At 62.6% G+C, this 42,056-nt stretch carries 41 protein-coding genes and 2 pseudogenes; 32 read left to right on the top strand and 11 right to left on the bottom strand.

Translation table 11 applies throughout. The features are described from left to right. Window positions 1-204: 204 nt before the first annotated feature. On the bottom strand, window positions 205-1,206 hold the full coding sequence (locus C7C56_RS16865) for a tetratricopeptide repeat protein (protein WP_106758538.1): 1,002 nt from the start codon (window positions 1,204-1,206) through the stop codon (window positions 205-207). 132 nt (window positions 1,207-1,338) lie between these two features. Further along, the gene (locus tag C7C56_RS28260; protein WP_146204523.1) at window positions 1,339-1,593 is read right to left on the bottom strand and encodes a hypothetical protein; all 255 of its coding nucleotides are present in this window, start codon (window positions 1,591-1,593) and stop codon (window positions 1,339-1,341) included. A gap of 146 nt (window positions 1,594-1,739) precedes the next feature. On the opposite strand from C7C56_RS28260, the gene C7C56_RS16860 reads away from it, so the two are divergent. The 3 genes from C7C56_RS16860 to C7C56_RS16850 all read left to right on the top strand — a co-directional run bounded on the left by C7C56_RS16860 (window position 1,740) and on the right by C7C56_RS16850 (window position 4,805). Continuing rightward, complete coding sequence (locus C7C56_RS16860) at window positions 1,740-2,024, top strand: hypothetical protein (RefSeq protein ID WP_146204522.1); 285 nt, start codon at window positions 1,740-1,742, stop codon at window positions 2,022-2,024. A 259-nt stretch (window positions 2,025-2,283) separates the two neighbouring features. Beyond that, a complete protein-coding gene (locus tag C7C56_RS16855; protein WP_219933176.1) occupies window positions 2,284-3,915 on the top strand; it encodes a Na/Pi cotransporter family protein in 1,632 nt (543 codons plus the stop codon). Between the two features lie 116 nt (window positions 3,916-4,031). Beyond that, a complete protein-coding gene (locus C7C56_RS16850) occupies window positions 4,032-4,805 on the top strand; it encodes a ThuA domain-containing protein (RefSeq protein ID WP_219933175.1) in 774 nt (257 codons plus the stop codon). A 282-nt stretch (window positions 4,806-5,087) separates the two neighbouring features. Here the strand turns inward: C7C56_RS16850 and C7C56_RS16845 are convergent, their stop codons facing one another. From C7C56_RS16845 to C7C56_RS16835, 3 genes are read right to left on the bottom strand one after another with little or no spacing between them, the layout of a single operon-like run. Continuing rightward, a complete protein-coding gene (locus tag C7C56_RS16845; RefSeq protein ID WP_106758534.1) occupies window positions 5,088-6,344 on the bottom strand; it encodes a permease in 1,257 nt (418 codons plus the stop codon). A gap of 1 nt (window position 6,345) precedes the next feature. Then, window positions 6,346-6,588 carry a DUF2249 domain-containing protein gene (locus C7C56_RS16840; protein WP_106758533.1) on the bottom strand — a complete coding sequence of 81 codons (243 nt, stop codon included), beginning with the start codon at window positions 6,586-6,588 and terminating at the stop codon, window positions 6,346-6,348. Further along, the gene (locus tag C7C56_RS16835) at window positions 6,585-7,052 is read right to left on the bottom strand and encodes a hemerythrin domain-containing protein (protein WP_181373212.1); all 468 of its coding nucleotides are present in this window, start codon (window positions 7,050-7,052) and stop codon (window positions 6,585-6,587) included. The genes C7C56_RS16840 and C7C56_RS16835 overlap by 4 nt, the downstream gene beginning before the upstream one ends. A 128-nt stretch (window positions 7,053-7,180) precedes the next feature. Here C7C56_RS16835 and ubiU point away from each other — a divergent pair, with 128 nt between their 5' ends. The 4 genes from ubiU (at window position 7,181) to ipdC (ending at window position 11,373) form a co-directional block, all read left to right on the top strand. Then, window positions 7,181-8,209, top strand: a complete 1,029-nt coding sequence (gene ubiU, locus C7C56_RS16830) for a ubiquinone anaerobic biosynthesis protein UbiU (RefSeq protein WP_106758531.1) — start codon at window positions 7,181-7,183, stop codon at window positions 8,207-8,209. A gap of 14 nt (window positions 8,210-8,223) precedes the next feature. Beyond that, window positions 8,224-9,126: a ubiquinone anaerobic biosynthesis protein UbiV gene (gene ubiV, locus C7C56_RS16825; protein ID WP_106758530.1), complete on the top strand. Its 903-nt coding sequence runs from the start codon at window positions 8,224-8,226 to the stop codon at window positions 9,124-9,126. Continuing rightward, a complete protein-coding gene (gene ubiT / locus C7C56_RS16820; RefSeq protein ID WP_106758529.1) occupies window positions 9,123-9,614 on the top strand; it encodes a ubiquinone anaerobic biosynthesis accessory factor UbiT in 492 nt (163 codons plus the stop codon). The genes ubiV and ubiT overlap by 4 nt, the downstream gene beginning before the upstream one ends. A gap of 109 nt (window positions 9,615-9,723) precedes the next feature. Next, window positions 9,724-11,373: an indolepyruvate/phenylpyruvate decarboxylase gene (gene ipdC / locus C7C56_RS16815; RefSeq protein WP_106758528.1), complete on the top strand. Its 1,650-nt coding sequence runs from the start codon at window positions 9,724-9,726 to the stop codon at window positions 11,371-11,373. Here ipdC and C7C56_RS16810 read toward each other — a convergent pair. The 5 genes from C7C56_RS16810 to C7C56_RS16790 all read right to left on the bottom strand — a co-directional run bounded on the left by C7C56_RS16810 (window position 11,354) and on the right by C7C56_RS16790 (window position 17,041). Continuing rightward, window positions 11,354-12,055, bottom strand: coding sequence for an anaerobic ribonucleoside-triphosphate reductase activating protein (locus tag C7C56_RS16810; protein ID WP_106758527.1), 702 nt, complete (start codon window positions 12,053-12,055; stop codon window positions 11,354-11,356). The genes ipdC and C7C56_RS16810 overlap by 20 nt on opposite strands. After that, window positions 12,052-12,252 (bottom strand): anaerobic ribonucleoside-triphosphate reductase, encoded by a 201-nt coding sequence (gene nrdD / locus C7C56_RS30335; RefSeq protein WP_106758526.1) that lies wholly within the window; start codon window positions 12,250-12,252, stop codon window positions 12,052-12,054. Before nrdD ends, C7C56_RS16810 begins: the two co-directional genes overlap by 4 nt. 25 nt (window positions 12,253-12,277) lie before the next feature. After that, window positions 12,278-14,287 carry a ribonucleoside triphosphate reductase gene (locus C7C56_RS16800; RefSeq protein WP_106758525.1) on the bottom strand — a complete coding sequence of 670 codons (2,010 nt, stop codon included), beginning with the start codon at window positions 14,285-14,287 and terminating at the stop codon, window positions 12,278-12,280. Window positions 14,288-14,447: 160 nt separating this feature from the next. Then, window positions 14,448-14,705, bottom strand: a complete 258-nt coding sequence (locus C7C56_RS16795) for a DUF2249 domain-containing protein (RefSeq protein WP_106758524.1) — start codon at window positions 14,703-14,705, stop codon at window positions 14,448-14,450. A 59-nt stretch (window positions 14,706-14,764) separates the two neighbouring features. Next, on the bottom strand, window positions 14,765-17,041 hold the full coding sequence (locus C7C56_RS16790; protein ID WP_106758523.1) for a nitric-oxide reductase large subunit: 2,277 nt from the start codon (window positions 17,039-17,041) through the stop codon (window positions 14,765-14,767). Between the two features lie 189 nt (window positions 17,042-17,230). Here C7C56_RS16790 and C7C56_RS16785 point away from each other — a divergent pair, with 189 nt between their 5' ends. From C7C56_RS16785 to C7C56_RS16725, 15 genes and pseudogenes are all read left to right on the top strand, one after another. Then, window positions 17,231-17,674 carry an RrF2 family transcriptional regulator gene (locus C7C56_RS16785; RefSeq protein WP_106758522.1) on the top strand — a complete coding sequence of 148 codons (444 nt, stop codon included), beginning with the start codon at window positions 17,231-17,233 and terminating at the stop codon, window positions 17,672-17,674. A gap of 1,128 nt (window positions 17,675-18,802) precedes the next feature. Then, window positions 18,803-20,065 (top strand): MFS transporter, encoded by a 1,263-nt coding sequence (locus C7C56_RS29385; RefSeq protein WP_219933174.1) that lies wholly within the window; start codon window positions 18,803-18,805, stop codon window positions 20,063-20,065. A 30-nt stretch (window positions 20,066-20,095) separates the two neighbouring features. Continuing rightward, on the top strand, window positions 20,096-21,481 hold the full coding sequence (locus tag C7C56_RS29380) for a NarK family nitrate/nitrite MFS transporter (protein ID WP_219933173.1): 1,386 nt from the start codon (window positions 20,096-20,098) through the stop codon (window positions 21,479-21,481). Window positions 21,482-21,494: 13 nt separating this feature from the next. Continuing rightward, the gene (hemN, locus tag C7C56_RS16775) at window positions 21,495-22,928 is read left to right on the top strand and encodes an oxygen-independent coproporphyrinogen III oxidase (protein WP_106758540.1); all 1,434 of its coding nucleotides are present in this window, start codon (window positions 21,495-21,497) and stop codon (window positions 22,926-22,928) included. 8 nt (window positions 22,929-22,936) lie between these two features. Further along, complete coding sequence (locus C7C56_RS16770) at window positions 22,937-23,617, top strand: Crp/Fnr family transcriptional regulator (protein WP_106758521.1); 681 nt, start codon at window positions 22,937-22,939, stop codon at window positions 23,615-23,617. 12 nt (window positions 23,618-23,629) lie between these two features. Next, complete coding sequence (locus C7C56_RS16765; protein WP_106758520.1) at window positions 23,630-24,310, top strand: carbonic anhydrase; 681 nt, start codon at window positions 23,630-23,632, stop codon at window positions 24,308-24,310. 335 nt (window positions 24,311-24,645) lie between these two features. Then, complete coding sequence (locus C7C56_RS16760; RefSeq protein ID WP_106758519.1) at window positions 24,646-26,223, top strand: S8 family serine peptidase; 1,578 nt, start codon at window positions 24,646-24,648, stop codon at window positions 26,221-26,223. A 242-nt stretch (window positions 26,224-26,465) separates the two neighbouring features. Beyond that, window positions 26,466-26,816, top strand: a complete 351-nt coding sequence (locus C7C56_RS16755) for a DUF2200 domain-containing protein (protein WP_106758518.1) — start codon at window positions 26,466-26,468, stop codon at window positions 26,814-26,816. Between the two features lie 119 nt (window positions 26,817-26,935). Beyond that, entirely contained in the window at window positions 26,936-27,328 is a 393-nt protein-coding gene (locus C7C56_RS16750; protein WP_106758517.1) for a VOC family protein, read from the top strand. Continuing rightward, the gene (locus C7C56_RS30505; protein WP_307719056.1) at window positions 27,276-27,875 is read left to right on the top strand and encodes an alpha/beta fold hydrolase; all 600 of its coding nucleotides are present in this window, start codon (window positions 27,276-27,278) and stop codon (window positions 27,873-27,875) included. Before C7C56_RS16750 ends, C7C56_RS30505 begins: the two co-directional genes overlap by 53 nt. Beyond that, window positions 27,841-28,038, top strand: a complete 198-nt coding sequence (locus C7C56_RS30500; RefSeq protein ID WP_307719055.1) for an alpha/beta fold hydrolase — start codon at window positions 27,841-27,843, stop codon at window positions 28,036-28,038. Before C7C56_RS30505 ends, C7C56_RS30500 begins: the two co-directional genes overlap by 35 nt. Window positions 28,039-28,055: 17 nt before the next feature. Then, window positions 28,056-28,754, top strand: a complete 699-nt coding sequence (locus tag C7C56_RS16740) for a helix-turn-helix domain-containing protein (protein ID WP_106758516.1) — start codon at window positions 28,056-28,058, stop codon at window positions 28,752-28,754. A gap of 84 nt (window positions 28,755-28,838) precedes the next feature. Then, window positions 28,839-29,153, top strand: a pseudogene (locus C7C56_RS29965) (DUF3703 domain-containing protein); the annotation flags it as partial. Window positions 29,154-29,368: 215 nt separating this feature from the next. Continuing rightward, a complete protein-coding gene (locus tag C7C56_RS16730; protein ID WP_181373211.1) occupies window positions 29,369-30,172 on the top strand; it encodes an MBL fold metallo-hydrolase in 804 nt (267 codons plus the stop codon). Window positions 30,173-30,281: 109 nt separating this feature from the next. Beyond that, window positions 30,282-31,643, top strand: a complete 1,362-nt coding sequence (locus tag C7C56_RS16725) for a hypothetical protein (RefSeq protein WP_219933172.1) — start codon at window positions 30,282-30,284, stop codon at window positions 31,641-31,643. Between the two features lie 77 nt (window positions 31,644-31,720). Here C7C56_RS16725 and C7C56_RS16720 read toward each other — a convergent pair whose 3' ends face one another. Further along, window positions 31,721-32,329 carry a TetR/AcrR family transcriptional regulator gene (locus tag C7C56_RS16720; protein WP_106758514.1) on the bottom strand — a complete coding sequence of 203 codons (609 nt, stop codon included), beginning with the start codon at window positions 32,327-32,329 and terminating at the stop codon, window positions 31,721-31,723. A gap of 146 nt (window positions 32,330-32,475) precedes the next feature. Here C7C56_RS16720 and C7C56_RS16715 point away from each other — a divergent pair, with 146 nt between their 5' ends. From C7C56_RS16715 to C7C56_RS16675, 10 genes and pseudogenes are all read left to right on the top strand, one after another. Next, a complete protein-coding gene (locus tag C7C56_RS16715; protein ID WP_106758513.1) occupies window positions 32,476-33,879 on the top strand; it encodes an NAD(P)-binding protein in 1,404 nt (467 codons plus the stop codon). A 31-nt stretch (window positions 33,880-33,910) separates the two neighbouring features. Beyond that, the gene (locus C7C56_RS16710) at window positions 33,911-34,996 is read left to right on the top strand and encodes a DUF2855 family protein (RefSeq protein ID WP_106758512.1); all 1,086 of its coding nucleotides are present in this window, start codon (window positions 33,911-33,913) and stop codon (window positions 34,994-34,996) included. Window positions 34,997-35,125: 129 nt separating this feature from the next. Beyond that, window positions 35,126-35,752, top strand: coding sequence for an HAD hydrolase-like protein (locus C7C56_RS16705; protein WP_106758511.1), 627 nt, complete (start codon window positions 35,126-35,128; stop codon window positions 35,750-35,752). A gap of 120 nt (window positions 35,753-35,872) precedes the next feature. After that, window positions 35,873-36,635 (top strand): annotated as a pseudogene (locus C7C56_RS16700) (SDR family oxidoreductase). A 365-nt stretch (window positions 36,636-37,000) separates the two neighbouring features. Continuing rightward, entirely contained in the window at window positions 37,001-38,236 is a 1,236-nt protein-coding gene (locus C7C56_RS16695) for a serine hydrolase domain-containing protein (protein ID WP_181373209.1), read from the top strand. Window positions 38,237-38,524: 288 nt separating this feature from the next. Next, on the top strand, window positions 38,525-38,968 hold the full coding sequence (locus tag C7C56_RS16690; RefSeq protein WP_106758509.1) for a DUF6368 family protein: 444 nt from the start codon (window positions 38,525-38,527) through the stop codon (window positions 38,966-38,968). 162 nt (window positions 38,969-39,130) lie between these two features. Continuing rightward, window positions 39,131-39,481, top strand: coding sequence for a hypothetical protein (locus C7C56_RS16685; RefSeq protein ID WP_106758508.1), 351 nt, complete (start codon window positions 39,131-39,133; stop codon window positions 39,479-39,481). Window positions 39,482-39,623: 142 nt separating this feature from the next. Next, complete coding sequence (locus C7C56_RS16680; protein WP_106758507.1) at window positions 39,624-40,223, top strand: hypothetical protein; 600 nt, start codon at window positions 39,624-39,626, stop codon at window positions 40,221-40,223. A gap of 84 nt (window positions 40,224-40,307) precedes the next feature. Next, a complete protein-coding gene (locus C7C56_RS28255) occupies window positions 40,308-40,715 on the top strand; it encodes a hypothetical protein (protein WP_146204521.1) in 408 nt (135 codons plus the stop codon). A 632-nt stretch (window positions 40,716-41,347) separates the two neighbouring features. Continuing rightward, window positions 41,348-42,016, top strand: coding sequence for a TonB family protein (locus C7C56_RS16675; protein ID WP_106758506.1), 669 nt, complete (start codon window positions 41,348-41,350; stop codon window positions 42,014-42,016). Window positions 42,017-42,056 lie beyond the last annotated feature (40 nt).

Genomic DNA, 42,056 nt, shown 5'->3' with positions numbered 1-42,056 from the left:
TTGTCTTGACCAGTGGGGCCACTTTACATCGCCTAGCATCCAGGACGGTGCGGCGCTAATTTTTATATTATTTGATTCATGACGCCACCCGTTCCTTCCCCGATTTAAAACGATTCATTGTAACGATTCAGAATCGCGGCAGGGTCATCGGGGAGGGTGGTCATCAGCTAGTCAAACACTTCCCGTTTGCGGGCGGCGCAGATCTTAATCGTGCAACCACGGCCACATGGTTTTCCCGTGCCGGTCGGTGCGCTTCGTAACGATGGCGACGGATAAGGTGTCGTCGATGCTCTCGACCAGTAGCAGGTCACGATCGAAGAACTTCCTGCGTACGGCCGTGTCGCTCTCCCACAAGAGTACTTCCTTGCACTCCATAATATCGGCGCGCTCCGCCAATACCTTCGGGTGGTTGAATAGCCAGCGCGTGAAAGCGAAGCTGTCGGGTTGGTTGTGCCAATACATTCCGTACATTTTGATGTAATCACATGCAATCCGGGGTTCTGCCAGCGTGGTCCCGTGCCAAACGGCCAGCGGTGCTGGACTTGCGTTGCCACCAAGGAGCTCAGCGATGTACGGGTTGGTGGCAAAGCCACGGCGCAGGGCCGTGGCAGCCAAGACCCACTCGCTACGCAGCATGTGGGCCAGCGCCAGTTCGTAGAAGTACGGCGGGTATCCAGTCGCCTCGGCCTCGAACACTGCGCGAGCGGCATCGGAGTCGCCGGCCCTCAGGGCCTCGGAACCCAGAAGGAAACGCACGCCCTGGTTGTCGGCCGGATTGCGCGCCAACATGAGCTCGATGATCGTAACGGCGTCCTTATGGCGGCGCAGGCGCATGTATGACAGCAGCGCGATATGCATGGCTCTGAGGTAGGGCCGATTGTCGAGGTGACCCCATTCAATCCGGCCACTGAAGCCTTCGGGAATATGGCGATTCGAGACACTCAAACCCAGCAAGGCAGCGTCGAGCGCCTTCTTTGGCTTGCCATGGCGGTGCCAGTGGGAGGCGATGTGGGCGTGCACGTCGACGAAGTCCGGTGCTTCGGAAAGTAGCCGATTCAGCGCCGCAAGATAACGCGTGTCATTGAGTTCACCCGTCTCGTGGGCATCGAGCAGGCCGTCGAATTCGGCCAGCAGACCATCGTAACAATCGTCCGGGTATAAGAACGCGCCGGATTCGGCGTCGAAGGCATCAAACTGTAAGGGCATTTTTTGCTTAGGTTTTATTGTTGGGGGGAGCCTGACAACAAGCACGGGACATATGTCATTGGCAGGCTGCAAACCGCGATGGTACAGCCTTGCATCGGTCTTGGGCGTTGAAAATCGCGCGTTTGGGTCCCTTCACCCGCGCCCGCATCTTCGGCGCCACAGCGCCAGCATGGGCAGCGCGCAGTTGCCGCGTTTTCTGATGATGCTCGTCGAAATAGCAATGTCGGTCATGGCGAAGATTCGATCGATCAAATCGTCGACACGGTCAATGCGGCGCAGGCCGAGAAGCCCGCAACAGTGCCGGCCGCGTCCTGATGCCCGGCATCGCGGCCGGCAGCCATATTGATTAATTGCCAATTCATCGGCATACTCCGCGGGACGGGACATCAGTATCGATGTCCGACCAAAACTTGTTTTTTTCCGGAGCCTGCATGCGCCTTGTATTAGTCCCATTCTTCGTTATCGCAACACTGTCCTCATGCGGAGGTGGAAATGGCGACCCCGCGCCCCCGCCGCCCGACTCGAATGTCTTTGTGATCAAGAACCGTGGTGCGGTGCAATGCACGACCGCCCCCATGCCGCTCGCAACGCTGGAGCGCCAGCTCACTGACGCGGGTGTCCAGCTGGCCGGTTCCCTCGCGCCCCCCCAGATCGCTTCGAGTTGTGGCACCGATGGCAAGGCATACCCGACATCGTGCGGCAGCCCTGACGGCCAGATCGGCATTTTCTTAATCGCTGAATTGCAGTTGAAAACGGCGACTGCCGCCGGCTTCGTCCTGATGAGCAGCGAACCCAATGCAAAGAAAACTGATTGCTAGGTTTTGCCTGGGGCGAGCCGCCAAGCCACCGACATGGGCCGTAAAAGCGTGGTAAGCAACTTCAAAGGCTGCGGCCGAGGCCACAGGCCAGCGGCTTGGCCAGACCGGAAGCTGTCTGGTCCATTTTTTTCGCCCTAAGTGTATGCTGGCGCTGCAGACTCGTCTGCATCGATGATCCGTGTCCATGCAGAAGTATGTCGGCTGAGCGACCCCTCCGGCGACCAACCCACCATCCCCGCTATCTATGAACTTAAGCAACATGATCGGCCCCCTCACCGGCGGTATCGGCCTTTTCCTGCTGGGGATGTGGCTGATGACCGATGGCATGAAGATGGCGGCGGGCCCGGCGTTGGAGCGCATTCTGGCGAACGCCACCAGAACCCGCCTGCGCGGACTGGGATCGGGCATCCTTGTGACATCGGTGGTGCAATCGTCGAGCGCGGTGACGGTCGCCGCGATCGGCTTCGTCAATGCCGGCCTGCTCACGCTGGGCCAGTCGCTCTGGGTTTTGTTCGGCGCCAACGTCGGCACCTCCATGACGGGCTGGCTGGTCGCCGCGGCGGGAATGGGTTTCAAGATCGAGGCCGCCGCGCTGCCACTGGTCGGGGTCGGCATGTTGCTGCACCTGACCGGCGGCCGCCGCAGGCGCGGCGCGATAGGCATGGCGATCGCCGGTTTCGGCATCCTGTTCCTCGGCATCGACATCCTCAAAACCGGTTTCACCGACGTTGCCGGGCGATTCGCGCTGCCTGCCGTCGGTGGTGCCCTTGGCGTCGTCATGCATGTCTTCGCCGGCCTGGTGCTGACGGTAATGATGCAGTCGTCGAGCGCGGCGCTGGCAGTCGCGCTGACCGCGGCCCAGGGCGGCCTGCTGCCGCTGGAGGCGGCGGCGGCCGTCGTCATCGGCGCCAATCTTGGCACGACGGTGACCGCGGTCATCGCGGCGGTGGGGGCGACCGTCAACGCGCGCCGCGCCGCCGCGGCCCACGTGATGTTCAATGTGTTGACGGGGGCGCTGGCGCTGTTGATCCTGCCTTGGCTGCTCGACGGGATCATCGTGCTGCGCGATATGCTCGCCCTGGACCGGGCGCCCGGCATCACGCTGGCCTTGTTTCACACCACGTTCAATGTGCTGGGCGTTTTTCTGATGTGGCCGCTGGCCGGGCGTCTGACAACTTTCCTGCAGGCGCGCTTTCGCTCCCACGAGGAAGACATGGCGCGGCCGCATTTTCTGGACCAGAACCTGGTTGCCGTTCCGTCCTTGGCGGTGATTGCCCTGGAACGGGAGCTGGGCAGGCTGGGGGCGATGGCCGTGGGCATGCTGCGCAGCGCCATGGCGGGCGAGGCGGCCACGGACGATGCCGAGTCCCGTGCGCAGGTCGTTGGGACGCTTAAGCTGGCGATCGGCAAATTCGTGCAAGGCTTGAACCGTGCCTCCATGAGCGATGAGACCTCGCACAGGCTGTCGCGGCTGTTGCGCGTGTTGCGCTACTACGATAGCGTCGCCCAGCTGGCGCGGGCGATGGCCGCGACCGCCTGCGAGCCGCCCGCGTCTGCCGACAGATTGCTGCAACAGGTGCGCGGCTGGCTCGCGCAAGTCGATCTGCTGTGCGCGCAAGCCCTCGTCAGCCGCGGGCCCGCCTTGATGGCGATGGCTGCGGCCGCGGATGGCGTCGAAGCGGCATATCAGGCGCTGAAGGCGGAACTGTTGCAGGCCGGCGCCGAAGGCGAGATCGACATCGGTTCGATGGAGTCGCTCTTGCAACGCTGCAGTCTTGCGCGTCGTGGCATGCAACAAGCCATCAAGGCTGCAAACGTACTCTCGCACCTTGACGATCCCTGGGAGCCGGCACGCGCAGCCGACGGCACCGATGACGAAGCGGATGATTAAATGTGCGGCTTGAAGGAGGGCAGATATTCGGGTGCGCGCCCCGTTGCGTTGGCGCGGCGTCGCCTTGCTGATGTACCACGCACAACTCGATCCACGTTGCCGGCAGTTACTATTCCATGATGAAATCACTGCGTCACCTGATCCTGCCGTTCGCCGGTTTATTGTTCACGCAAGGCGCACACGCCGAACAATTCAATGTGCTGGTGTTTTCCAAGACCGCCGGCTGGCATCACGATTCCATCAATGCTGGCGTGACGGCGATTCAGGACCTGGGCAAGCAGCACAATTTCGACGTCTTCTGGACCGAGGATGCCGAGCGCGTCATCAACGACAAGCAGCTGGCGAAATACAAGGTCGTGATTTTCCTGCTGACGAGCGGCGACGTACTGAACGACGAGCAGCAGGGCGCGTTTGAACGCTTCATCAAGGCAGGGGGCGGCTTCGTCGGCGTGCACAGCGCCTCGGACACCGAATACGGCTGGCCGTGGTACACGAAAATGCTCGGTCATATGTTCCAGACCCATCCAGCGATTCAAACCGCGGTGCTCAAACTCGAGGACCGCAATTTCCCGGGCATGGACCGTTTCGCCAAACGCAGCCTGGTGACGGAGGAGTGGTATCGATTCGGCCCGGCCCTGTCGAACAAGCTGACGTACCTGTTGAGCGTCGACGAGGCGAGTTACAAGCGCACGCCGCAACCCGCCGGGAAACCGGCCAACGGATTGGGTTCGTTCCATCCGGTCAGTTGGTATCAAGACTACGACAACGGCCGTGCGTTCTACACGGCGCTCGGCCATCTGCCGGCCACCTACCGCGACCCGGTATTCCTGCATCACCTGTATGGCGGTATCTATTGGGCCGCCACGGGGCGAACGTTCAAGGCCGATTGATCGGGTATTGATCCGCTGCGCACCTTTAACTCTTCATCCGGCGCCATAGGCCGTTGGCGCGTCCCCAATCGTTTGCCAATGGCCGTCATCCCACCATTCCACAGCCAGAATGGTATTGACTTCATAGCCGTCAGTATCGTCGTCGCGGTAGATGTCCAACGCCAGGGCGCTGGCGAGTGATTAATCGAATTTTTTGAATGCCTGTCGTAACGTCGCGTCGATCTTGTAGGGATAAACGGCGAAGCACGGGCACTGCAATTGGGCCTGACCCGCACGAGTTTTTCAGACTCCAGCCGGCTGTGCCAAGTCCCGCCGGCATGCCCGTGACAAGTTCCAACCGAGCGACAACGCCGAAACCGATATCGCCACACCCGCAGCGCGCGCCAGCGCCTCCGGGTACCAACAAGCGGCGACCAGCAACGAAACGGCGATCACATGCAGATAAAACTGGCGCTGTGCCACCTCGTCCGGAATGATCCGCTTGACCTGCATGACGCGCTGTCCCGGCGCTGTCTCGGTCTGCTTGTGATGCCACAGCAGGAACGGAACGATTTTGTACAGCATCCCGTTGATGGTCGAATACAGGAATCCAGCGATGAACAGCACCGCCACGGCCAGCGTCTGGCCGGCGCCCGCCATCTCGCCGGGCAGGGCCCAAATGACGATGGCTGCCAGCAGGCAAACCATCGCCAGCGACCAAAATTTGGTCATGGCATCGGCGGCTCTGGTGCGGCGTTTAAGCAGCAGCAAGGTCGCGACGGCAAACAACGCAAACGCGGAAAGCAATACGATGGCCGGCGCCAAGCCGAGCGCCTTCACCGAACACAGCAACAGCGCCAGCACCACAAGCGAGCCCAACCATCGCTCCAACCGGCTGTCATACAAGGGTGTGACCTGGAACATGGGCAGCACCTGGACGGCGACGCCGGCCAGCAGCAATCCACCCCACCCGAACAGGCCCCACATCGCATGCAAGTCGGTGACCCGCGCCAGATCGAGCGGTATGACGCCCGGCAACGCGAACGCCATGCCAAGCAGTGTGCCAAGCACGACGGTGACGAGCAGCGAGGCCAGCGCCAGCCGCACCGTGGCGACCATCGGCGCGGCGCCGGCAGGCGCGCGCTGCCACAGCCCAATCGCCAGCGCGCCGGCGAGCCACAGCAGGGCCGGCACCAGCGCGGCCAACGCCAGGCCAAACAACCATGGCCGCGACGCGAGGAAGGCCGCGGCAAGCGCCAGCGTGCCGGCGCCGAGCAGCGCGTGCACCGCCGGCGCCATGGTGCGCGCATGCGGCAGCACGCTGCAAGCGACCACCGGAAGGATCTGGATCAGCGCCCCGGCCATCGACATGCCCAGCACGCCCAGCGTGAACAGGTGGGTCAGCGCCAGCGTCACCGGCGACCAGCGGCTCTGGAAGGCGGCCTCGCCCTGCCACACCAACAGCAAGCCGGCCAGCAGCGCAAACAGCGGCGTGCACGCGAAGTAGCGCAGCACCGCGCCCAGCGCGGGCGACCGGTCGAGCGACAGGGCGCGCTGCATCTCAGGCGGGGTCGCCGGGGCCGCGCCAGATCCGCACTTGGTACAGGAAGTCCGGCAGGGAGGTGGTGCTGTGGCGATAGCCGTTTTGCGCCAGCATGCGGTACAGCGGATGCGGTTCGCGCTCGATCAGCATGCACAGTTCGTCGGAGGCGCCAAGCCGGTCGAGCGCGTCGAGCGCCTGTTCGAGCGGCTCGGGCGGTTCCAGCCCGCGCACGTCGAGATGGTGTACCTGTGCGGCGCTCACGCCGCGCTCTCGCACGGGTCGAGCGCGGTGAAGCCGCGCATCGCCGCCAGCACTTGCGCGCGGCCGCGCGGCGCCAGCACCCTTTCGATCATCGGATAGACCAGGCCTTCCTCCTTTTCGCCGTGCTGGTGCAGCACCAGCAACAGCACCTCCGCATGCGTGTCGAAGGCGTCGCGGTCGAGGGCGTGGACCGAGTCGACCATGCGCTGGGCCACCGCGCGGATGCGCAGGTGCTCCGCGCGCATGACGCCGGTCGGGCTGGGCGCTCGTCCGATCGCCTGTTCGAAGGCGGGGAACAAGATGCGCTCCTCGATCAGCAAATGCCGTTCGAGCGCGTTCTGGAAGGCCGCCGCGGCGTCGCGCGCCTGCGACCATTGCCCGTGCAGCACGCAGCCGCTCGCGCGGCGCATCAGGGCGTCGCAGTGGTGATGGTCGTCGGCCATATAGCTGCTTAGAGTTTCCATTTTGTTCTCCCGCCGTTGCATCGATGACGCATTGTCTCCCCCCTGCGTGCTCAAAATCCTTGATGCACATTAAGGATTGGGGACGGCGCGGCGGGCTACAGTGCGGTCCCGACCATCCGAGCACAATTATGCATCCACACACCTCCGATTCGCCAGCGCGCCTAGAGCTGGTGTGCCCGGCCGGCAGCCTGCCGGCGCTCAAGGCGGCCGTCGACAACGGCGCCGATTGCGTCTACCTGGGTTTTCGCGACGCCACCAACGCGCGCAATTTCGCCGGTCTCAATTTCGACCAGGCCGCCATCGAGCAGGGCATCGCCTACGCCCATGCGCGCGGACGCAAGGTGCTGTTGGCGCTCAATACCTATCCGCAGCCGGACGCCGGCGCGCTGTGGCGAAACGCGATCGACCGCGCCGCCGGCGCCGGCATCGACGCCGTGATCCTGGCCGACCCCGGCCTGATGCGCTACGCCGCCGACAAGCACCCGCAACTGCGGCTGCACCTGTCGGTGCAGGGCTCGGCCACCAACGTCGAGGCGATCAATTTCTTCCACCACCACTTCGGCATCGCGCGCGCGGTGCTGCCGCGCGTGCTCTCGGTCGCGCAGGTCGAGCAGGTGGTGCGCAATACGCCGGTCGAGATCGAGGTGTTCGGTTTCGGCAGCCTGTGCGTCATGGTCGAGGGCCGCTGCGCGCTCTCGTCGTATGCCACCGGCGAGTCGCCCAACACGCACGGGGTCTGCTCGCCGGCCAAGGCGGTGCGCTGGCAAGAGACCGACGCGGGCCTCGAGGCGCACCTCAACGGCGTGCTGATCGACCGCTACGCGCCGGGGGAACAGGCCAACTATCCGACCCTGTGCAAGGGCCGCTTTGACGTCGCCGGCGAACAGTATTACGCGATCGAGGAGCCGGCCAGCCTCAACACGCTGGCGCTGCTGCCGCAACTGGCAGCGCTCGGCGTGCGCGCGATCAAGATCGAAGGGCGCCAGCGCAGCCCGGCCTACGTGGCCCAGGTCACGGCGGTGTGGCGCGAGGCGATCGACCAGTGCCTGGCCAACCCGCAGCGCTTCTCGCCGCGGCCGGGCTGGATGGCCGCGCTCGACAAGGTCGCCGAAGGCCAGCAGCACACGCTCGGCGCCTATCACCGCTCATGGAAATAATAAGGAATCAAACAATGTTGAAACTGGCCCTCGGCCCGGTACTGTATTACTGGCCGCGCGAGACGCTCTTGCGCTTTTACGACATGGTCGCGTCCAGCGCCGTCGACATCGTCTACCTTGGCGAGACGGTCTGCTCGCGCCGCCACGAACTGCGCCTGCCGGACTGGCTGGCCCTGGCCGACATGCTCGCCGCCGCCGGCAAGGAGGTGGTGCTCTCGACCCAGGCGCTGCTCGAATCGGGCAGCGACGTGGTCAACCTGCGCCGCATCACCGGCAACGGGCGTTATCTGGTCGAGGCCAACGACATGGGCGCGGTCCACTGCGTGCCGGCCGGGCAGGGCTTTGTCGCCGGGCCCCACCTCAACCTGTACAACGCCGACAGCCTGGCCCTGATGGCCGATCTGGGCGCGCGGCGCTGGGTGATGTCGCTCGAGATGGGGCGCGACGCGCTGGCGCTGATGCTGGCCAAGCTGCCGGCCGGCCTCCAGACCGAGGTGTTCGCCTACGGCCGCATGCCGCTGGCGTTCTCGGCGCGATGCTTCACCGCGCGCCAGCGCGACCTGGGCAAGGACGACTGCCGCTTCAGCTGCCTCGAGCACCCGGACGGCCTGACGCTGCGCACCCGCGACGGCGACGGCTTCCTCGTGCTAAACGGCACCCAGATCCAGTCGGAACTGACCTACAACCTGCTCGGCGAGCTGGCGCACATGGAGGCGATGGGCGTGGATGTGGCGCGCATCAGCCCGCAGGCGCAGGGCAGCGCCGAGGTGCTGGTGCTGTTCGACCTGGCGCGCCGCGGCCATCTCGATCCGGAGCTCGCCCAGGCCGGGCTGGCCACGCTGATGCCGTCCAAGGGTTGCGACGGCTATTGGTTCGGGCGCCCCGGCATGGCGCTTGGCACGCGGGAGGCGGCGTGACGACGGGCGCGCGCCGCAAGGCCGGCGCGGCCGGTGGCGGCTGGCCGCGATTGCCCGTGTATCCCGGCTCGGTGTTGTTCGCCACGGGTCTGAACCTGGTCGTCGCGCCCCAGTTGCCGTCCGACGTGCGCGCCGCCCTCGAGGGCAGGGCGGTGCGGATCTGGGTGCGCGACACGCCGCTGTGTTTCGATGTCGGCTGGCGCGGCACGCGCTTCGCCGCGCTGGACGGAACCCAAAAGCCGGACCTGGCGATCGGCGCGAGCGCGCGCGACTTCGTGCTTCTGGCGCAGCGGCGCGAGGATCCGGACACGCTGTTCTTCGCGCGCCGCCTCGTCATGGAGGGCGACACCGAACTCGGCCTGCTGGTGAAAAACACGATCGACGCGATCGACCTCGCGCTGCTCGACCCGGCCCGCCTGTTGCCGCCGCTGCCGCCGCCGCTCGCCGCGGCCCTGCGGCGCGTGTTCGCGGCCGCGCGCGGCGCCTAGTCACTTTGCAGGCGCCCGGCTAATCATTGCGCCGTGCCCGCCTGGTTCCTTTTCCGGCGCGCGCGCGGTTACTGTTTCAACTTCAACCATTCCAGATACCCCAGCCATCATGAACCTGTCCCGTACCCTGCTCGACGCCCTCCATCAACATGGGGCGCGCGAGATCTTCGGCATTCCCGGCGACTTTGTGCTCGCCTTTTTCCAGCAGGTGGTGGACGCCGGCGTCCTGCCGCTGTACACCCTCAGCCACGAGCCGGCGGTTGGCTTTGCCGCCGACGCGTCCGCGCGCTACCACACCCGCCTGGGCGTGGCCGCGGTCACCTACGGCGCCGGCGCCCTCAACATGGTCAACGCGGTGGCCTCGTCGTATGCCGAGAAGGTGCCGCTGGTGGTGATCTCGGGCGCGCCCGGCGCCGGCGAACGGCAAAGCGGCTTCCTGCTGCACCACCAGGCCAGGACGCTCGACTCGCAGCTCGCGATCTTCCGCGAGATCACCTGCGACCAGGTGGTCCTGGACGACGCCGCGCGCGCGCCGGCCGACATCGCGCGCGTGCTGCGCAGCTGCCTGACCCACTCGCGCCCGGTCTACATCGAGCTGCCGCGCGACATGGTCGACGCGCCGTGCGGGCCGGCCACCACATGCGCCGCGGCGCACACCGATCCGGACGCGCTCGAGGCCTGCGTAGGCGAAGTGCTGGCGCGGCTGCGGGCGGCGCGCGCGCCGGTGTTGCTGGTCGGCGTCGAGATCCGCCGCTTCGGCATTGAGGCCAAGGTCGCGCAATTGGCGCGCCTGCTCAATATGCCCGTGGCGACCACCTTCATGGGCAGCGGCCTGATGGCCGGCTGCGACGCCTCCCTGCTCGGCACCTACCTCGGCGTTGCCGGCCCGGCCGCGATCACGCGCGCGGTCGAGGGCTCGGACGCGCTGCTGATGCTCGGGGTGATCATCTCGGACACCAATTTCGGCGTGTCGGAAACGGCGATCGACATGCGCGGCGCGATCCTCGCGCTCGACGGCGAGGTCGCCATCGCGCACCACGTCTATCCGCGCATCGGCATCGAGGCGCTGGTCGACGCCTTGATCGTTCGCGCCGGCCCCCTGCCGGCCGAACCTGTCGCCCCGGAGCCGGCGCCGCCGTGCGTGCGCGGCCTCGAGGCCGACGGCGCACCGATCGGCCCGGACGACATCGCGCGCGCCGTCAACGACGCCATGTTTGAGCACGGGCGCATGCCGATCGCGGCCGACATCGGCGACTGCCTGTTCACCGCGTTAGGCATGGAAAACACGGCGCTGCTGGCGCCCGGCTACTACGCGACCATGGGCTACGGCGTGCCGGCAGGGATTGGCCTTCAGGCCGGCGGCGGCGAACGGCCGCTGATATTGGTCGGCGACGGCGCCTTCCAGATGACCGGCTGGGAGTTGGGCAACTGCCAGCGCTATGGCTGGGACCCGATCGTCATCGTATTCAATAACTGTAGCTGGGAGATGCTGCGCGCGTTCGCCCCGCAGGCGGCGTTCACCGATCTGAGCGATTGGCATTTCGCCGACATGGCCGCCTCGCTGGGCGGGCAGGGCTACCGGGTGCAGACCCGGCGCGAGCTGCAACAGGCGCTGACACAAGCGCTGGCCACGCGCGGCAAGTTCCAGTTGATCGAGGCGATGATCCCGCGCGGGGTGCAGTCAACCACGTTGACGCGCTTCGTGCAGGGCGTGCGCCGCCTGCAGCACGCGGCGCCCGCTAAGCCGTCCGAAACGTAAACTGCTCGAAGCGCGCGGCGATGCGCGCCAATGCGTCCGCGCCCATGCAGGGGGTGGCGCCGCTGGCGACCAGCGCCGGGTTGGCGCAGCCTTGGGTCCTAAAGCTTTGCAAGGCGTAGTTGCGCACCCCGGCACCAGCCAGCATCTCGGCCAGCGCCTCGACCTCGGCCTCGTCGTGCAGCACCGGGTGCAAGGTGGTGCGGCATTCGTGCGCGACGCCGCTGGCGAGGATGGCCTCCATGCAGGCGCGCGCGGGCTCGCCGCTGCCGGCCACGCCGGTGATGCCCGGGTACGACCCGAACGAGGTCTTGATGTCGAAGCCGACCCAGTCGAGCATCGGCAGCACCGCCTCCAGGCGGCGCGGATAGATGCAGGCGGTATGCAGGCCGACCGCCAGTCCCATCTCGCGCGCCGCCGCGATCGCGTCGGGCAGGGCAGGGTCGATGGTCGGCTCGCCGCCCGAAAACACCACGCCATCGAGCAGCCCGGCGCGCCGCCGCAGCAGCTCCGCCACGTCGCCCCACACCAGCGCGCCGCGCTTGCGCGGCTGCAGGTGGGGGTTGTGGCAGTAGCCGCAGCGCCACGGGCAGCCCTGCACGAACACCACGGCGGCGAACTTGCCGGGGTAGTCGGTCGCGCTGAACGGGACCAGCCCGCCCACCCGCAACGCGCCGGCGTTCACGCCAGAACGCCCGCGGCCAGGCTGGTCTCGGTGAAGCAGGTGCGTTCGTGGAATTCGCCCTTTTTTCCGGTGTTGAAGGACGAGACCGGGCGGTGGTAGCCCATCACGCGGGTCCAGATTTCGCAGCGCTGGCGTTCGTCGTCGTGCAGCGTGACGGTTTTCGGTGCGATGTAGGTGGGTTGGTTCATTTCAGCCATGACAATCTCCTGGGGTGGTGGGTGGTTACGCGGGTTCGCGTTGTTTGCGTGCGATCAGTTCGGCATCGCACTTGGGACAGAAAGGGTGGCTGCCGCCAAGGTAGCCATGTTTCGGGCAGATCGAAAAGCTCGGCGTGACGGTGATGTACGGCAGCCCGAAGCGGCCCAGCGCGCGGCGCACCAGATCGCGGCAGGCGTTGGCGCTCGAGAGCGGCTCGTTCATGTACAGGTGCAGCACGGTGCCGCCCGTGTACTTGCGCTGCAGCGCGTCCTGCCGCTCGAGCGCCTCGAACGGGTCGTCGGTGAAGCCGACCGGCAGTTGCGACGAGTTGGTGTAGTAGGGCATCTCGCGCGTGCCCGCCTGCAGGATGTCCGGATGGCGCTTGCGGTCCTCCTTTGCGAAGCGGTAGGTGGTGCCTTCGGCCGGCGTGGCCTCGAGGTTGTACATGTGGCCCGTCTGGTCCTGGAATTCGAGCATGCGCGCGCGCACATGGTCGAGCAGGCGCAGCGCGAACGCGTGGCCCCAGTCGCTGGTGATGTCCTGTTCGCCCCAGGTGAAGTTGCGGATCATCTCGTTGACGCCGTTCACGCCCAGCGTCGAGAAGTGGTTGCGCAGGGTGCCCAGGTAGCGTTTGGTGTACGGGAACAGGCCGTTGTCCATGTGGCGCTGGATGACCTTGCGCTTGATCTCGAGGCTGTCGCGGCCCAGTTCGAGCAGGCGGTCGAGCGCCTCGAACAGGCCCTCCTCGTCGTCGGCGTGCAGGTAGCCTAGGCGGGCGCAGTTGACCGTGACCACGCCGAGCGAGCCGGTTTGCTCGGCCGAGCCGAACAGGCCGTTGCCGCGTTTGAGCAGCTCGCGCAGGTCCAGCTGCAGCCGGCAGCACATCGAGCGGATCATGTTCGGCTTGAGTTCGGAATTGAGGAAGTTCTGGAAGTAGGGCAGCCCGTAGCGCGCCGTCATCTCGAACAGCAGCTCGGCGTTCGGGCTGTGCCACGCGAAGTCCTCGGTGATGTTGTAGGTCGGGATCGGGAAGGTGAACACGCGGCCCTTGGCGTCGCCCGTCATCATGATCTCGATGTAGGCGCGGTTGATCATGTCCATCTCGCGCTGCAGCTCGCCGTAGGCGAAGGGCATCTCCACGCCGGCGATCACGGGCGTCTGTTCGCGCAGGTCCTCGGGGCAGACCCAGTCGAAGGTCAGGTTGGTGAACGGGGTCTGGGTGCCCCAGCGCGACGGCACATTGAGGTTGTAGATCAGCTCCTGGATGTACTGCTTGACCTCCTCGTAGGTGAGCGCGTCGTTGCGCACATAGGGCGCCATGTAGGTGTCAAACGAGCTGAAAGCCTGGGCCCCGGCCCATTCGTTCTGCAAGGTGCCGAGGAAGTTGACGATCTGGCCGATCGCGCTCGACATGTGCTTGGGCGGGCCCGATTCGATCTTGCCGGGCACGCCGTTGAGGCCCTCGGCCAGCAGCATGCGCAGCGACCAGCCCGCGCAGTAACCGGCCAGCATGTCGAGGTCGTGGATGTGCAGGTCGGCGCAGCGGTGCGCCGCGCCCACCTCGGGCGGGTACACGTGGTCGAGCCAGTAGTTGGCGATGACTTTGCCCGACACGTTCAGGATCAATCCGCCGAGCGAATAACCCTGGTTGGCGTTGGCGTTGACGCGCCAGTCGCGCTGCTCGAGGTATTCGTTCATCGAGGCTTCGACATCGACGAGGCTCTTGCGGTCGCGCCGCAGGCTGTGGTGCTGTTCGCGGTAGACCACGAAAGCGCGCAGGGTGGCGCGCCGGCCCGCCGCGAACAGCGCCGCCTCGACCGCGTCCTGGACCTGTTCGACGGTGGGGACAGCGGCCGGCGCGAGGTAGTGCGTGGCGGCCTCCAGGGCCAGGCTGGTGGCCTGGCCGGTATGCAGTTCGGCGCTGGCTTGCCCCGCGCGGCGGATGGCCGACTCGATGCGGGCCAACTCGAAGGGGACGACGCGGCCATCGCGTTTGACGATGCGGGCGGGAAGTTGGGTGGGATTTTGGTTCATGGATTCTCCGTTGACCACAATATGTAGTGACGGGGATAGATTAAATACTATATCTAGTTGGGTCAACGCGAAATGCGGCCGATGTCGATTTGCTTGATCCAGATTGGGTTTGGCGGGCGGCGGGCGCCCGCGCGTCGGCGGCGCGGCGCCGTCCTGCCGGTCAGGTGATCGAAAAATCGATGACGATTTCGCCGGGCGACCTGGCCACGTAGCGCACCGTCACGCGCTGCCCGAACACCTGCTCGATTTGCTCGAGCAGGGGAAGCGGATCATGGTCGTTACAAAAGCGCATGGTCTCGCCCGGGTTGAGCGCCTTGAGCGCGCCGAAAATGGCGGCGTGGCGGAAGCGCTTGGCGACGCCGCGCGCGTCGAACGGATGCAGGATGGCGGCGCTGCCGCTTGAACAATCGTGTGCCATGTTGGTTCTCCATCAAATTGAAAAAAGCGGGCCGCCCACAGGCGGCCCGCCGGTTGGGATCAGGGACGCTGCGGCGCCATCGAACCGACGACCACGGTCTTGCCGCGCCCGCCCGTGGCCAGTCGCCAGGCGAACAGGGCCAGGCAAGCGCAGCCGATGGCGAACACCACGTCGCCGGGAACGCGCATCCAGACCAGGGTTTCCATCACCTGCGAGTGGACGAACTCCGGCGAACGGGCGTACCAGGTGCCCTTGGTGACGCTGGCCCAGGCCTGGTAGATGCCGGACGGGACCAGCGACATGAAGACCATCATCGCCAGGCCGATATTGAGCGACCAGAACATCGGCGCGAGCAGGCGGTCGGACCAGGCGGCGCGCTCGGTGAGGCCGCGCAGGCAGAACAGCATCAGGCCGATGCCGAGCATGCCGTACACGCCAAACAGCGCGGCGTGGCCGTGGGCGGCGGTCAGGTTAAGGCCCTGCATGTAGTACAGCGCGATCGGGGTGTTGATCGCAAAGCCGAGCAGGCCCGCGCCGACCACGTTCCAGAAACCGACCGCGATGAAGCACAGGATCGGCCACTTGTAGGCCTGCACCCAGGGCGCCGCCTTCGAGCGCTTGTAGTTGCGCCAGGCCTCGACCCCGATCATCGCCAATGGGACCACCTCGAGCGCCGAGAACATCGCGCCGATCGCGATCACGAAGGTTGGCGTGCCGGTGAAGTACAGGTGGTGCAGGGTGCCCAGGATGCCGCCGAACAGGAACACGATGGTCTCGAGGATGATGGCGCTGTTGGCGGTGGCCGCGCCGATCAGGCCGAGGCGGGTGAACAGCAGCGCGATGACGGCGGTGGCGAACACCTCGAAGAAGCCTTCGACCCACAGGTGGACCAGCCACCAGCGCCAGTATTCGACCATCGCGTAGTGGGTGCTCTTGCCCCAGGTGAGCGAGGTGGCGTAGAAGCCGCCGATGCACAGCGCGGCCAGGAACACCATGGCGATCAGGCCGCGGGAGGACGACGGCGTGCGCAGCGCCGGCCACAGGCCGCGTCCGAGCAGCAGCACCCAGATCAAGAGCCCGACGAACAGCAGGATCTGCCACACCCGGCCCATGCTGGTGAATTCGAGACCCTGGTTGCCGATCCAAAAACTGAAATCGGTGCCCAGGTGCTGCAAGGTGCCGAGCCAGCCGGTGACGGTCGAACCGGCCACGATGAACAGCAGGGCGTAGAACAGCACATTGACGCCGAGCGCCTGGTATTTTGGCTCCTTGCCCGAGATGGCCGGCGCGATGTACAGGCCCGTGGCCAGCCATGCGGTGGCGATCCACAACACCGCGAACTGGGTATGGATGGTGCGGCTGACGATGAACGGCAGGACGCTGCCCAGCGGGATGCCGAAGAAGCTGTCGCCCTCGACCGCGTAGTGGGCCGTGACGATGCCCATGCCGACCTGCGCCAGGATCAGCGCGATGACGACATAGAAGTACTTGCGGGTGGCGCGCATCGAGGCGGTCGGCTTGAGATCGAACAGCGGATCGTTCTTGGGCGGGACGGGGTCGTCCTCCTCTTTGGCGCGGCCGTGGAAGAAGATCATGCCGGCGATCGCGCCGAGCATCAGGATGATGCTGGCGAACGACCAGATGCCGGCGCCGGCGGTGGGCTTGTTGCCCACCAGCGGCTCGTGCGGCCAGTTGCTGGTGTAGCTCAGGTCGCTCTCACCGGGGCGGTCGGTGGCGGCCGACCAGGCCGCCCAAAAGAAGAAGGCGGGCAGGGCTTTGAGGTCGTCCGGGTTGGCCAGGCTGCCCGGCTGCATCGCGTACTGTTCGCGCAGTTTGTCGAGGCTGCCGTCGGTGCCGAACAGGGAGGTGTAGTGCGCCGTCACCTCGCGCACGGCCTGGGCCCGTTCGGGCGAGAGCGTGACGGCGCCGGTGGCGGCGTCGTAGGTGTTGGCGCGCATCTCGTGGCGCAGGCGGGCGTCGAGCGCGGCCTGGTTCTCGCGGCCGATCTCCTCGTAGGGCTTGCCGAACTGCTTGAGCGACCAGATCGCGCGCAGCGCCAGCGCTTCGCGGTGCAGCCAGTCGGCCGACCAGTCGGGCGCGAGGTAGCTGCCGTGGCCCCAGACGGAGCCGAGCTGCTGGCCGCCGGCCGAGAGCCAGCTTTGCTGGCCGCGCTGCACCTGGCCCTCGGAGAACAATACATCGCCGTTGCTGCTGGCGACCTGGCGGGGGATTGGAGGGGCGGCCAGGTAGATCTCGGTTCCTACCCAGCCAAGGACGGCGAAGGAGAGGACGCAGATCACCGCGAGCCATCTCCAGAGTGTGCGGGAGTGATGCATAACGAATTCCTTTTTGTTGTCAGGCGCTGCGCAATATCGCGCCGCGTTAAAGATGCATTCTATTTACTTCATTAAAAAGTTGCAATAGAAGATGTAGATGATTTGTATCTTTTTGCGGTGTGATGCTCCGCCGGGCCGGGAAAGACGTATACTGGGTACTTCATTTGGCCACACGAACCCGCCGCCCCGATGCGATTGACCGCCTACACCGACTACACGCTGCGCACGCTGATCTATCTTGCGATGCACCGCGACCGCCTGGCCACGATCCAGGACATCGCCGACCTGCATGCGATCTCGAAGAACCACCTGATGAAGGTGGTGCACCAGCTCGGCCGCATTGGTTTGATCGAGACCGTGAGGGGCCGCAACGGCGGCATGCGGCTCGGGCGCGACCCGGCCGAGATCAACATCGGCGAGGTGGTGCGTTCGAGCGAGACGGACTTTTTTATGGCCGAGTGCTTCGACCCGGCCAGCAACTCGTGCCAGCTGGCGCCGGCCTGCGCGCTCAAGGGGGTGCTGGGCAGCGCCACAGCGGCGTATCTGGCGGTGCTTGATGCGGTCACGCTGGCGGACCTGGTCGCGTCCAGGAGCAAGCGCGCCGGCAGCTCCCCCATCGTGTTCCAGCGGTGAGACGTTAAAAAGCTTCAGAGATCGCAGAACCGTATCTGCACAAACTAAAACCAACGTCATCCCGCGAAACAAACAGCATCATCTCGCGATGAAGCCAACGTCATCCCCGCGAAAAAGCCAGCGTCATCCCCGCGAAAGTGCAAACGCATGCGTTTGCCCCATAATAAGCATCCAGTTATGGGCCTTCAATAATTTTGGCGGCACAGTTCCCGAGCCTGAAGGTTCGAACTCCGCGTATAGGCATGTGCCGTATGGGTCCCCGCTTTTGCGGGGATGACGTTGGTTATTTTTTCGATCAGGACTTAGTGTGCATACCCGCGAAAAAACCAACGTCATCCCCGCGAAAGCGGGGACCAGTAATGAGCATCCAGTTATGGGCCTTCAAAAATTTTGGCGGCACAGTTCCCGAGCCTGAAGGTTCGAACTCCGCGTATAGGCATGTGCCGTATGGGTCCCCGCTTTTGCGGGGATGACGTTGGTTATTTTTTCGATCAGGACTTAGTGTGCATACCCGCGAAAAAACCAACGTCATCCCCGCGAAAGCGGGGACCAGTAATGAGCATCCAGTTATGGGCCTTCAAAAATTTTGGCGGCACAGTTCCCGAGCCTGAAGGTTCGAACTCCGCGTATAGGCATGTGCCGTATGGGTCCCCGCTTTTGCGGGGATGACGTTGGTTATTTTTTCGATCAGGACTTAGTGTGCATACCCGCGAAAAAACCAACGTCATCCCCGCGAAAGCGGGGACCAGTAATGAGCATCCAGTTATGGGCCTTCAAAAATTTTGGTGGCACAGTTCCCGAGCCTGAAGGTTCGAACTCCGCGTATAGGCATGTGCCGTATGGGTCCCCGCTTTTGCGGGGATGACGTTAATTTTTCTTTGCCTAAGATCCCGCGACACGATTTCTGCAGCGACTAAACTGCAATGCCCCCTGCCTTGGAAGACATCCTTCCGTCGCCCCGAGCGGCATTTTTGATTCGAGAGCCTATCCATCCGGCCTAGCCCCACTAGTCACTTCGGCCGATCCCGCTAGCCTGATTGCCTTTCCCAAATCTCCCTAGTACCAATAGTTCACAGCGCCCGCACTGCGTAACCTTGTCGCATCAGGTATAGCGTCGGGGAGACGGACATGGCAAGCAAGGCCCAGCAGCAAATTGCGGTATTGGGAAGCAGTACTTTCGCATTCACGATCTGCTTCGCGGTGTGGATGATCTTCGCCGTGCTCGGCATCCCGATCAAGACCCAGCTCGGGCTCAACGAGACCGAGTTCGGCCTGCTCGCGGCCACCCCGGTGCTCTCCGGTTCGCTCGTGCGCGTCCCGCTCGGCATCTGGACCGACCGCTTCGGCGGGCGCATCGTGTTCTTCGTGCTGATGCTCGCGACGGTGCCGCCGATCTGGCTGATGGGCTACGCCACCGCCTACTGGCACTTCCTGGTGCTCGGCCTGTTCATCGGCCTGGCCGGCGGCTCGTTCTCGGTCGGCACGCCCTACGTGGCACGCTGGTTCGGCAAGGAGCGCAAGGGCTTGGCGATGGGCATTTTTGGCGCCGGCAACTCCGGTTCGGCGCTCACCAAGTTCGTTGCCCCCGCCATCATCGCCTCGTTCGGCTGGCAGATGCTGCCCAAGGTGTACGCGGTTGCCATGCTGGCCACCGCCATCCTGTTCTGGGCCTTCTCGTACACCGACAAGGCGCACCAGGTCCCGGCCGCCGTCTCGTTCAGCGATCAGATGAAGGTCCTCAAGGACCCGCGCGTGTGGCGCTACTGCCAGTACTACTCGGTGGTGTTCGGCGGCTACGTGGCGCTGGCCCTGTGGATGACCAAATACTACGTGGCCGAATACGGCTTCAACATCGGGCTCGCCGCGCTGCTGGCGGCCTGCTTCTCGCTGCCCGGCGGCGTGCTGCGCGCGCTCGGCGGCTGGATCTCCGACAAATACGGCGCCTACAAGGTCACCTGGTGGGTCATGTGGGTGTGCTGGGTGTGCTTCTTCCTGCTGTCGTATCCGCAGACCAGCATGATCATCCAGACCGTCAACGGCCCGGCCAGCTTGGAGATCGGCCTGACCCCGCTGATGTTCACGGTGCTGCTGTTTATCGTCGGCGTCGCCATGGCGGTCGGCAAGGCATCGGTCTTCAAGTTCATCGCCGACGACTTCTCCGACAACATCGGCGCCGTCTCCGGCGTGGTCGGCCTCGCCGGCGGCCTGGGCGGCTTCGTGCTGCCGATTATGTTCGGCGCCCTGGTCGACCTGACCGGCGTGCGCACCTCCGCCTTCATGCTCTTGTACGGCACCGTCTGCGTGTCGCTGGTGTGGATGCACTACTCGTTCAAAGGGCAAGGCCAGGCCCAGGCCGCCAAGGCGCCCGTCCTGCAAGCCGTTCTCGCCTAACGTTCCCGCACAATTATCCAGGAGACTGTCATGAGCAAATATGTAATCACAACGTGGGAGCCGGAGACCCCGGCTTTCTGGAAAAAGACCGGGCGCGGCACCGCCCAGCGCAACCTGTGGATCTCGATCCCGGCGCTGCTGCTCGCGTTCGCCGTGTGGATGGTCTGGAGCGTGGTCGTGGTCAACCTGCCCAACATCGGCTTCAAGTACAGCACCAACCAGCTGTTCTGGCTGACCGCGCTGCCGGGCCTGTCGGGCGCCACGCTGCGCATCTTCTACTCGTTCATGGTGCCCATTTTTGGCGGGCGCAAATGGACCGCGCTGTCGACCGCCTCGCTGCTGGTGCCGGCGATCGGCATTGGTTTTGCGGTGCAGGACGTCAACACCGGCTACCCGACCATGCTGCTGCTGGCGCTGCTGTGCGGTTTCGGCGGCGGCAATTTCGCCTCGTCGATGGCCAACATCAGCTTCTTCTATCCCAAGGCGCAAAAGGGCCAGGCGCTCGGCATGAACGCCGGCCTGGGCAACCTGGGGGTGTCGGTGGTGCAGTTCGTGGTGCCGCTGGTGATCACCATCGGTCTGTTCGGCGCGCTCGGCGGCGAATCCCAGACCTGGGTCAAGGGCGACGCCAGCAAGTCGATGTGGCTGCAGAACGCGGGCTTTATCTGGGTGCCGTTCATCGTCGTGACCACCCTGATGGCGTGGTTCGGCATGAACGACCTGGCCTCGGCCAAGGCCTCGTTCTCTGAGCAGGCGATCATCTTCAAACGCAAGCACAATTGGCTCATGTGCTGGCTTTACACGGGCACCTTCGGTTCCTTCATCGGTTACTCGGCCGGCTTTCCGCTGCTGATCAAGACCCAGTTCCCGGAGGTCAACCCGCTTGAATACGCCTTCCTCGGACCGCTCGTGGGCGCGCTCGCGCGCGTGGCGGGCGGCTTCATGGCCGACAAGCTCGGCGGCGCCCGCGTGACCCTGTGGACCTTCGTGGTGATGATCGGCGCCGTCATCGGCGTGCTCAACTTCCTGCCGCAGGCTGGCGCGGCGGGCAACTTCAGCGGCTTCTTCTGGATGTTCATGCTGCTGTTCGCCGGCACCGGCGTCGGCAACGCCTCGACCTTCCGCATGATCCCCGTGATCTTCATGACGGAGCGCCAGCGCGCGGCGGCCGGGCAGAACCGCGCGGCGCAGGACCAGGCGATCGTCGACGCCAACAAGGAGGGCGCGGCGGTGCTCGGTTTCACCTCCGCCGTGGCCGCCTACGGCGCCTTCTTCATCCCAAAAAGCTATGGCACCTCGATCGCGCTGACCGGCGGCCCCGATGCGGCCCTGTGGTGCTTCATCGCCTTTTACGCCTCGTGCATCGCGGTGACCTGGTGGTGCTACGCGCGGCGCAACGCCGCCATGCCTTGCTGACCTGGAGCCGATGATGAACCCAGACGCCATCCACCCCGCAGTCGAGTTCGACGCCGAACTGATCGCCCGTTTGAACCGGATGGGACCGCGCTACACCTCGTATCCGACGGCCGACCGCTTCGTGCCCGGCTTTGGCGCGGCCGACTACCGCGCCGCGGCCTCGGCCTGCGCGGGCGGCACGGCCGCGCGCGCGCTGTCGCTGTACGTGCACATCCCGTTTTGCGAGTCGCTGTGCTACTACTGCGCCTGCAACAAGCTGATCACCAATGACCACGGCAAGGCGGTCAAGTATCTGGGCTACCTGCAGCGCGAGATCGCGATACAGGGGCGCCTGTTTGAAGGCCGCAACAAGCTGTCGCAGCTCCACTTTGGCGGCGGCACCCCGACCTACCTGAGCGACGAGCAGATGGACGAGCTGCTGGCCAGCCTGCGCCGGTGGTTCGATTTCGCCCCCGATGGCGAGGGCGAGTATTCGATCGAGGTCGACCCGCGTACCGTGAGCCCGAAGCGGGTGGCGGTGCTGCGCCGGCAGGGCTTCAACCGCCTGAGCCTGGGCGTGCAGGACTTCGACCACGAGGTCCAGCGCGCCGTCAACCGCATCCAGCCCGAGGCGATGACGACCGATTTGATCAAGGCGGCGCGCGCCAACGGCTTCCATTCGGTGAGCATCGACCTCATCTACGGGCTGCCGAAGCAGACGCTGGCGACCATCGCGAGCACGCTCGAGAAGGTGATCGCGGCCGACCCGGACCGCATCGCCGTCTACAACTACGCGCACATGCCGAACCTGTTCAAGTCGCAGCGCTTGATCGCCGACGCCGACCTGCCCGCGCCCGAGGTCAAGCTGGCGATGCTGGGCCTGTGCATCGAGCGCCTGTGCGCGGCCGGCTATGTGTACATCGGCATGGACCATTTCGCCAAGCCCGGCGACGACCTCGCCCTGGCCCAGCGCCAGGGCCGGCTGCAGCGCAATTTCCAGGGTTATTCGACCCATGCCGAGGCCGAGATGGTGGCGCTGGGCGTGTCGGCCATCAGCGCCGTCGGCGGCACCTACAGCCAGAACGAGAAAAACCTGACGGCCTGGTACGCGCGGCTCGACCGGGACGAGCTGCCGGTCGCGCGCGGCGTTGTGCTGGACGAGGACGACCTGCTGCGGCGCGCGCTGATCGGCCAGTTGATGTGCAACTTCACCTTGCCCTACGCGAGCCTGGCGCTGCCCGGGGGTGGCAGCTTTGTCGCCTACTTCGCGCCCGAGCTGGAAAAGCTGCGCACGCTCGAGCGCGACGGCTTGGTCACCATCGGCGAACACGCGCTCGAGGTCACGCCACGGGGCCGGCTTTTGATCCGCAACGTGTGCATGGTGTTCGACCGCTACCTCGGCACGCCCGCCGATCCGGCCGCGGCCCAAACGCAGTCGCAGCCGCTGCGCTTTTCGCGCACCATCTGAGCGCGGCCATGGACAAGCCCCGGTTCTCCCCCGCGACCTTCCTGTCACGCATGGCCCTGTTCGCGGCGATGTCGCCGTCCGAACTGGCGGCGATCGCCGCCGGCACCACCGAGCGCCACGTCGAGAAGGGCGAGCTGATCTTCCGGCGCGGCGACCCCTGCCTTGGATTCCACCTCGTCATCTTCGGCCAAGTCAAGCTGGCCGCGACCAGCGCCAGCGGCGCGGAAAAAATCATCGAACTGATCGGACCCGGGCACAGTTTCGGCGAGGCTTTGATGTTCATGGAAAAACCGTACATCGTCTCGGCCACGGCGCTGGCCGACACGCTGCTGTTGCACGTGACGCGCGAGGTGGTGTTTGAAGGCATCGAGCAAGTGCCGGGCTTCGCGCGCAAGATGCTCGCCGGCCTGAGCCGGCGCATGCACGGCCTGATCTGCGACATGGAGTCGTATGCGCTGCGCTCGGGGACCCAGCGCGTGATCGGCTACCTGCTGCAGGGCGAGGACGCGGCCGACGGCCAGCAGGTGGTGCTGACCGTCAGCAAGGCCGTGGTGGCGTCGCGCCTGAATCTGACGCCCGAGCATTTCTCGCGCATCCTGTCCGAGCTCGGCGCCCACGGCCTGGTCGAAATGCACGGCAGGCAGGTGAAATTGCTCTCGATCGACGCGTTGCGAAGCTACGCGGGTTAAAAGGGACGATCCATGGAAGACATCGAAAAATTCGTGCGCGGCTTCAGCCGCTTCCAGCAGCAGTATTTTTCCGAGGACCATACGCTGTGGGACGCGCTGCGCGCCGGCCAGCGCCCGACCACCTTGCTGATCGGCTGCTGCGATTCGCGCGTCGACCCGGCGCTGCTGACTGGCAGCGACCCGGGCGACATGTTTGTGGTGCGCAATATCGCCAACCTGGTGCCGCCTTGCACGCCCGACGCGCCGCCGGGCGTCAGTTCGGCCATCGAATTTGCGATCTGCAACCTTGAGGTGGCGCGCGTCATCGTGCTCGGCCACGCGCATTGTGGCGGCATCCGCGCCTTGCTGGCGCCGCAGCAGGAGACGCGCGAGACCGACTTCGTCGAGCGCTGGATGCGCATCGCCGCGCCGGTGCGCGAGCGGGTGTTGCGCGAGCTGGCGCATAAAAGCTCGGAGGAGCGGCACACCGCCTGCGAACAGGCCAGCATCTTGCAGTCGCTAGACAACCTGCTGACCTATCCGTGGCTTAAACGGCGCGTCGACGAGGGCAAGCTGGTGTTGCACGGCTGGTACTTCGACATCGACACCGGCGCGCTGATGGCTTACTCCGCGTGCCAGCAGCGCTTTTTGCCGATCGTGTGCCCGATCAGCCCTGGCGGTCCGGTGCGGCCGGAGCCCGTCGCGGCCGCGTGAAGGTGGCCGGTGGCGCGGGAAAAGGGGCGCTTCGGCGGCCTTTTTTTTCGCCTGCCGAACAGTGCTACGCGGCAACTTAATGTAGTTACATAGACAACTTTTTTATCGCGGACCGGAATAATATCACCAAATCTCACGCTTTCAGCTGACTTGACGACAAATTTCGATGCTTTTCAGGCAAAACAACAAATGCTGCTGCGCAACATTGAAAGTTGATTGATGACACGAAATAAGCGAATACATTGTCTCCCGCTGCAGGCCTATCCGGTGCTGCAGAGTGCACGCAAGCCGACAGAGCTTGCGGCGACAGAAACCTAAATTCTCGGAGAACAACAATGCAGAACAAGCCTGGCAGGACCGTAATCGCAGCCGCCGTCAAGTTGGTCGTGGCCGCAGTGGCAATGGGTAGCGTCATGGGTGTCGCATCGGCCGCCGCGCCAGATAGCACCCGCGTCATCGTCAAATTCAAGCCGGGTCATGGCGCCAACATCAAGTCGGCGATCGCTGCCGCCAGGGGCAACGTCAAGCACGAGATCTTCGGCATGGACGCGATGGCAATCGAAGTACCGCTCACCGCCCTCAAGGGCCTGCAGAACAACCCGAACGTCGAATACGTCGAGGAAGACCTTGTCCGCCGCCCGTTCGCGCTGACTTCGGCCTCCACCGGCAGCCCTTACGCACTGGGCCAGCTGGTCCCATATGGCATCAAGCAAACCCAGTCCGACCTGCTGCCCGACACCTACGTCGGCAACCGCAAGGTCTGCATCATCGACTCCGGCATCGACCGCGCCCATGAAGACCTGGTCGGCAACAGCATCAACATGACCGGCCAGTACGATTCGGGCACCGGCAACTGGTACACCGACGAGAACAAGCACGGCACCCACGTGGCCGGCACCATCGCCGCGGTCAACGCCAGCGGCGTGGGCGTGGTCGGCGTGAACAGCAACAAGCGCCTCAAGCTGCACATCGTCAAGGTATTCGGCGCCAATGGCTGGGCTTACTCGTCGACCCTGGCGTCGGCCGCCAACCAGTGCGCCGCAGCCGGCGCCAACGTGATTTCGATGTCGCTGGGCGGCACATCGTCGAGCACCACGGAGTCGAACACCTTCGCCAGCCTGCAGTCGAAAGGCATCCTGAACATCGCCGCGGCAGGCAACGACGGCAATACCGTCGTGTCCTACCCGGCCGGCTACAGCAGCGTCATGATGGTCGCCGCGATCGACGAGTTCAAGCAGTGGGCCACGTTTTCACAGTACAACAGCCAGGTCGAAATCGCCGGTCCCGGCGTGGCCGTGCTGTCGACCGTGCCGACGAACACCGGTTCGGCGTCGGAGCTCAAGGTTTCCACCACGACCTACAAGCCGGGCGCCATCACCGGCGCGCCAAACAAGGTTGCGACGGGCACACTGGCCGATTTCGGCCTGGGCGACCGCACCAGCAGCACCGTGTCGGGCAAGGTCTGCCTGATTGCGCGCGGCACGGTCGACTTCGCCACGAAGGTCATGAACTGCCAGAACAGCGGCGGCGTTGGCGCGGTGATCTACAACAACGTGGCAGGCGGCTTCGGCGGCACCATGGGCACCACCATCGCGTCCATTCCTTCGGTCACGGCAAGCGACACCGAAGGCGCGGCAATGCGGGGCCAACTGGGCCTGGGCGCGACCGTCACGGTCAAGCGGACCAGCTACGGCTATTTGGACGGCACCTCGATGGCAACCCCGCACGTGTCCGCTGTTGCGGCACTGGTATGGAGCTACTTCCCGACCTGCACCGGCTCGCAGATCCGCACTTCGCTGACCAGGTCGGCACAAGACCTGGGCACCGTCGGACGCGACGTCAAGTATGGCTTTGGCCTGGTCCAGGCGAGGGCTGCGTACGACCGCATCCGCACCTACGGCTGCGGCGCGTAAGCTGCACTGAAAAACTGGAAAGGACGCTTCGGCGTCCTTTTTTTTGGTCACGTGCAAGCAGCAGCGTCATCCATTTTTGTATGGATCAGGGCAGGGCTATTCAAAAATGTATGGATTGCTTCCCAAGGACGCGGCCGTGATCAGCCTCAATCGGTCCCCTGTGGGCGAAAGACGCCGCTCACGTATGATCTGTGCTACCGGCTAGTATCGGGGCAGAAGACCGTCAACAAACAGGGGTGGCAATGTCAACGCATCGAATTTTCGGTACAGCATTTGCGAAGGTTTATCCCTTGTACGTCCAGAAAGCCGAGCGCAAGAACCGTACCAAAGAGGAAGTCGACCAGATCATTTGTTGGCTGACGGGGTATGACAGCTCTGGGCTGCAGCGGCAAATCGAACTTGAGAATGACTTCCAAACTTTTTTTGCTCAAGCACCAGCAATGCATCCGAACAGTAAGCTCATAAAGGGCGTGGTCTGCGGAGTTCGCGTGGAAGAAGTCGATGATCCGCTCATGCAGAAAATTCGCCATCTCGACAAGCTGGTTGATGAACTCGCAAAAGGTAAAGTAATGGGGAAAATATTGCGGGAATAGCGGGGAGGGCGGCGTGACCAGCTGGTCACGTATGATGTGCCTGCTACCGGCTAAAAAAGAGGACGGTCGTCCAATATTCGTCAATAACGCTTCACCCACACCATCATTTAGGAGATCGCATGTTCTATCATGTAATGATCGGTTCGAATGACATCGAACAGTCAAAACGGTTCTACGACGCCGTGCTCGGAACGCTCGGGGCAGGCGAACCGTTTCGCAACGAAGCCCCTTCAGGTCACATCAGGCTCTTTTACCGGCATGAGGGAAGCACCTTTTGCGTAAGCGAGCCGATCAACGGCGAAGAAGCGACATGCGCAAACGGCGGCACGATTGGCTTCAAATGCCACTCGCCCGAGCAGGTGCAGATATTCCACGACACCGCAGTCGCAAACGGCGGCCAATCCATTGAAGATCCACCGGGCCTGCGTGAAGGCGCCACGGGGGCAATGCACTTGGCCTATGTTCGTGATCCTGACGGTAATAAGCTATGCGCGATTTATCGGGTTAAGTAAGGCCTTTGGCCTCGGGGCCAATGCTGACAGCGTCGGCACTCCCCGTGCGCTCGCTGTCGGTCAGAAACGGCCGTCAACAACTTATTTTTCTTCCATGCAGAAACCATCCAAGCTCATTTTTCTCCCCGGGGCACTGGGTCGAACAGAATTTTGGCGGCCCGCCTCCGACCTGCTGACGTACCCGGCCTTGAAAGTGCATATGACCTGGCCCGGCTTTTGCGGCATTCCGCCGGACCCGAGCATCCGTGGCATTGACGATTTGGTGTCGAGGGTTCTTGACGACATTGACCAGCCCAGTGCCCTGATCGCCCAGTCGATGGGAGGTGTCGTTGCGCTACTTGCCGCGCTCAAGAAACCGGAGCTCATCACTCACTTGGTACTTTCCGTGACCTCGGGCGGATTGGGCTCGACTACCCTTGATGCCGAAGACTGGCGGCCGGCTGCCCAAGCGGTCGATTCCAGATTGCCCGATTGGTTCACCAACTATCACGAAGACTTAAAGCCGAGCTTATATGCTGTCCATGCCGACGCTGCTGTTGTGGGGTGATGCAGATCCGATCAGTCCGGTGAGCGTTGGTCGGCGTCTCGCTTCACTGCTGCCGCGGGCGGATTTGCACGTTATCCCCGGCGGAGACCACGGCGTGTGCTGCACTTTCGCGAACCTCGTAGCGCCGCTCATTGACCGGCACCTGTCTTCGTCGTCGATTTAAGCAAGGAAGACACTGCGATGAGTTGGACTGGCAAACTGGAGTTCGGCAGCTCGTGGGTCGCTTTTCGTGGTCGGGCTGCGGACAACACGACACATGCTCATGCTGCGCTGCAGCTTACGCTGTCGGCCGACGGACAAGTCACGATACGCGGCGCCACCGGCACATTTTCCGGTCCTGCGCTCTTGGTCGCGCCGGGCGCGCCCCACGCCATTCACGCGACCGGCATCATTACATTGTTGCTGATTGAACCGCAGTCGCCAATAGCATGTTTATTGGCAGGCCCCACGCTGCAAGGGATTGCCCTTCTTCCTGCGTCATTGTTCGATCTGGTCGATTTGGACGCACCGCTCGCCAGCTGTATCGAACGGCTGCTTGGCAAAGTGCCGACACCCACGCCAGTGCTCGACGCCAGATTGGCGGCAGCGCTGCAATGCCTCGCGCTCGACACAAGCGCGGCTGCAGTCGCGCGCGCGGCAGGTGCCGTGGGTTTGTCCACATCCCGTTTGCGCGCGTTGGCCACCCAAGAACTGGGCATTCCCCTGGCGGGTTGGGTGATGTGGCGCAAGCTGGAGCGGGCTGGTAGAAGCCTGTCAGGCGGCGCCAGCCTGGCCGAGGCGGCGTTTGAGGCCGGCTTTGCCGATCAAGCCCATTTCACCCGCACCATGCGAAAGGTGCTGGGGATCACGCCCAGAATGCTCAGCCTATTGTCACGCTAGCGCAGGCGAATTGTTCAATACAGGGATTGGTTCCAGTGTCAGAATTCAGCCAAGCCTTCCTATATCCTGCTGCTGGAGATTCTCATGCCAAATTCCGTCAAACACGCTTTTAAAACTGAAATGGCGACGGCCCACGCTGCGCGCCATTCTGGCGATCTCGACCTCGCGGTTTATCATCTCGAAAGAGCCCACATCATCGGGCAGCGCTATTTTTTCGCGCACATGGTCACGCACCTTCAGATGCTTCGGATCGCCCTAAGCCGCAGGCAATTCAACGAAATCCGAGGGCAGTTGGCCCGTCTGCTGGCAGTCGTGCCGGGCTATCTTTTCGGCTGGGTTCCGGTGGGTAATCCGGGGAGCGCCCGTGTGTCCGCGGTAAAGCCGATGCCCGTGCCGGATGACATGAAGGTTCACTTCGTTGGATACAGCTTGAGGCGTGAGATGGGTGTCCGGGCGGCGCTGCTCGTCGTCGGCGGTCTTGCCGCCGCGGGGCTTGCGTTGCAAAGCCATGCCAACGATGTTGCAGCCGTAGAGCAAGCCTGGAAAACGACGAAGGTGGCGCGGTTGGCCGATTTTGGAAGTACGAAATCGCTGGAGATCATCCCAATCGTGAATTGGCACATTCCAAAAGATTCAAGACCGAAGCAGGGGCTTCCTATCTCATCAAGACCGACCGGAACACGATTTTATTCGACGTCGGCTGGAACGCCTTGCGTGAAGAACCATCGCCGTTGCAGCACAATCTGCGTGAGCTCGGCGTTGCGCTGTCCGAGGTCGATACGATATTTCTCAGCCATGCCCATCGAGATCACACGGGTGGCGAGGACTGGGTAAAAGCAAACACATTCTCTCTGGGTAACGCGCAAGTCGACCTCCGAGGGAAGCGCGTTTTCGCGCCTGTACCGCTGTCGTATCCTGGCGTTGCGGTGACGACGATCGGGCACCCCGCTGCGCTGCTGGCGGGCGTGGCCAGCACCGGCCCGATCGCGCGCAAGCTTTTCATGGGGGCCATCGCGGAGCAGGCGCTGGTCATTAACGTGGAAGGCAAAGGACTGGTCGTCATTGTGGGATGCGGTCACCAGACGCTCCCAAAGCTCGTCAAGCGCCTGGAGGACGCCTTCGGCGCGCCATTGCATGGCTTGGTCGGCGATGTCTACTACCCGGTGCCGGCGGGGCGTTTGTTCGCTGGCGGGCTCGACCTGCAGAAACGGTTCGCGTCGGGCGATGGCTTTTTCTCCCCGATCACGGTCGATGACATCAATGCCGATTTGGCCCTGTTGGCGCAGAAGAAGATCGGGATACTGGCACTGGGAACCCACGATACCAGCGATGAAGCGATCGGCTATGCGGAGCGAAGGTTCGGTGATGCATTTCGTCGTGTGAGTGTAGGCACGCCGATCCGTATAGGTCGCCGCTAAATTTCGTCGGGAGGCGAGGGTTGAGATGATAAAGTGGAGCCAGTGACCGCTTTTGAATGGAAGGGATTTCCCCAGTCCCAGCGATAAGGCTGCTGGAGCAGGGAATTTCATGCTTGTGACTTTGGATTTGCTGCGCCCGGAAGAAATTAGCCGTTCCCAAATGCGAATAAAAAACCCAGTTCTACCTCTCAGCTCAATCGCTTTCGCCACCGCCCTCAGGACGGGGCATGGGCGTGCCATGCAACATGTCGAGCAGCATGGAACGAATGGTCTAGACGACAAAATCATTGAAGCATGCGTATCCTGTCTTTCCTTCGACCCTCAATGCGAGGCAGAGCGGGCACCATGGCTGTTTTCGATTGTTGATCGCGTTAAGCTGAATACCAAGCTGGTGCATGCGATCGAGGCGATGGTGCACCAGCCGCCGCCGGAGAACCATCGCGACATGGCTCAGCGCAGCGCAATCCTTAAAGAACTCGCCGCTGCCGGCTCGGACGACGCGAGACGGCTCCTGTATTCGTCGCTTGTTCGCTCGTCGTACACGGCGGATGTGTTTGCAGCCGATGAAATCGTCGCTCTCGACGGCAAGGACGGATTGATTTATGCCGCCAGGCAGTTCGGACGGTGGTTGCAGTCCGATCCCGACTTCTGGGTCGATGGCTACATCATTGAGCAGTTCGATAAAACGACAGGGACTGAGCGCGGACTTGCAGCATTGGAACGCGAGGCAGCATCCGATTCCGATGTTGCTAATTATCTGGCGGGCATCCGCAAGACACGCGAGAGCAGCGGCTCTTCAAGTCGTTTTGACGCCACTTCCTATACAGGCGCGGAGATCGTGGCTCTCGTCCAGAAGAATCCGAGGGACCAATGCCATTGGTTCAGGCGGTGGAGTGCCCAGGCCGGCAGCGAGCAATGCGAGACGGTCTTCGCAGCGCTGCTGGCGTCGGACGAGCCAGAGCATGTAAAACGACTGTTCAGATGCTTTGCAAAAACTGGCTTGCCGCGATTCGACAATCGCATGCTTCGATGGCTTACCCATTCCGACGAACAGGTCCGGTGGGCGGCCGTGAAGGCCCTCGCCCCCATCACGCACGGCGAATTGCGACAAGCGGGCAAGCAATTGATCGCCGATGGCGACATCGCAAACGGCGTCGCGCTGCTGGTCAACAATTTTGAAGCGGGCGATTTTTCAATCTGCGCGGGCCACCTGGCAGGGCTCGACGATGCTGACGAAAGGCACGACCTCGCCGGGAAACTTCTGGACTTGTGCGAAGCGCATCCTGGTGTTGGGGCGCTCGATTGCCTTCTTGAAGTATATGAACTTTCGCCATGCTCGACCTGCCGCAGGCAGGCCGTAAAGGCGCTGACCGACACGAACACGGCTCCGGCATGGGTGTTGGCAGAGTGCGCGTTCGACGCTGACCCCAGGACACGCGCACTTGCCGGGGTGGAGCGCTGCTCCACGTAGGCATGGTACTCGTGGGCGGGGTAGTACATTCACAGGCTTCGTGGAATTGGCCCCTTCAAAAGAGCGTAAGCTCAGCCTCAGCCTCCGCTTCCGTCGCCGTGTGATCCTCGCGGCAACTCCCCCCGCGCCAGCGCATCGGCCACTAAGGCGATGACGGGCAGGGCGCGCTCGTGCCAGTGGTCCATGGGCACGACCTCGGCGATGGAGTGGCGGCGCAGGCTGACGAAGCCGTGGACGACCGACCAAATCTGCATGGCGGCGTCGAGGCGCGCGGCGCCGCCGGTGCCGGCCGGCACAAGGCGTGCGATCAGCGCGTGCAGCATGTCGAAGGCGCGCGTCCCCACCGCGCTTGCCGCGGGGGACGGCGTGTAGGCGCTGTCGGACTTGCCGTAGATCAGATCGTAATGGGCCGGATAGCGCTCGGCGATCTCCAGGTAGTTGCTGCAGGCGTGCAGCAGCGCCGCCCGCGGGTCGGGGTCCTGGACGTCCATGCCACACACCACCCGCTCGAACCCCTCGGCGTACAAGGCGTCGAGGATGCCCTGCTTGCCCTGGAAGTGGTTGTAGATGCCGATGGTGGACATCTGGGCGCGCGCGGCGATGGCCCGCACGCTGAGGGCGTCGTAGCCCCCTTCGAGGAACAACTCCGATGAGGCGGCGAGGATGCGGGTCTTGGCGTCGTCCATGGGTGGCAGGAAGTGGCGGGGAAGAAAGTGGTGGCCGGGACGCCATTCTCGCTCAAAAAGGCTTGACGCCCAATAACAATGTTATTAACATCGGGAAATAACAGTGTTATTGATTGTTCTTCAACCCAGCCAACCGGAGTCAAGGCATGCCCGATCCCATCCATCTCGAAGCGGACTACCTGATCATCGGCGCCGGCGCCGTGGGCATGGCCTTCGCCGACACCCTGACCGCCGAGACCGACGCGACGGTCATCATCGTCGACCGCATGGCCAAGCCGGGCGGTCACTGGAACATCGCCTATCCCTTCGTCACCTTGCACCAGCCGTCCGCCTATTACGGCGTGAACTCGGTCGAACTGAGCAAGGGGCGCAAGGACCCGGCGGGCTGGAACCAGGGTCTGGGCGATCTGGCCAGCGGCACCGAGGTGCTGGCGTATTTCGAGGATGTGATGCGGCATCGCCTGCTGCCCAGCGGCCGGGTCCGGTATTTCCCGCTGTGCGACGTCGACGGCGAGGACGGCTTCGTGCACCGCCTGACCGGCCAGCGCTACACCGTGGACGTGCGCCGCAAGACGGTCGACGCGACCTGGCTCAAGACCACCGTTCCGGCCAATCACACGCCGGGTTTCACGGTCGGCGAGGGCGTGCGCTTCATGCCGGTGAACGACCTGCCCACGCTGTCCGGACAGCCCGAAGGCTACGTGGTGATTGGTGGCGGCAAGACCGGCATCGACGCCTGCCTGTGGCTGCTCGCGCAAGGGGTGGACCCGGACCACATCCGCTGGATCATGCCGCGCGATGCCTGGCTGCTTGACCGCCAGAATACCCAGGCGACCGACGAGTTCTTCGGCAGCACGGTGGGCGGCATCGCGGCCCAATACGAAGCTGCTGCGGCCGCAACGAGCATCGAGGATCTGTTCGACCGGCTCGAAGCGAGCGGCGCGCTGCTGCGCATCGATCCGGCCGTGCGCCCGCGCATGTTCCACGGCGCCACGGTGAGCGCGATGGAGTTGGAACAGTTGCGCCGGATCCGCAACATCGTCCGCATGGGCCGGGTGCAGCGCATCGAGCGCGACCGCATCGTGCTCGCACAGGGCCAACTCCCCACCAGTGCGGGCCACGTGCACGTGGACTGCTCGGCCAGTGCCATCGGCAACCTGAGCATAAAACCCGTGTTCGAGGGTAAGCGCATCACGGCGCAAACGGTGCGCTCGTACCAGCCCGTCTTCAGCGCCGCCTTCGTCGCCCACGTCGAGGCCGCCTACGAGGACGAGGCGCACAAGAACCGCCTTTGCGGCGTGGTGCCGCTGCCCAATCACGACACCGATTGGATCCGCATGACACTGGCCATGTCGCTCAACCAGCATCATTGGTCGAAGGAGCCCGGCATTGGCCGCTGGCTGGTGGCAAGCCGTCTTGACGCCCTCGCCAAAATGCTCAAGCGCATCCAGCCCCACGAGACCGACAAGCAGGCCATCGTCGCGCGCCTGCAGCGCGCGGCACCGGCCGCCATGTCCAACCTGCAGCGCCTCGCTGCCGAAATCGCCTGATAGTTTTTCCATCCCTAACTTGGAGATCCCCATGTCACAGTTTCAGATCGACCGTCAGAACTTCGCCAATGGCCGCGTGGTGGAGGACGGCCTCGCCGAAGCGCCGCTCGCCCCGGGCGCGGCGCGGGTGCGCATCGAGCGCTTCGGCTACTCGTCCAACAACCTCACCTATGCGGTCACCGGCGAAATGCTCGGCTACTGGGGCTTCTTCCCCCCGGCCGAGGCCGATGCCCAAGGCTGGGGCATGACCCCGACCTGGGGCTTCGGCACGGTGGAAGCGTCGGATTGCGCCGAGATTGCGGTGGGCGAGCGCCTGTTCGGCTTCTTTGCGCCGGCCACCCACGTCGACCTGTTGCCGCAGGGCGTGAAGCGGCATGCCCTGTTCGACGGTTCGGCGCACCGCGCCCATCTGCCGCCGGCTTACAACCGCTACAGCCGCGTGGCGGCCGAACCGGGCTACGACGCGGCGCAGGACGAGGCGCGCATGCTGCTGACCCCGCTCTATATCACCGGCTTCGCAATTGCCGCCTGGCTGGGCGAGCAGGGCCATTTCGGCGCCCGCCGGGTGCTGCTGCTGAGTGCGAGCAGCAAGACCAGCATCGGCCTGGCCTATGCGCTGGCCGAGAACGGCGACGCGCCTCCCGTGGTCGGTGCCACATCTGGGCGCAACCGCGATTTCGTCGCCGGGCTGGGTCTGTACGCCGAGACGGTGGACTACGACGCCCTGGAGGATCTGGACCCGTCCATCCCGACCGTGGTGGTCGACATGGCTGGCAATCCGGCCCTGCGCGCCCGACTGCACGCCCACCTGGGCGGTGCGCTGCTGCGTTGTGTGCTGGTCGGTATGACCCACTGGGAACAGGGCACGGTGAACGGCGACGCCGAGGCGGACACCGAGTTCTTCTTCGCCCCGACCCATGTGGAACGCTTCCGCAAAAGCTGGGGCGATGCCGTGTTCGCACAGCGCACCGGGGCCTTCCTGGCGCAGTCGATCGGGCGCAGCCTGAGCTGGCTGCGCTTCACCCGGGTGGTCGGTCTGGCCGGGTTGGCAGAGGTGCACCCGGCAGTGTGCGCGGGAACGGTGCCGCCCGAGCAGGGGCTGATCGTCGCACCGTGACGAGGCAGGGGCGGCACGATTTTCGCGGGAACGCAGCCCATTCTTTAGTGGGCTATTTTTCGGATATGATGCCCAAGTGCTGCGCTCCACGTCATCGTGGCAGAGACACATCCGAACCCGCCCGCATCCATGACATATCGCCTTTTCATATTCGATTTTGATGGCACCCTCGCCGATTCCTTCCCCTTCTTTAGCCGGGTCTTCAACCAGATTGCCGACGAATATGGATTCAAGCGAATCGATCCCGAGCTCGCCCATACTTACCGCCATTTAACTCCCCAGCAGATGATGCGCGAGGTGGCCATGCCGACATGGAAGCTCCCGGCAATCGCTAAACGCTTTATCGGACTGATGAACCAGAACGCGGCGGGCATCTCGCTATTCGATGGCGTCGACGAGATGCTCGTGGAGCTTGCGCACAAGGGCGCGGTGCTGGCCATCGTCTCCTCCAACTCCGAGCAGAATGTGCGGCAGATCCTGGGGGAGGCGAATGCGCGTCATTTCTCCCAGTTCGAATGCGGCATGTCGATGTTCGGAAAAGCTTCGCGAATTCGGAAAGTGATGAAGGCCGCCGCCATTCCGGGCCGCGAAGTAATCTGTATCGGCGATCAGGTGACGGACCTGGAGGCGGCGCACAAGGAGCAGGTCGCATTCGGGGCGGTCACCTGGGGGTATGGCGCGATCGAATCCATGAGGCCGCATCTGCCCGCTCAGGAATTCGACACCGTCGCATCGATTGCCCGGGCGGCGGCCTGATGCCGGAGAGAGAACTTCACGGCGATCAATTTCTCATTTCGCTGGCAAGAAACGGGTAGATCGCCAGCCCGCCGGCATCCTATGCTGAAGATCCTCAATCACTTCAGCAGAAGGAACCTTATGCATCAGCTATCAGGAAAAGTGGCGATCGTCACTGGCGCAAGTTCGGGCATCGGCTACGAGACGGCAAAATTATTCGCACGTCAAGGTGCAAAAGTGGTCGTCACAGCGCGCCGCGCGGCCGAACTCAATACGCTCGTTGCAGAGATCAAGCGTCACGGTGGCGAAGCGATCGCCATCGCCGGCGACATCCGGGACGAGCATCTCGCGCGCGCCTTGGTGGAAGCGGCGGTCGACCACTTCGGCGGGCTCGATATCGCCTTTAACAATGCTGGCACAACCGGCGACGCCGCACCGGTGGCTGACATTTCCGCGGACGCTTGGCAATCCGTGCTCGACACCAATCTGACCAGCGCTTTCCTCGGCGCAAAATACCAGCTGCCTGCAATGGTCGCGCGCGGTGGGGGCTCCATCATCTTCACCTCGACCTTTGTTGGCAGCACGGTCGGCTTTCCAGGGATGGGCGCGTATGCCGCCAGCAAGGCCGGGATGATCGGTCTGATGCAGGTCATCGCCGTCGAGTATGCTAGGCACGGCATCCGCGCCAACGCGCTGCTTCCTGGCGGCACCGACACACCAATGGGCCGCGGGACCGCCAACACGCCCGAAGCCCGCGCCTTCGTTGAAGGGTTGTATGCGCTCAAGCGACTTGCCCAGCCGGAAGAGATCGCTCAATCGGCACTACCTGGCGTCCGATGCTTCAAGCTTTAGCACGGGATCGAGCCTGATGGTCGATGGTGGCGTGTCCATTAACCGTACCTGACGGGGCAGGCGTGCAAACAGGCTCGGCCAAACGATTAGAATAGAACTTGTGCGCACGTCGTCTGCCCCGGCGCCCTTATGAACATGACTGGCGTCGCCGCACGCGCTAATTGCTCTCACCCTGATGCCGCGATCTGCGGGTTGCCCATCTTTTGTGACGTCTGCCTCCGGCCAGCAGCCGTCATTGGAAAACATGAGAGCTCAGCGGAGGATGCGTTAAAATTTGAGGAAACTTGTTCGACTTTCATGTCAGAGCACTTACCCTTAAGCACAATTAGCTGCTTGAAAACGGAACGCAAAATTGGCTGGACGCGGTTCGCGCCCAAGGGATACCAACCCCTCACCCCGCATTTTTTTGGATCTCCTATGAAAAAACTTGGTAAGTTCGCGCAGCTATTGTTCGCCATCGCGCCAGCGGTAGTATTCAGTAACTCCACGTACGCATTTTCAAAAGAACCAATTCCCGCTGCGCCTGCAGCGACGGTAAGCAGCACCTCATCCGCTGGCTTCTCCGCATCCAATGCGGTCGCCCTGGACGTAGCACTGCGTACTGCAGCGCTAAAGGCTGGTGTGGTTTCCATGTCGGCAGCCATCGCGATCGGGGGTGAGCTCAGATGGGCCGGATCCTTTGGATGGGCTGACATTGAAGGTCGTGCGCTTGCATCGCCCTCCACGCGCTACCGCACGGGCAGTGTGGCAAAACCGATCACGGCCATGGCGATGATGCGGTTAGTAGACCGTAGACTACTGGAACTGGATACACCGTTGGGTACGAGCATCGCCGGGCTTTCGGAGGAGTCGCGCCGAATCACTCCACGGCAACTGGCGGCCCATGTTTCCGGCATACGTCACTACTCGTTAATGGAAATATTGTCCAGCTCAGTAGGATTGAATGGCCCTAAGCACTATGCAAGCGTCGCCGAAGGTTTGGATAGTTTTATTGGCGATGGATTACGGTTTTCACCTGGTACCAAATTCCTCTATTCGACGTGGGGCTACTCGCTGTTGTCACGCAAACTCGAATTAGCCGCGGGTTCTACCTTCCCGCAGCTATTGCACACATTTGTTTTTGAACCCTGTGCCATGCAGGATACGGCGGTCGACGGAATTGCCCCCATGAAGGCACGTGCGCGCTTCTATCAAGCGGAGGGTGGAATCTACAAATTGGCAGACCCCATAGACACCAGCAATCGCATTGCCGGAGGCGGTCTCGTGTCAACACCGTCAGATTTCGTGCGTCTTGCCATTTGTGCTGAAAAAGATAGCTTTCTGTCGCAGGCGGCGCGCAAGACGATGTGGACGCCGGTCATATTGGCAGACGGCCAGGCAAATGAACAAAATTATGCGTTGGGGTGGCGGATCGACACCTCGACCAGGATGTTCGGCAAAGACAAGCCTACGGCTATCATCCACCACGGTGGACAGCAAGAGGGCGGTGCCAGTTTCTTGGTCATCGCACCTGCTTTAGGTGTAGCGGTGGCAGTGATGACCAATTCTGGAACTGGCGCCGCGCGCGAAGCTGTGCAAGACACGGCTTATGAACTGGTTCGCCAACTCAAGGGTGTTGACAACTCAGGGCAATTGGCTGGGCCGTCCAAGTAACAGCGAAGCGGAACCGTTCGGCGAGGTGTTGCCCGCATCGGCCTCGACGCCCAGGATGCGCTTCAATTTGGTCCATTTGTCCGTGGGTTCTGGGCACGTCAGGCCTAGTGGAGTATCGCCTTCGTGAGGTTCTCTTGGTGTGACGCATTTCCGCGTTGGGGCGGCAGCGACCGACATCGGCCGCCGCACCGCAACCGTCGAGTACAATCGGCAGGACTCGGCCAGCAGCGGACGTTGACAGCCGTAAATTTAAAGAACTTTTTCATCAAAATAGGTTAAAGGCTCAATATGGCAGGCGCCACCGCAGAAGTGTTGCTGCGTCAATCCATTTCCGACGGTGAGCGTGAGCTGATTGAAAACTATATTCGAACAGCGGCATCTTCAGTTGAGGGGAAGTCCTTCTGGATTGCAGGACGACCCTTTGTTTGGTACGACGGGCCTGCCGACGAGGAAGAGCTTGCGCTCGATATTTTGGGTTTGAATCCTTGTGGCGTGGTCGGTTTTTGCGCCATGAGCCGTGGACCTGTATCAGAAGCCTATCTTGCGATGCTCGTGGCGCATATTGCACAGAAACTCGACGGTGTGGTTGCATTGGGCGGCCACATCAAGTCGTTCGCTGATGACGGCATTTTAGTTATGGAGGGGCGATTCGAAGGCGCATATGGCGACTACGTCACCCCCGAGTTTCTTTATCATTGGATTGGTCATCCGAAGTTCCGGATGATAAATTGAAGCCCGCATTTACATGACTGTATACGGCCAGAAGCGGCCAGTGACGCCCCCCGCTGGCGACGCTCGGGCCATCGGTGGGCGCGCTAAAATCCGAGGCATAGGCAGTCGCCGAAATGCCCTGTTTCCAGGACTTTTTCTTTTAAAAGATGTAGGGATGGTGAAATGAATGAGTTCCAATTCTTAGCAGATGAAGTCTTTGTCATCTATCACCAGGGCATCGTGTTTCGGGGGAAGGTCGTGGCTGGGTGCGTTGCTACCGGCGCCCGCGTGTTAATTCGATCCCGGAATGCTGAGCTTGAGGCAACGGTCGGGGCAGTTGAACTAGACCGGCAACTCGTACCCACGTCAGTAGCCGGGCCTGACATTGGCCTTCTTCTCACTGATTTCGACCGTGAGTCCGTCAACGATCGCATCCGGCTTCCTATGGACGAAACAAATTGGAACAATGTGCCTTCGATCGAGTGTGACCTCGATATCGTTTTTCCCGTTACCGTCCGGGCGAAGGGTGAGTGACACTCCGCAGTGTCCAGGTCTGCCAGGTAGCGCAGATGAAGTGATCATGAACGTCCCTGCTGCAAGCGCCGGGGCGCGCCAATCCGAAACCCGAACGTATTCAGCAATGCTCACCGTCTGGTAGGAACAGCCTGAGTCCATCATGCAGGCTTTGAGTGGCGGCTTCGGGGCGGCAGCCGTCGAGCTCCTGCGCGGCAATCACGGTCGAGTACAATCGACAGCTGCCGGCCAGGAGCGGACGCTCAAGTGCCTCGCCCTATACGTTTTTTCCTGTGGCGTTCGGCCTAAGTCTGAGCGGCAGCAACGGGATATTTTTTTCGCTGGCGGCCTGCCGCACAGCTCTGCGTTGGGCTTCATGAAAGTTGACTCATTCAGGGCTGTTGGTATTGCTAAGTTCGGTGAGTTCCGAGCCGCTCTAGTCAATATTCTTGGGCATCCCTTGAGTGAAGGGTTCTCTCGCATCGGAGACCTGGAGCTACGGTATCAGAACGCAATCTATCGTTTTGATTCCACCAGAGTGTTAGCGGAAATCACTTTCGACGCTCCCGAAATTGAGTTCGCGTCGGATACCGTCGGCTTCGCGAATTTGGCAGAATATTTGGCTGCACGAGACAGTGACTTATTCGAAAGAGTCGGTTTTATTGTTAGCCCCGCTTATGGCATTGCTTTTGATCCGAATTTTCCTTCATGGGTGACAGCATTCCCGGTCGAAAGTATTCCGCTCTGGCGAGAAATTAGGTGAGACAATTGCCCAACCTAGCAGTCAACTGGACTGCCTGCACGCTGCGCGTTCTGGCAGCCAGTTACTTTGAACGTCAGGAATCACATGAGAACCCTTCTTATCAAACAAGCTTTTTTAATACTGGCCTTATTTAGTCTGCCGGTGCCAGCTTTGGCGCACGGCGACGCCGGCTACGGAGCCATAGGACTAATTGGGTGGCCAGTTGTCGTTGTAGTTTGCACTCTTCTGGCACGAAGGGGCCTTCGGCTTCTTGCCTTCTTTCTAAGCGCAGCGTTCTATCCGCTATCTATTTACATTGCAAACTCAGCTTTTCTGGGTTTAAAAAAAGCTGGAAAAGTTTTGTCGAGTAATGAAATCTATCTTACGGCAGGTTTCACGGCATCGTTCTGGGCCATGGTCATTATCGTCATGTTCATAGCCGTTCTAAGAAGAAATAGGAGGAGCATGGTAAGAGCCGCAAATATGGCGCGATCAGCCGGCCCTAACGACTAAGGTTAGATCGTGCGAGCGCAGCGATGCCACGATCTGCTACTGTGAGAGACGGCTCTGGGGCGATAGCGGACGTTCAAGTATGATGACATTTCCGGTCAGGGGCGGCCCTTCAATGAATTATATAGTCGAGGTGCCTAGATGCGCTTATGCACGATCTTCCTCATCGCATTAATCGTTCCAAAGCTTAGCCTTGCTGGGGGAACTTTAAGGACCGAAGTACTCAATCCGCTCATGCGGCAAATGCCTGAGGTCTGGGAATTGTCGCGTTCAAAGCAAATTTATCCGACTCAGCATATGCGGAGGTCCGGATAGGCCTGCATTTTGTTAATCTATCCGGCGGCAGGATTGGACCCTACACTATCAAGGCCACATCCAAAATAACCGGGAGGCCACTTGTTTTGGTGCTCTGTACACGAGTACGATTTTTGGATGGGGGAGGTCGAGAATTGCCCGAATCAAAAATCGAACAAGCAGCTAGATTCGAGGAGACATTGACTGGGGTGATGTTGAGGCAAATGCACGACTTTAATAAGGCAGTTTCGTGCTAATCTGACCGGCTTCAATGTACGAGACGACCACGCGTGTAGTTATAGCAACTAAGGACCTAAGTATGATTGCGAAATTATTTTTGATTGCCGCTGTTTTTTTTCGGCGTGGCCAGCGCATACGCGAATGCCGGTGTTTTGGAAGAGCGCGCCATTGCGGCAGCGCCGACAATCGACGCAGTTACAGATGCGCGGCCGCCTGCGCCGCCACCCACTGCTAGAGTCCTTCCGAATTCATGTCGACTTGTATATCCAAGGGAGGCCATTCTTTATGAACTGACCGGCGATGTACAAATCAAATTTTCGGTAGACGTCCTGGGGCAGCCTCAGAATCTCGCCATATCGGTTAGTAGTGGTTGGCAGTTGTTGGACAAGGCAACGCTTAATGGCTTTTCCCATTGCCGTTTTACGCCCGCAACACGCGATGGAAAGCCAGTGCAAGTTGAGAAGGAGATTGGTTATAGGTGGACCCTGGATTCGGACACGCCGAGTGTGCCACCAAAGCTGATTAAGGATAGCTGTTCCCCATCCAAAGAATTTACCGTCGCCGCAGAAAAAACTTCGCTGCCGCCAATACGACTGCGATTTTTATTGGATCCTGAAGGAAAGCCATATCGTACTGTCGTAGAGGGCTCGGTGAACCAGGATATTGATGCGTTAGCGATCAAGTTCATCGAAAATTGCCGGTATCAGCCGACCATTTTCGAAGGCAAGCCAGTGCCGAATACTGCGAATATCGGATTGCATTTGAACTAAGCTGCAGAGCTGGATGCAGGGCGGTTTCAAATTCCAAGCG

It is taken from the genome of Massilia glaciei (genome assembly GCF_003011895.2).
Classification (GTDB): domain Bacteria; phylum Pseudomonadota; class Gammaproteobacteria; order Burkholderiales; family Burkholderiaceae_D; genus Telluria_A; species Telluria_A glaciei.
This window is presented reverse-complemented; position numbering and strand designations above follow the sequence as displayed.

Bases quoted from the DNA above. Each gene is read 5' to 3' on its own strand.
- C7C56_RS16680 (WP_106758507.1), top strand. From the start codon at position 39,624: ATGCAGGCTTTGAGTGGCGGCTTCGGGGCGGCAGCCGTCGAGCTCCTG.
- C7C56_RS16770 (WP_106758521.1), top strand. From the start codon at position 22,937: ATGGACAAGCCCCGGTTCTCCCCCGCGACCTTCCTGTCACGCATGGCC.
- C7C56_RS16740 (WP_106758516.1), top strand. From the start codon at position 28,056: ATGAGTTGGACTGGCAAACTGGAGTTCGGCAGCTCGTGGGTCGCTTTT.
- nrdD (WP_106758526.1), bottom strand. From the start codon at position 12,252: ATGGCTGAAATGAACCAACCCACCTACATCGCACCGAAAACCGTCACG.
- ubiU (WP_106758531.1), top strand. From the start codon at position 7,181: ATGCATCCACACACCTCCGATTCGCCAGCGCGCCTAGAGCTGGTGTGC.
- C7C56_RS16785 (WP_106758522.1), top strand. From the start codon at position 17,231: ATGCGATTGACCGCCTACACCGACTACACGCTGCGCACGCTGATCTAT.
- C7C56_RS16855 (WP_219933176.1), top strand. From the start codon at position 2,284: ATGATCGGCCCCCTCACCGGCGGTATCGGCCTTTTCCTGCTGGGGATG.
- C7C56_RS29385 (WP_219933174.1), top strand. From the start codon at position 18,803: ATGGCAAGCAAGGCCCAGCAGCAAATTGCGGTATTGGGAAGCAGTACT.
- C7C56_RS16710 (WP_106758512.1), top strand. From the start codon at position 33,911: ATGTCACAGTTTCAGATCGACCGTCAGAACTTCGCCAATGGCCGCGTG.
- C7C56_RS16755 (WP_106758518.1), top strand. From the start codon at position 26,466: ATGTCAACGCATCGAATTTTCGGTACAGCATTTGCGAAGGTTTATCCC.
- ubiV (WP_106758530.1), top strand. From the start codon at position 8,224: ATGTTGAAACTGGCCCTCGGCCCGGTACTGTATTACTGGCCGCGCGAG.
- C7C56_RS16685 (WP_106758508.1), top strand. From the start codon at position 39,131: ATGAATGAGTTCCAATTCTTAGCAGATGAAGTCTTTGTCATCTATCAC.
- C7C56_RS30500 (WP_307719055.1), top strand. From the start codon at position 27,841: ATGCTGTCCATGCCGACGCTGCTGTTGTGGGGTGATGCAGATCCGATC.
- C7C56_RS16800 (WP_106758525.1), bottom strand. From the start codon at position 14,287: ATGAACCAAAATCCCACCCAACTTCCCGCCCGCATCGTCAAACGCGAT.
- C7C56_RS28260 (WP_146204523.1), bottom strand. From the start codon at position 1,593: ATGTCCCGTCCCGCGGAGTATGCCGATGAATTGGCAATTAATCAATAT.
- C7C56_RS16720 (WP_106758514.1), bottom strand. From the start codon at position 32,329: ATGGACGACGCCAAGACCCGCATCCTCGCCGCCTCATCGGAGTTGTTC.
- C7C56_RS16715 (WP_106758513.1), top strand. From the start codon at position 32,476: ATGCCCGATCCCATCCATCTCGAAGCGGACTACCTGATCATCGGCGCC.
- hemN (WP_106758540.1), top strand. From the start codon at position 21,495: ATGAACCCAGACGCCATCCACCCCGCAGTCGAGTTCGACGCCGAACTG.
- C7C56_RS16865 (WP_106758538.1), bottom strand. From the start codon at position 1,206: ATGCCCTTACAGTTTGATGCCTTCGACGCCGAATCCGGCGCGTTCTTA.
- C7C56_RS30505 (WP_307719056.1), top strand. From the start codon at position 27,276: ATGTTCGTGATCCTGACGGTAATAAGCTATGCGCGATTTATCGGGTTA.
- C7C56_RS16835 (WP_181373212.1), bottom strand. From the start codon at position 7,052: ATGGAAACTCTAAGCAGCTATATGGCCGACGACCATCACCACTGCGAC.
- C7C56_RS29380 (WP_219933173.1), top strand. From the start codon at position 20,096: ATGAGCAAATATGTAATCACAACGTGGGAGCCGGAGACCCCGGCTTTC.
- ipdC (WP_106758528.1), top strand. From the start codon at position 9,724: ATGAACCTGTCCCGTACCCTGCTCGACGCCCTCCATCAACATGGGGCG.
- C7C56_RS16850 (WP_219933175.1), top strand. From the start codon at position 4,032: ATGATGAAATCACTGCGTCACCTGATCCTGCCGTTCGCCGGTTTATTG.
- C7C56_RS16695 (WP_181373209.1), top strand. From the start codon at position 37,001: ATGAAAAAACTTGGTAAGTTCGCGCAGCTATTGTTCGCCATCGCGCCA.
- C7C56_RS28255 (WP_146204521.1), top strand. From the start codon at position 40,308: ATGAGAACCCTTCTTATCAAACAAGCTTTTTTAATACTGGCCTTATTT.
- C7C56_RS16765 (WP_106758520.1), top strand. From the start codon at position 23,630: ATGGAAGACATCGAAAAATTCGTGCGCGGCTTCAGCCGCTTCCAGCAG.
- C7C56_RS16690 (WP_106758509.1), top strand. From the start codon at position 38,525: ATGGCAGGCGCCACCGCAGAAGTGTTGCTGCGTCAATCCATTTCCGAC.
- C7C56_RS16790 (WP_106758523.1), bottom strand. From the start codon at position 17,041: ATGCATCACTCCCGCACACTCTGGAGATGGCTCGCGGTGATCTGCGTC.
- C7C56_RS16725 (WP_219933172.1), top strand. From the start codon at position 30,282: ATGCTTGTGACTTTGGATTTGCTGCGCCCGGAAGAAATTAGCCGTTCC.
- C7C56_RS16795 (WP_106758524.1), bottom strand. From the start codon at position 14,705: ATGGCACACGATTGTTCAAGCGGCAGCGCCGCCATCCTGCATCCGTTC.
- C7C56_RS16760 (WP_106758519.1), top strand. From the start codon at position 24,646: ATGCAGAACAAGCCTGGCAGGACCGTAATCGCAGCCGCCGTCAAGTTG.
- C7C56_RS16845 (WP_106758534.1), bottom strand. From the start codon at position 6,344: ATGCAGCGCGCCCTGTCGCTCGACCGGTCGCCCGCGCTGGGCGCGGTG.
- C7C56_RS16750 (WP_106758517.1), top strand. From the start codon at position 26,936: ATGTTCTATCATGTAATGATCGGTTCGAATGACATCGAACAGTCAAAA.
- C7C56_RS16705 (WP_106758511.1), top strand. From the start codon at position 35,126: ATGACATATCGCCTTTTCATATTCGATTTTGATGGCACCCTCGCCGAT.